36 protein-coding genes, 1 tRNA gene and 1 pseudogene (1 of these 38 running past the window's edge) are annotated in these 40,758 nt (G+C 60.6%); 20 read left to right on the top strand and 18 right to left on the bottom strand.

From position 1 onward, the window contains the following. Nucleotides 1-80 precede the first annotated feature (80 nt). Nucleotides 81-434 carry a hypothetical protein gene (locus tag Q5H93_RS19790; RefSeq protein WP_305008395.1) on the bottom strand — a complete coding sequence of 118 codons (354 nt, stop codon included), beginning with the start codon at nt 432-434 and terminating at the stop codon, nt 81-83. A gap of 372 nt (nt 435-806) precedes the next feature. Continuing rightward, entirely contained in the window at nt 807-2,228 is a 1,422-nt protein-coding gene (locus tag Q5H93_RS19785) for a D-alanyl-D-alanine carboxypeptidase/D-alanyl-D-alanine-endopeptidase (protein WP_305008394.1), read from the bottom strand. Between the two features lie 405 nt (nt 2,229-2,633). Here Q5H93_RS19785 and Q5H93_RS19780 point away from each other — a divergent pair, with 405 nt between their 5' ends. The 6 genes and pseudogenes from Q5H93_RS19780 to Q5H93_RS19755 all read left to right on the top strand — a co-directional run bounded on the left by Q5H93_RS19780 (nt 2,634) and on the right by Q5H93_RS19755 (nt 8,835). Further along, entirely contained in the window at nt 2,634-5,798 is a 3,165-nt protein-coding gene (locus Q5H93_RS19780) for an NIDO-like domain-containing protein (protein ID WP_305008393.1), read from the top strand. A 170-nt stretch (nt 5,799-5,968) separates the two neighbouring features. Next, nucleotides 5,969-6,049 (top strand): annotated as a pseudogene (locus Q5H93_RS24305) (hypothetical protein); the annotation flags it as partial. Nucleotides 6,050-6,430: 381 nt separating this feature from the next. After that, nucleotides 6,431-7,048 carry an AAA family ATPase gene (locus Q5H93_RS24300; protein ID WP_305008391.1) on the top strand — a complete coding sequence of 206 codons (618 nt, stop codon included), beginning with the start codon at nt 6,431-6,433 and terminating at the stop codon, nt 7,046-7,048. Continuing rightward, nucleotides 7,032-7,616, top strand: coding sequence for a hypothetical protein (locus Q5H93_RS19765; RefSeq protein WP_305008390.1), 585 nt, complete (start codon nt 7,032-7,034; stop codon nt 7,614-7,616). Before Q5H93_RS24300 ends, Q5H93_RS19765 begins: the two co-directional genes overlap by 17 nt. A 96-nt stretch (nt 7,617-7,712) precedes the next feature. After that, on the top strand, nt 7,713-8,312 hold the full coding sequence (locus tag Q5H93_RS19760) for a helix-turn-helix domain-containing protein (RefSeq protein WP_305008389.1): 600 nt from the start codon (nt 7,713-7,715) through the stop codon (nt 8,310-8,312). A 103-nt stretch (nt 8,313-8,415) separates the two neighbouring features. Then, nucleotides 8,416-8,835: a hypothetical protein gene (locus Q5H93_RS19755; protein WP_305008388.1), complete on the top strand. Its 420-nt coding sequence runs from the start codon at nt 8,416-8,418 to the stop codon at nt 8,833-8,835. Between the two features lie 277 nt (nt 8,836-9,112). Here the strand turns inward: Q5H93_RS19755 and Q5H93_RS19750 are convergent, their stop codons facing one another. Together Q5H93_RS19750 and Q5H93_RS19745 are read right to left on the bottom strand one after the other, a co-directional pair. Then, nucleotides 9,113-9,517, bottom strand: coding sequence for a hypothetical protein (locus Q5H93_RS19750; protein WP_305008387.1), 405 nt, complete (start codon nt 9,515-9,517; stop codon nt 9,113-9,115). 15 nt (nt 9,518-9,532) lie between these two features. Beyond that, nucleotides 9,533-11,146 (bottom strand): Na+/H+ antiporter, encoded by a 1,614-nt coding sequence (locus Q5H93_RS19745; RefSeq protein ID WP_305008386.1) that lies wholly within the window; start codon nt 11,144-11,146, stop codon nt 9,533-9,535. A 342-nt stretch (nt 11,147-11,488) separates the two neighbouring features. Between Q5H93_RS19745 and pyrG the strand changes: the two genes are divergently transcribed. From pyrG to Q5H93_RS19730, 3 genes are all read left to right on the top strand, one after another. Next, entirely contained in the window at nt 11,489-13,135 is a 1,647-nt protein-coding gene (gene pyrG, locus Q5H93_RS19740) for a CTP synthase (RefSeq protein WP_305008385.1), read from the top strand. Nucleotides 13,136-13,622: 487 nt separating this feature from the next. Continuing rightward, a complete protein-coding gene (gene yidC / locus Q5H93_RS19735) occupies nt 13,623-15,404 on the top strand; it encodes a membrane protein insertase YidC (RefSeq protein WP_305008384.1) in 1,782 nt (593 codons plus the stop codon). A gap of 107 nt (nt 15,405-15,511) precedes the next feature. Beyond that, entirely contained in the window at nt 15,512-16,006 is a 495-nt protein-coding gene (locus Q5H93_RS19730) for a DUF6438 domain-containing protein (protein WP_305008383.1), read from the top strand. On the opposite strand, the gene Q5H93_RS19725 is transcribed toward Q5H93_RS19730, so the two are convergent. Beyond that, a complete protein-coding gene (locus tag Q5H93_RS19725) occupies nt 16,003-17,697 on the bottom strand; it encodes an ABC transporter substrate-binding protein (RefSeq protein ID WP_305008382.1) in 1,695 nt (564 codons plus the stop codon). The genes Q5H93_RS19730 and Q5H93_RS19725 overlap by 4 nt on opposite strands. Nucleotides 17,698-17,829: 132 nt before the next feature. Between Q5H93_RS19725 and Q5H93_RS19720 the strand changes: the two genes are divergently transcribed. The 7 genes from Q5H93_RS19720 to lepB all read left to right on the top strand — a co-directional run bounded on the left by Q5H93_RS19720 (nt 17,830) and on the right by lepB (nt 23,665). Next, a complete protein-coding gene (locus Q5H93_RS19720) occupies nt 17,830-18,639 on the top strand; it encodes a ParA family protein (protein ID WP_305008381.1) in 810 nt (269 codons plus the stop codon). A gap of 17 nt (nt 18,640-18,656) precedes the next feature. Beyond that, nucleotides 18,657-18,887, top strand: a complete 231-nt coding sequence (locus Q5H93_RS19715) for a DUF433 domain-containing protein (RefSeq protein ID WP_305008380.1) — start codon at nt 18,657-18,659, stop codon at nt 18,885-18,887. A 10-nt stretch (nt 18,888-18,897) separates the two neighbouring features. After that, complete coding sequence (locus tag Q5H93_RS19710; RefSeq protein WP_305008379.1) at nt 18,898-19,503, top strand: DUF433 domain-containing protein; 606 nt, start codon at nt 18,898-18,900, stop codon at nt 19,501-19,503. A 90-nt stretch (nt 19,504-19,593) separates the two neighbouring features. Then, nucleotides 19,594-20,580 carry a ParB/RepB/Spo0J family partition protein gene (locus Q5H93_RS19705; RefSeq protein WP_305008377.1) on the top strand — a complete coding sequence of 329 codons (987 nt, stop codon included), beginning with the start codon at nt 19,594-19,596 and terminating at the stop codon, nt 20,578-20,580. Nucleotides 20,581-20,711: 131 nt separating this feature from the next. Further along, entirely contained in the window at nt 20,712-21,440 is a 729-nt protein-coding gene (locus tag Q5H93_RS19700) for a DUF5683 domain-containing protein (RefSeq protein ID WP_305008376.1), read from the top strand. A gap of 110 nt (nt 21,441-21,550) precedes the next feature. Next, complete coding sequence (gene dapB / locus Q5H93_RS19695) at nt 21,551-22,270, top strand: 4-hydroxy-tetrahydrodipicolinate reductase (RefSeq protein ID WP_305008375.1); 720 nt, start codon at nt 21,551-21,553, stop codon at nt 22,268-22,270. Nucleotides 22,271-22,432: 162 nt separating this feature from the next. Then, nucleotides 22,433-23,665: a signal peptidase I gene (gene lepB / locus Q5H93_RS19690; protein WP_305008373.1), complete on the top strand. Its 1,233-nt coding sequence runs from the start codon at nt 22,433-22,435 to the stop codon at nt 23,663-23,665. 101 nt (nt 23,666-23,766) lie between these two features. Here lepB and Q5H93_RS19685 read toward each other — a convergent pair whose 3' ends face one another. Beyond that, a complete protein-coding gene (locus Q5H93_RS19685; protein WP_305008372.1) occupies nt 23,767-24,429 on the bottom strand; it encodes a uracil-DNA glycosylase in 663 nt (220 codons plus the stop codon). A gap of 114 nt (nt 24,430-24,543) precedes the next feature. Here Q5H93_RS19685 and apaG point away from each other — a divergent pair, with 114 nt between their 5' ends. Further along, nucleotides 24,544-24,930 carry a Co2+/Mg2+ efflux facilitator ApaG/CorD gene (apaG, locus tag Q5H93_RS19680; RefSeq protein WP_305008371.1) on the top strand — a complete coding sequence of 129 codons (387 nt, stop codon included), beginning with the start codon at nt 24,544-24,546 and terminating at the stop codon, nt 24,928-24,930. Between the two features lie 186 nt (nt 24,931-25,116). Continuing rightward, nucleotides 25,117-25,896, top strand: a complete 780-nt coding sequence (locus Q5H93_RS19675) for an O-methyltransferase (RefSeq protein WP_305008370.1) — start codon at nt 25,117-25,119, stop codon at nt 25,894-25,896. A 6-nt stretch (nt 25,897-25,902) separates the two neighbouring features. On the opposite strand, the gene Q5H93_RS19670 is transcribed toward Q5H93_RS19675, so the two are convergent. From Q5H93_RS19670 to Q5H93_RS19660, 3 genes are read right to left on the bottom strand one after another with little or no spacing between them, the layout of a single operon-like run. Next, nucleotides 25,903-26,442, bottom strand: a complete 540-nt coding sequence (locus tag Q5H93_RS19670) for an STM3941 family protein (protein WP_305008369.1) — start codon at nt 26,440-26,442, stop codon at nt 25,903-25,905. Between the two features lie 10 nt (nt 26,443-26,452). Continuing rightward, entirely contained in the window at nt 26,453-27,313 is an 861-nt protein-coding gene (kdsA, locus tag Q5H93_RS19665; protein ID WP_305008368.1) for a 3-deoxy-8-phosphooctulonate synthase, read from the bottom strand. A gap of 28 nt (nt 27,314-27,341) precedes the next feature. After that, nucleotides 27,342-27,950: a methyltransferase domain-containing protein gene (locus tag Q5H93_RS19660; protein ID WP_305008366.1), complete on the bottom strand. Its 609-nt coding sequence runs from the start codon at nt 27,948-27,950 to the stop codon at nt 27,342-27,344. Between the two features lie 125 nt (nt 27,951-28,075). Between Q5H93_RS19660 and Q5H93_RS19655 the strand changes: the two genes are divergently transcribed. After that, nucleotides 28,076-29,023 (top strand): DUF8428 domain-containing protein, encoded by a 948-nt coding sequence (locus tag Q5H93_RS19655; protein ID WP_305008365.1) that lies wholly within the window; start codon nt 28,076-28,078, stop codon nt 29,021-29,023. 116 nt (nt 29,024-29,139) lie between these two features. On the opposite strand, the gene Q5H93_RS19650 is transcribed toward Q5H93_RS19655, so the two are convergent. From Q5H93_RS19650 to Q5H93_RS19620, 7 genes are all read right to left on the bottom strand, one after another. Then, on the bottom strand, nt 29,140-30,846 hold the full coding sequence (locus Q5H93_RS19650) for a T9SS type A sorting domain-containing protein (protein WP_305008364.1): 1,707 nt from the start codon (nt 30,844-30,846) through the stop codon (nt 29,140-29,142). Between the two features lie 116 nt (nt 30,847-30,962). After that, nucleotides 30,963-33,590: a cyanophycin synthetase gene (gene cphA / locus Q5H93_RS19645; RefSeq protein WP_305008363.1), complete on the bottom strand. Its 2,628-nt coding sequence runs from the start codon at nt 33,588-33,590 to the stop codon at nt 30,963-30,965. Between the two features lie 171 nt (nt 33,591-33,761). After that, on the bottom strand, nt 33,762-34,172 hold the full coding sequence (locus Q5H93_RS19640) for a hypothetical protein (protein ID WP_305008362.1): 411 nt from the start codon (nt 34,170-34,172) through the stop codon (nt 33,762-33,764). Nucleotides 34,173-34,240: 68 nt separating this feature from the next. Further along, nucleotides 34,241-34,311, bottom strand: a tRNA-Cys gene (locus Q5H93_RS19635). Between the two features lie 286 nt (nt 34,312-34,597). Continuing rightward, nucleotides 34,598-36,433 carry a 30S ribosomal protein S1 gene (rpsA, locus tag Q5H93_RS19630; protein ID WP_305008361.1) on the bottom strand — a complete coding sequence of 612 codons (1,836 nt, stop codon included), beginning with the start codon at nt 36,431-36,433 and terminating at the stop codon, nt 34,598-34,600. A gap of 164 nt (nt 36,434-36,597) precedes the next feature. Beyond that, nucleotides 36,598-37,764, bottom strand: a complete 1,167-nt coding sequence (locus Q5H93_RS19625) for a hypothetical protein (RefSeq protein WP_305008360.1) — start codon at nt 37,762-37,764, stop codon at nt 36,598-36,600. 162 nt (nt 37,765-37,926) lie between these two features. Continuing rightward, nucleotides 37,927-38,232 (bottom strand): DUF8507 family protein, encoded by a 306-nt coding sequence (locus Q5H93_RS19620; protein ID WP_305008359.1) that lies wholly within the window; start codon nt 38,230-38,232, stop codon nt 37,927-37,929. Between the two features lie 148 nt (nt 38,233-38,380). Here Q5H93_RS19620 and Q5H93_RS19615 point away from each other — a divergent pair, with 148 nt between their 5' ends. Next, entirely contained in the window at nt 38,381-39,220 is an 840-nt protein-coding gene (locus Q5H93_RS19615; protein ID WP_305008358.1) for an alpha/beta fold hydrolase, read from the top strand. Between the two features lie 112 nt (nt 39,221-39,332). Here the strand turns inward: Q5H93_RS19615 and Q5H93_RS19610 are convergent, their stop codons facing one another. Further along, nucleotides 39,333-40,499 (bottom strand): DUF3298 and DUF4163 domain-containing protein, encoded by a 1,167-nt coding sequence (locus Q5H93_RS19610; RefSeq protein WP_305008357.1) that lies wholly within the window; start codon nt 40,497-40,499, stop codon nt 39,333-39,335. Between the two features lie 92 nt (nt 40,500-40,591). Then, nucleotides 40,592-40,758, bottom strand: the 3' end of a protein-coding gene (locus tag Q5H93_RS19605) for a fatty acid desaturase family protein (protein ID WP_305008356.1). It continues 901 nt past the right edge of the window; the window shows 167 of its 1,068 coding nt (coding positions 902-1,068); its start codon lies beyond the right edge, outside the window; its stop codon occupies nt 40,592-40,594.

Raw genomic sequence — 40,758 nt, 5'->3', positions numbered from 1 at the left:
GACCCGCACAGGACTTCCCTGTGCGGGTCGGCCGCGCCTGGCTTTTTGCTGGAGCAGACGGTTGGCTTTTGCCGGAAGTCCTACTTTTTCGAGCCCTGTGCGCTCAGCAAAGCGTTGTATTTCTCCACCATCTCGATGTAGAGCCCGTAAACGTGGAGCAGCTTATTCTTATAGTCCTCCACGGTTTCGAGCGAATAGCCCGCGATGGGTTCCGCCACCAAGCCAGAAGTGGACAACTCCTTGAAATCCTGCCCAAAATCGTAGTAGATGGCGCGCCCTACCTGCTTGATGAATTCGAATTCCAGGTTGGGGTCTTCGAAGCGGCGGTAGAGGGTGGGCCGGCTAATGCCCAGCACCTTGTGTAAGCGACTAAGTTTCATGCCGCTGCGGCGCACGGCTTCGGCTACTATCTCCCCTCGGTGTTGTGTACTCATGGATTGGCGAAATTTTGTTACAAATGTGGCAAAACTTCAGTCTCTTACGCGCTGCACTCTTGCATCTATTTCATTCTGAAAAACTGACAAAAATAACAGCAAAGTAAATTTATTAGTTTATCCCCGGCTCTTCGCTCTCGGCACAACGCTCAGAATCGGTCCGCTGCCAGCAGCATTGAGCGTATTTAAACCCATTACTTTGCCAGTTCAGTGCATCCTTTCGAGTTACACCTGGCTACTATGTTCCTCACAACTCCCCGGCATCCGGCGTTCGAGCGGGCCTGCCGGCACCAGCGGGTCAGGCCGCCGCTGGTGCCGGCAGGCCCGGGCCACAGCGCTAACTGGCTCACGCCGGGCAAAGTGCTACGCGGGCTACAGCCGGTCGCGCACCTGACGCAGCACGCGCTCCACCTCGTTGCGGGTAGCGTAGCTGGTGCCGATGTGGTTGTTGTTGAAGAAGGTGAAGGCTACTAGGCGGCCGCTTTTGGTGCGGATATACCCGCAGAGGTTGAGGTCGTGGGTGAGGGTGCCGGTTTTGGCCCAGGCCCAGGGCTTGCCGGCCTCGGTGTAGCGCTTGCGCAGGGTGCCCTGGCCGCCGCCGGCCGCCAGCAGGCTTAGCAGGCGCGGCTCGGGCACTTCCTGGTGCAGGCGGCAGAGCAGGGCGGTCATGGCGCGGGGCGTGAGCAGGTTGAGGCGCGAAAGGCCCGAGCCATCGACCCACTCGGGGCGGTCGGGCAGGAAGTTGAGGACGTCCTTCTGGGCCTGCCGGATGACGCGGCTGGTGCTCAGCGAATCGCGGAAGCCCACGCGGGTGCTGCACATGAGCAGCAGCTGCTCGGCCAGGAAGTTGTCGCTCACGCGCAGCATGCGGCGATAGAGCGAGTCGGCGGGCAGGCCGCGCAGGGTGCGGATGGAGTCGCGCCCCGGGCGCGGGTGCCAGGCGCCGGCTACCACCCGGCGGCGCAGGGTGTCGCCGAGCAGGCGCAGCATCAGGGCGCGGCTGGTGCGGAAGGGCGTTTCATCGACCCACTTTTTGCTAGAAGGCAGTACGTAGAAGAAGTTTTCGAGGGGCACGCGGCGCACGTGGGCGTCGGGGTCGGGGTTGGCGGCGCGCACTTCGGGCGTGGCGGCCGAGGCCAGCGGGGCAAAGGCCCGGGGCAGCACTCGCAGCCGCTCGGGGGTAGCGGGGTGGGCTTTGGTGCGGGCCGTGGCGGGGGTGTGGTAGAAGCGCACAGTGTGGCCGTAGATGGGAAAGGCCCCGCGCTCGGGCTGGAAGTAATAGTTGTAGTCGTCCCAGGCCCAGCTGGGGCCGTAGGCGGGCGGGGTGGGCAGCTCGTTGTACACGAGTAATTTCTCGGGCCGGCGGGCCAGGAAGTCGTAGGCCCAGCGTGAGGGCACGTCGCCGTGCAGAAAGGTGGGGTCGCCGGTGCCCTGGAAAAACAGGGTGTCGTTGCGCGAGAAGTAGCGCAGGCTGGGCAGCGAGTCGGGCAGCAAGTGCAGGCCGGTGTAGAAGCTGAGCAGCTTCATGGTGCTGGCGGGCACGAAGTACTGCCGCTCGTGGTAGCCGAAGAAGGGCCGGGCGCTGTCGGCATAAGCCAGGCTGAGGCCCACGGCGTGGCGGCTGAGCGTGGGAGAAGTCGTGAGCAGCGAATCGAGCCAGGGCAGCGGCGTGGCGGCCGTGATGATGGGGGCGGGCGGGGTTTCGGCCGGGGCCTGGCCCTGGGCGCAGCGAGATAGCAAGGCCGCGCCGAGCAGCAGCGGCCAGAGGAAAACGGAGTGGAGTCGGTTGGGCATTTCTGGGGGCAACTTACGGCAGAAAGCCCCCAGTTGGTGGCGCATGCGAGTAAAATCATGACCAAGAGGCTGGCAGGCAGCCAGCCTGACCATGCTGGGCCCAGCCCTGATAATTGGCCCTGACACTTCCGACGAAACCCTCCATACGCTCGCCCAAATAGGCAAAATGCCCGACTTAGCAAATAAATAATTTGGCCCACACGTGAGAATAGTACAATTCTAACCTCGCCGCGATGCGGCTGACTACCACCCGTCAAAACCTCCCTAAACGCGGTTTTCACGCGGCCGGCCCCGCCCGGCCATCCTTTGATAATACAACCCTATCTTATACCCAAAGCATCGATTCACAGCTAATTAGTGTTAATTTTGTGTATCCTTCAACAGCTTCATCTACCTCTTCTTGCTATGCAACAGCAGTACAGTCGCTCACGCTTTCACCATCTACTATTTGCACTATTTTTTCTCAGCAGCGCGCTGCTCACGCAAACGGCAGTAGCCCAGAACCAAAACCCGGGCACCTATAATTTCGGTAAGATTACCCGCACCTACAACAGCGTGGCCAACAGCACCGGGGCCGTGCCCACGCTCATCGGCAGCACCGACGAGGGCTATTATAACAACCTGCCCCTGGGCTTCACCTTTCGCTACGCCGGGGTGGACTACACCACGGCGGCGGCCAGCACCAATGGCTGGCTGACCCTGGGCCAGAACCTAAGCGACGCCGCCCCCGCCAACAACCTGGCCACCGGCGCCGTGCGGCCGGTGCTGGCCCCGCTCTGGGACGACCTGGAGATGAACGCCGGGGGCTTCTACTACCTCACCCAGGGCTCGGCGCCCAACCGCGTGTTTGTGGCCGAGTGGAACAATGTGCGCTGGGGCAAGAACTCGCAGGCCGGACTGGGCACGCTGTCGGCCCAGCTGCGGCTGTACGAGGGCTCGAACCGCATTGAGTTTGCTTACCGCCAGGGCACGGCCCCGCTTAACGCGCCCAGCGCCAGCATCGGGCTGGCGGGCGTAGGCGCGGGCAACTTCGTGTCGCTGAATGGCACGGGGGCTACCCCCGCCTTCAGCACCACCGCCGAAACGACTACTCTGGATACCAAGCCGGCCACGGGCCAGCTTTACTCCTTCACTCCTTCGTCGCCCAACTCGACCAGCACCAGTCTGGCCAGCTACACCACCGGCGCTACCAGCGGCACCTACGGCTCGTTGCAGCCCAACACGCCCCTGAGCGGCGGCACCGACGACGATGGCTACTACAACGGCCTGCCCATCGGCTTCTCGTTTCAGCTGGGGGGCCTGAACTATACCACCCTCTCGGCCAGCACCAACGGCTGGCTGCTGCTGGGGCAGAACATCCCCAACGCGGTGGGGCAGTATGGCTACGTCAACGACCTCGACGGGGGCGAGGGCCTCGATGGCGGGGCCAACGGCGGCCTCTACCCGGTGCTGGCCCCGCTCTGGGACGACCTGACGATGGGCAGCGGCGCCTTTTACTACTTCACCAGCGGCTCGGCCCCCAACCGGGTATTTACGGCCGAGTGGTACAACGCCAAGTGGAACTACCAGGCCTCCAACCCGGCCATCTCGTTCCAGGTGCGGCTCTACGAGGGCTCGAACCGCATTGAATACAGCTACCGCCAGGAGGCGGGGACCCTCACCAACCCCACGGCCAGCATTGGCCTGAGCCTGGGCGCGGGTAGCGGCAACTTTCTGTCGCTGAACGGCAGTGGCACCGCGCCCACCAGCAGCTACACCGCCGAAACCGCCACCATCAGCACCAAGCCGGCCACCGGGCAGGTGTATGCGTTTGCGCCCACGGTATTTGCCAGCAGCGCGGGCACCTTTACCAGCCTGGCCGGCAACGGCAGCAGCACCACCGCCACCCGCACCGGCACCGTGGACGAGGGCGCCTACAACAGCCTGCCGCTGGGCTTCAGCTTCCAGTATGCCGGCAGCACCTACACCACGGTGTCGGCCAGTACCAACGGCTGGCTGACCTTCGGCCAGGACATCACCGACTACGCGCCCACTAACGACCTGGCCGCCACTACCGGCGCCCTGCGCCCGCTGCTGGCCCCGCTCTGGGACGATTTGAGCATGCAGGGCGGCAACGTGTATTACCAGACCACCGGCACGGCGCCCAACCGGGTATTTACCGTGGAGTGGACCAACGCCCGCTGGTCGAAGGCAGCGACCAACTCGGTGGTTAGCTTTCAGGTGAAGCTCTACGAGGCCGACAGCCACCTCGACTACGTGTACCGCCGCGATGCCGTGGCGCCCGCCTCGGCGTCGGGCTCGGTAGGCCTGAGCCTGGCGCCGGGCTCGTTCCTGAGCCTGGCCAACACCAGCGCCACCCCTACCACCAGCACCAGCGCCAGCACCAACAACCTGACCGGCCGCCCCACCAGCGGGCAAGTCTACACTTTCTACCGCCTCAACATGGCCCTGACGGCCAGCAACAGCACCTACACCAACGGCATCCCGCTGAGCGGGGGCACCAGCGACGACGGCTACTACAACGGCCTGCCCATCGGCTTCTCGTTTAATTACGCCACCGGCGACCACACCACGGTGTCGGTATCGACCAACGGCTGGCTGACCTTCGGCCAGAACATCACCAACTCGACCCCCACCAACAACCTGAGCACCGGCGGCCTGCGCCCGCTGCTGGCCCCGCTCTGGGACGACCTCAGCATGGCCCAGGGCAGCGTGTATTACCAGACCACCGGCACGGCGCCCTACCGGGTGTTTACGGTGGAGTGGTACAACGCGCTGTGGGAGAAAGGCGCCGCTGCTCCCACGCTCTCGTTTGAGGTGAAGCTCTACGAAACCTCGAACCGCATCGAGTTTGTGTATCGCCCCGAGGCGGGCACCCAGACCCTGGCCTCGCAGTCGGCCTCCATTGGCATTGCGGGCACGGCCACCGGCGCCGGCAATTTCCTTGCCCTGAACAACACCAGCACCACTGCCACGGCCGCCAACGACGCTGCCCCTACCACCCTGAGCGGCCGCCCGGCCAACGCCCAGATTTACGGCTTCTCGCCCGGCACCATCAACCCGCTGCCGGTGCGCCTGGTCAGCTTCGTGGGCCAGGCCCAGGGCCTCGATGCCGAGCTACGCTGGCAAACGGCCCAGGAACTCAACAACGACCACTTCGAGCTGGAACGCTCCCGCGACGGCCGCGCCTTCGAAACCGTGGCCCGCATTGCCGGGGCCGGCACCAGCGCCCAGCCCCGCGCCTACCGCCACCTCGACGCCCGCGCCCTGCTGCCCGGCCGCCCCAGCTACTACCGCCTGCGCCAGGTAGACCGCGACGGCACCGCCAGCTACTCGGCGGTCGTCACCCTCACGGCCGGCGAAACCGCCGCCCTGCAGCTCTACCCCAACCCCGCCCATAGCCAGGTGCAACTGCTGAATGCCGCCGGCGAGACGGCCCAGCTCCGCGACCTCAGCGGCCGCCTACTACGCTCCTTTGCCACCGCGCAGCCGCTGGAGCTGAGCGGGCTGGCGGCCGGGGTGTACGTGGTGCAGTGCGCCGGCCGCACGGTAAAGCTGGTGGTAGAATAAATCAGCGGCTAGTAAGAATAAATGGCCGGGGCCGAAAATACTTACTACCCCCTAGTAAGTATTTTCGGCCCCGGCCATTTATTCTTACTACACCCGTCCTATGTTCAGCGCGGCCCCGTCCAGTAAAGGACGGGGCCGCTTTTTTACCCGCCCCGCCGTAGCTTCGCGCCATGCTCCAACGCCTGCACCTCCGCAATTTTACCGTCTTTGAAGATGCCGAATTTGCCTTTGGCTCGGGGCTGAATGTGATTGTGGGGGCCAATGGGACGGGGAAAAGCCATGTGCTGAAGGCGGGATACAGCTTAGACTATCATCTTCTAGAAAAAGTAAGAAGTCTGGAAGAGCTAGAAGTACGTTTCACAAGAAGAGGCTTACAGTCTTTGTTTTTGGACGATAAGCTGCGAAACGTTTTTCAACCAAATCCATTCTTACCCTCTGTACTTATTCGTCGTAAGCCTGAGACAGTCGAGGCTGAAATCTCTGCAGACACAGTGCATGATGGCTGGCATGAAAATACTTCCATCACCATCACAGAAACCGAGTCGATAGAATCTGGTATTAAACCACTACCTCCGGGTGGGCATAAGAATTTTCCAGACCCTGTCTTCATTCCTGCTAAAGAAGTATTGACAATGGGTTGGCTCTCGTTCTTATACGACCGCCGCGAAATCCCCATTGACCAGACCTACCCCGACCTGCTGCGCCTGCTCATGGGCCCGCCCCTGCGCCAGCCCGAACCGGCCGACATCGTCGCCCACCTTCAAAATCTGCTCGGCGGCAAGGTGGAGGAAGAAGGCGGCCACTTCTACCTGGCCGCGCCCAACCAGCCGCGCATGGAGATGAACCTCGTGGCCGAGGGCCTGCGCAAGTTTGCCACCCTCTACAAGCTGCTCGCCAACGGCACCCTCACGCCCGACACCACCCTGTTTTGGGACGAGCCGGAGGCCAACCTCAACCCCGCCCTGCTGCGCGAGCTGGCCGCCGTGCTGGCCCAGCTGGCGCGGGCGGGCTTCCAGGTTATTCTGGCTACGCACAGCCTGTTTTTGCTGAAGGAGCTGCATATTCTGGCCCAGCAGGAGGCTACGCCAGTGCGCTACTTCGGGCTGAGTGCCCAACCTGGCGAAGCGACCACCGTGGTCATGGCCGACAACCTGGAGCTGCTGCCCGACATAGTAGCTCTGGATGCCGAATTGGAGCAGTCCGACCGTTTTCAGCAAGTATTAGATAAGGAAGATGCCGACCGCCGTTGAGAAAGGCATCAGCCTGGATTTCCCTACTGGCTGGGAAGTGGTGAAGTACGACGGCGACACGCAGGCCGATAATGCCAGCTTCTACCGCCAGCGCATTGAGCACAAAGTTCAGCATGTGCGCGGCGTAGACGTAGTAGCTTACGCCACCGCACCCACCGAACGGCTGCTCCTGATTGAAATCAAAGATTACCGCACTGGCAGCGCCCCGGCTGAGCACCGCGTGGCCGCACTACGCCAAACGGTGCTGCAAAAAGCGCTCAACACCCTCAGCGGCCTTTATGCCGCCGTGCGCGTGCAGGATACCGAGTTGCAGCTAGTGGTTAACTGGCGGCGACTGCGGTTGCCTGTTCAGGTGGTGCTGTTTCTGGAACGCCCCCCGCTGCCAGTGGCTCCTACTGATACGGCCCAGAAATTCCGCCGCCAGAATCCGCAAAGCGCCGCAGAAAATCTGTTTCTGGACCTCACCGCAGACCTTGCCGCCCTAGGGCTGGATTTTATATTGCGCAGCACTACTACTATGCAACCCCACGATGGCTGGACGGGGCGGCTTGTCATCTCAGCAACTTAGACGCAGGTTGTGGTAAGAATAAATGGGGGCGGGCAAAAATACTTACTAGAGGTTAGTAAGTATTTTTGCCCGCCCCCATTTATTCTTACTACGCCCATGCCCCGCCCCGCCGCCTACTCCGATACCCTCTTGGCCCGCGTGCGCCGCCACTACGGCCTTAGCCAAGCCGAGCTAGCCGCCCTGTTGGGCCTGAGCGGCGCCCAGCTCAGCCGCCTCGAAGCCGGGCAGCAGGGCTACAGCCCCGCGCTGCGGGAGCGCCTGGGCCCCTTCCTGCTGGCCCTGCCCCCCGCCGCCGAGGCCAGCGCCCGGCACCTGGCCGAGGCCCAGGCCGAGGCCGCCAGCCTGCTGCCCCCGCCCCCGCCCGGCCCCGTTGAGGCCGGCCTGCTGGAGCGCCGCCGCGCCGCCTGCCTGCACGAAGCCCGCACCCTGCGCTGGCGGCTGCGCCACCTGCCCGCCCAGGCCGCCGTGGCCGCCCGCTGGGCCCAGGCCATGCCCGCGCTACTGGCCGACCTGCCGCCCGCCCCGCCCGAGGCCACCACCGCCGAGGCGGCACGCCTGCGCTACGTGCATGCCTGGCTGGCCACGGTGCCCCTGGCCCTGGATGCCGGGCAGCTGGCCGAGTGGCACCTCGGCTATGCAAGGGCCCAGGCGCTGGAAGCCGAGGCCGCCGCCCTGGCTACTGTGCTGGCCAGCTAGTTGGCGCCCAAAATAAAATCGGGTAAAAAGGAGTTATTTTAAAAATTGCGTCTATATTTGGCCGTCAACTTTTTTTTTCAACCCTTTTTCACTTTTTACCCTTATGCCAGCCAACGTAAATCTTCTCAAAACCCGCGCTGAGTGCGACGAGGCCCTGGCCAGTCTCACCCGCGAAAAGGCTTCCTACGACCGTAGCGAGTACAACGACACCTACGCCGACAACGCGGCGGCCTACACGGCCAGCACCAACGCCAAGAAGCTCGCCAAGGCCGAGGCCGACGTCGTGCGCTACACCGCCGACGTGGCCCGCACCGACATCTCCGCCACCGAGCTCAACGCCGCCAAACGCTCGCTCATCGACGCCAAAGCCCGCCGCGAAAAGCTGCAGCTCAGCGACCCCGCCGCCACCGGCCCCGCCGCCTACCTCGGCGAAGTAAACGACGACCAGACCGATAAGCAGCTGGAGGTGCTGCAAGGGGCTATCGACGACGTGACGGCCCACAAAGACACCCTATCGGCCTGATTTTACTTATCGATTAGCTATTAGTTACTAGACCAAACAGCCTTTTTCCCCCACTACATCTGGAATGCCCCCGGCCCCTGGCCGGGGGCGTTTTTTTGGGGGGGGCTGGCGCGCGTTTAGCGCCGCAGGCGCGTAACTCGGGCCGACTATCATGGGAGGCTGAGCCGCCCCCGCCCGCGCAAAAGGAACGTTCTGCTGCGAGGCGCAGCCTCGCCCGAATGTTCGGCCCGAGTTACGCGCCTGCGGCGCTAAACGCGCGCCAGCCGGGCCAGCCGGGCTACCGGCTCACCCCGTCGATGGTCAGCCCTAGCAGGGTCCAGTTGGCGGGGTCGGCGGTGGCGGGGCCCCGGTACTGCAGCTCCACCAGGTAGGGCACGGGCTCGTAGCCGTGCCGGACCTGCGGCATGCGCATAAACAAGCCCTCCACCACGAAGTGGCCCGTGCTGTCTTCGCGCACCCGGTGGCCCATGCGGTGAAACGAGATGGTATCCGTGCGCTGCAGCTTCTCGATGAGAATGGCTTCGGCCCGCTCAAAGGCATCGCTCTTGCTGGCGCTTTCTTCCCACACCGTGCCCGTGAGCTGGCAATAGAGTTCAATGCCCATGCCGGCCAGGACAATGGTGACCGGGATGGCGACGAATAGCGCCCCCAGGAAGAGAAACGCACGGGTGGCAGGCGTCATGGCAGGTCGGTTAGCTTAGTGTTCAATGTGCCGCACCTTGGCCTCGTCCAAATCCAATTGGGCCTCCTGCTGCCGCAGCACCTCGTCCTCGAACTGGTTGCGGCGGCGCAGGCCCTGCAGCTCCTCGCGCTGCACGCCGAGCACGTCGAGCAGCACCTCGTGGTAGCGGCGCAGGGCCTCGCGCTGCGCGTCGCTTTCCTCGATGTTGTCGAGGGTGCGGGTGGTGAGCTCCACCTCGGTGCTCATGCGCTGGTGCAGGCGGGCCACCAGCTCGTTGGCGGCCATGTCGGGGGCGTACTGCTGTTTCAGGTGGGCCACGGCGGCCCGGCGGATGTGCAGACGGATACCCGCCTCCTGCTCGGCCAGGGGCGTGGCGTCGTCGTTCTCGCCCACCTTGGTGAAGCGAATCAGCCAGGGCAGCGTGAGCCCCTGAAACACCAGCGTGACGAGAATCACGATGAAGGTGATGAACAGAATGAGGCTGCGCATCGGGAAGGGCTGGCCATTCTCCAGCAGCAGCGGCACTGATAGCGCCGAGGCCAGCGACACCACCCCGCGCATGCCGGCCCAGCCAATCACCAGCGGCCCCTGCCAGCCGGGGTTGCGCTCGGTGGCGCGCACGTTGTAACTCCACCAGCGCGGCAGAAACGTGGCCGGGTACATCCACAGCAGCCGGATGGCAATCACGAGCCCGCTAATGATGAGACCGTAGGTAATGGCCTCCTGCAAGGAATAGTGCCCCCGCAGCCCCGCCACCGCCTGCGGCAGCTGCAGCCCGATGAGAATAAACACCAGCCCGTTAAAGATAAACCCAATGCTGGCCCACACGCTGTTCGACTGAATGCGGGTATTAGCATCGAACACCTGGTGCGAGTGGTACGACATAAACAAGCCCCCGCTCACCACCGCCAGCACCCCCGAAAAGTGGAATTCCTCGGCCACGAGGTACATCACGTAGGGCGCCATCAGCGTGAGCGCCGTGTTGATGCTGGGCGTGGTGGGCAGGTGCTTATGAATAAGATAAAACCCAAACCCGATGGCCACCCCAATCACAATGCCCATGCCGCTGGCCAGCAAAAAGCTGGTGGCCGCCTGCTGCCACACAAAACTGCCCGACACCACCGCCGCCAGCGCAAACCGAAACACAATCAGCGACGAGGCGTCGTTAATCAAACTCTCCCCCTCCAGAATGGCCGTAATCCGCTTGGGCACCCGAATGCCCTTCAGCACCGAGGTAGCCGCCACCGCATCGGGCGGCGAAATGATGCCCCCCAGCAAAAAACCCAGCCCGAGCGTAAACCCCGGAATCAACGCCTTCGACACGTAAGCCACGATAGTCGAAGTGAAAAACACCAGCCCAAACGCCAGCAGCCCAATGGCCCGCTTCCACTTCCAGAACTCGTGCCACGAGGTGTACCAGGCCGCCTCATACAGCAGCGGCGGCAGGAAAATCAGAAAAATCAAATTCGGGTCGATAAACAGCGGCGCCTGCTTGGGAATAAAGCCCAGCCCCAGCCCCCCCAGCACCAGAAAGATGGGGTACGACACGCGCAGCTTCTGCGCCAGCATCACCAGCAGCAGCACGGCAAAGAGCAGAACGATAATGAGCAGAAGGCTTTCGTGGAGCATAGCGAGGGCGGAGAGTGTTTGGGGCAGGCAGGGCGAAAACTCCCCTCCTGCCAAGGAGGGGATGTGAGCGCCGAAGAGGCGCGAACGGGGGTGGTTAGGCCGTCCGCGCCGTTAGGGGCGGTAAAGAACCAGCGGCACGGCGCAGCTTGGCCCGGCAAAGAACGGCCACCCGTAAATATTTACCAACCCTAGCGGCACCTGACGGCGCGACCGGGCGAACCACCCCCGTTCGGCGCTCTTCGCGCCTCACATCCCCTCCTTTCCAAGGAGGGGAGTTTTCGCCCTCCCCGGCACAGATTTTTTCCCATTCCAATTCTGGGCACCGTAACTTTGACTCCCGTCATGCCCGAACGCTCCACCCCCTCCCCCAGCGCGTCGGCCGCGAAGTATATCTTCGTCACCGGCGGCGTCACTTCTTCACTCGGTAAAGGAATTATTTCCGCCTCGCTGGCCAAGCTTTTGCAGGCCAGAGGTTTCCGGGTCACCATTCAGAAGTTCGACCCTTACATCAACATCGACCCCGGCACCCTCAACCCCTACGAGCACGGCGAGTGCTATGTGACTGACGACGGGGCCGAAACCGACCTCGACCTGGGCCACTACGAGCGGTTCCTGAACACGCCCACCTCGCAGGCCAACAACGTCACCACGGGCCGCATCTACGACACCGTCATCCGCCGCGAGCGCGAAGGGGCCTTTCTCGGCAAAACGGTGCAGGTCGTGCCCCACATCACCGACGAAATCAAGCGCCGCATGCTGCTGCTGGGCCAGAACGGCCAGTTCGACGTGGTCATCACCGAAATCGGCGGCTGCATCGGCGACATCGAGAGCCTGCCCTTCGTGGAGGCCGTGCGCCAGCTCCGCTGGGAGCTGGCCGACTCTGATTCGCTGGTCATTCACCTCACGCTGCTGCCCTATCTGAAAGCAGCCGGCGAGCTCAAAACCAAGCCCACGCAGCACTCGGTGCGCGACTTGCGCGAGGCCGGCCTGCAGCCCGACATCCTGGTGTGCCGCTCCGAGCACCCCATCCCGATGGAGATGCGCCGCAAAATTGCGCTGTTCTGCAACGTTAAAATCAACTCCGTCATCGAAAGCCTCGACGCCGACAGCATCTACTCGGTGCCGCTGCTCATGCGCAAAGAAGGCCTGGATGAGCGCGTTATCAAGCGCCTGAAACTGACCGGCGGCGCCACCAACCCCGACCTCGAAGCCTGGAAAGACTTCCTCGGCAAGCTCAAAAACCCCACCGAGGAAGTGACCATCGCCCTGGTCGGCAAGTATGTGGAGCTGCCCGACGCCTACAAGTCCATTAACGAAGCCTTCGTGCACGCCGGCGCCGCCAACGAGTGCAAAGTGACTCTGCGCAGCATTCAGAGCGAGCATATTACGCCCGGCAACGTGGCCGAGCTGCTGCACGGCGTCGATGGCGTGCTGGTGGCTCCCGGCTTCGGCGAGCGTGGCTTCGAGGGCAAAATCAACGCCGTGCGCTACGTGCGGGAAAACAACATTCCCTTCTTCGGCATCTGCCTGGGCATGCAGGTGGCCGTGGTGGAGTTTGCCCGCCACGTGCTGGCTTTGCAGGACGCCAACTCGACCGAGATGGACGCCCTGACGCCCAACCCCGTCATCGCCATGATGGAGGAGCAGAAAAACATCACCCAGAAAGGCGGCACCATGCGCCTCGGCGCCTACGCCTGCGACCTCAAGCGCGGCTCGCGCGCGGCCAAAGCCTACGGCCGTAACCACATCAGCGAGCGCCACCGCCACCGCTACGAGTTTAATAACCAGTACCTGGAGCAGTTCGAGGCCGCTGGCCTCGTAGCCTCCGGCACCAACCCCGATACCGGGCTGGTAGAGGTGATTGAGCTGCCGAATCACCCTTGGTTCGTGGCCGGGCAGTTTCACCCCGAACTCAAGAGCACCGTGGAGACGCCGCACCCGCTGTTTTCGCGCTTTGTGCGGGCGGCCATTCAGCACCGGAAGGGGTAGCGCGTTTGCGCAGAATGTTGCATATTTGTGCAACTTCTGCTGAGCAGCAGTAGTTAAACTCCCAAGCAGGACAGGTCATCGGACCTGCCCTGCCGGCTTAGGTTACTTATGTAGCAGCACGTACGTGCTGGCTGCAATCAATAACCACCGCCCAAGCTGCATCAGCAGCCTGACCGGGAGCCTGACAGTGATTACTACGTAATCACCGTCGTCGTTTGGTTTTTTCTCCATGGTTTCTAAGATTATGGGGAGAAAGAATCACCCACTTCGAAGCCCGTGGCGCCAACCACGGGCTTCGCCTTTTTCAGCCGAAGCTGAAAAAAGGAGCGTGGTCGGCGGGAGACTACCGCACGATACAGCAAAGCTACACTTTGGTATCAAATAAATGAGCGAGCTATTCGTCATAGCCGAACGGGCGGCCGAAAATAGCTTTACCGCGCAGCCCCGCTCCTACCGTACCTTTGCCCTTTCGCAACCCTAACAAGTAATGGACAGAAACCAAGCAACCGGCCTTTTTCTAATTGCGGCCTTGCTCATCGTGTATTTGTTCTTCTTCAGCCCGAAGAAGGACGAGAAAGTCACCGGCAAACAGCCCGCCGCCACCGAAGCCGCCAAAACGCCCGCCGCTCCAGCTCCCGCCCCCGGCTTCGCTACTGAAGCGCCGCTCGACTCGGCCGCCGGCCCGGTGCGCGATGATATTCAGCTGAAAAACGCCAACCTGACGGTTAATTTCTCGACCCGCGGCGGCCGCATCACGGCCGTGCGGCTGAACAAGTACAAGACCTTCTTCGGCCAGCCCCTGGACTTGCTCGACGCTCAGAGCGCCCGGCTCGATACCCGCTTCCGCACCATTGATGGGAAGACGGTGAAGTTTTCAGATTTGAATTTCACCGCCAGCGAACTGGCCGGCGGCTCGCAGCTGACCTTCACGGCGCCCGTAGCGGGCGGCCAGGTAGTACAGACGTACACCTTGCCCCAGGACAGCTACGAGCTGAAATACAACCTGAAGCTGAACGGCCTCGCCGGCCGCGTGGCCCAGGAGCCGCTCACGTTCACCTTCAACGACCAGGTACGCCAGACCGAGCAGGATGCCAAGCAAAACCGCAACCACTCGACCATCAACTTCAGCTACGCCAGCGGCAAAAACGACGCCCTGGCCGAAGCCAGCGAAAACCCCGAAGTCACGACCCTGAGCGAGCCCACCCGCTGGGTGGCCCACAAGCACGACTTCTTCGTGGCCGGCTTCATCGCCGACAGCCAGCCCTTCAGCGGCGGCACCCTGAACGCGGCGGCCGACATGGCCGACTCGGCCAAGTACATCAAGCGTATGGGCTCGCTGGTGCAGCTGCCGGTGGCCGACGTGACCAGCGCCGCCGGGGGCAACTACCGCTACTTCTTCGGCCCCAACTCCTTCAATTTGCTCAAGGAAGTAGCGCCCGAATTCGACCGCAACGTGTACCTCGGCTGGGGCTTGTTCCGCTGGATGAACCGCTTCGTAGTGCTGCCGGTGTTCCACCTGCTGGAAGGCTTTATCTCGTCCTACGGCATCATCATCGCGCTGCTGGTATTGCTCATCAAGCTGGTTACCTGGCCGCTGACGTACAAAACCTACGAAAGCCAGGCCCGCATGAAAGTGCTGAAGCCGGAGCTCGACCAGCTCAAGGAAAAGCACGGCGACGACCAGGTGAAAGTGCAGCAGGAAACCATGAAGCTGTACCAGGAATTTGGAGTCAGCCCCTTAAGTGGCTGCGTACCCACGCTGCTCACCATCCCGATTCTGTTCGCGATGTTCCAGTTCTTCCCGAATGCTATTGAGCTGCGCCAGCAGTCATTCCTCTGGGCCAAAGACTTGAGCAGCTACGACGTGTTCATTAAGCTGCCCTTCTACGTGAAATGGTACGGCGACCACGTGTCGCTGTTCACGCTGCTCATGACAGCCTCGACGCTGGTGATGACCTGGCAGAGCAACCAGATGAACACCGCCATGCAGGGCCCGATGAAGTTCTACAGCTACCTGATGCCCATCATCTTCCTGTTTGTGCTCAACAGCTTCGCCTCGGGCCTCACCTGGTACTACTTCGTGTCGAACGTCATCACCTTCGCCCAGCAGGCCCTCACCCGCAGCTTCGTGGATGAAACCAAAATCCGCGCCCAGCTCGAAGCCAACAAGGTGAAGAACAAGGATAAGAAGCCCGGCGGCTTCCAGGCCCGCATCGCCGAGGCGATGAAGGCGGCGCAGGAAAAAGAAGCCCAGGCGAAGAAAAAATAAGCCCGCGAAGTATGCTGGCCGTGAAGCGGCCACCCGAAACCCACTGGCATGGTTTTCGGGTGGCCGTTTTCGTTTTCCTACCTTTCGCCTCCCAACACTTCTCTTCCATGCGCCTCCTCCTGCATCCGCTGCTGGCCCTCACGCTAGCCCTCACCGTGCCCGCCTGCGCCCAAAAGGCCAACACCAAGAAAGCCGAAAAAGCCGCCGCCGAGGCCAAGACCGCCACTCCGGTGCTCACCTTCGAGCGCACCTCCTGCTTCGGCCGCTGCCCGGCCTACAAGGCCCAGGTATTTGCCGATGGCCGCGTGGCCTACTCCGGCTACCGCGACGTGCCCGTGACCGGCGACAAGGAATTTCGCCTCTCGGCCGCTGCCGTAGCCGAGATGCAGCGCCAGGCCAAGGAAATCCACTTCGACCAGCTGAAAGACAAGTACTCGCACTACACCACCGACCTTCCCAGCACCATCGTAGCCGTGCAGCAGCCTAATGGACAGCTCAAGACCGTAGTAGTGGAAGAAGAAGCGCCGGATGAGCTGATGGGTTACATCAACTACCTGCGCGGGCAGTTCGACCCGCTGGTCGGGCTGGCGTCTGACCGCTAATCCTTGCGCACCCGCTCCAGCAGCAGCTGGTTCATCGGATTCGCCTTCAACCCGCGTACATTGTTCTGCGTCAGCCGCACCACCTGGTCGTAATAGAGCGGAATCACGGGGCTTTCGGCCACCACAATCCGGTCCATGGCCTGATACAAAGCTGTCCGCTTCGCCAAATCAATCTCGCGCCGCGCTGCATCGTACAGCTTATCGTAGGCCGCGCTTTTGAAGTGCGTTTTATCCGGCCCGGCCGGGCTGAAATTGGGGCTATAGAACAGGGACAGGTAGTTTTCAGCATCGGGGTAATCCCCCAGCCAGCTGCCGGCGAAAAAGGCGGCCCGGCCGCCGCTCACCAGCTCCTGCTGCGTGGCCGACTGGTTGATATCAATCTGTACCTGAATGCCCGCATCGGCCCAGTTTTTCTGCAGGTACTCGCTGATAGCCTTACGTTCCGCCACCGTACTCAGACGCAGGCGCAACGGCCGGCCCGGCTCGTAACCTGCCTCACGTAGCAGCTGCCGCGCCTTCTGCGGCTGGTAAGAATAACCCGGCACTTCCTTTTCGGAAAACGACGGCAGCGCGTCCGGCACGAACCCCGAGGTACCCGGCTTACCTACGTGGTTGAGGACGTAGGCCAGCAGCTCGGGCTTATTTAAAGCATATTGCAGCGCCTGGCGCACTCGCACGTCGCGCAGGGCGCGGCCCTGCACGGCCTGCTCACCGCTGAGGTTGGCTGAGTCGAGCTGAATGCCGAGGTATTCGGTGTTCAAATAAGGCGCTTTCTGCACCACGAAGCGGCCCTGGAAGTCGGCGCGAATGGTGCCGTCAGTGTTCATCACGAGGTCGCGGGAGCCTTCGCGAATGCCCGACAGAAAATCCAGCTTGCCCTGCAAGAACGTGAGAAACTCCGTTTTGCGGTCCACAATGAAGCTGATGGCCACAGCATCCAGATACGGCAAGGGCCGGCCTTTCTCATCGCGCCGCCAGTAGCCGGGGTTGCGGTGGTAGAGCAGCACGTTACCTTCGTCCCAGAGCTTGAATTGAAATGGCCCGGTGCCCACCGGATGCTCCCGAAAATCCTTGCCGTACTTTTCCACTGCCTCATGCGGCACCACGAAGGCGTAGGGCATCGTCAGAATGCCCAGGAAGGGAATGAACGGCTCCCTGAGGTGAATGCGCAGTGTCGAGTCGTTGGCGGCCACGAAGCAGGTGTCGCTGATTTCACCTTCCTTGTTTTCCAATACTTTACCCCGAAAAATCCAGCCGCCGGGGCTGGCCGTGGGTTTATCCAGCAGTCTTTTAAAGGAGTACACAAAATCGGCCGCCGTAATGGTGCGGCCCTGCCCGCCGGGGAAGGCTTCGCTGGGGTGAAAGCGCACGTTGGGGCGCAGCACGAAGGTGTACGTCAGACCGTCGGGCGAAATCTGGTAGCGGCGGGCCAGGGCCGGCGCGGGCGTCAGGGTCGAGTCGAGCTCCAGCAGGCCGTTGTAGAGCTGGCTCACGGCCCAGCTATTGGCCTGGTTGCGGGCAAAAGCGGGGTCGAGCGAGGTAAGGGCCTCGGGCTGATTGTAGCGGAATACGCGGCGCTCGTCGGCGGCCGGGCGGGCGGCGTCGTGGCAGGCGGCCAGGGCCAGCGGCAGCGCCAACGGGGCCAACTGCTTAGGAAAATACCGGGCCCAACGAGCCAAAAAAGGGGCCATGCGAACAGGGAAAGAATGTATCTTTGTACGTACAATGCTACGGCAAAAAGTTTCTGGTTCCGCGTTTTCTGCCCATCAGCTGTTTCTTCTTCACCCGGCCCCAGCAACCATAAGTTAAGACATATCAGACCCATGGGAAAAATTATCGCGGTAGCTAACCAAAAAGGCGGCGTCGGCAAAACGACCACGGCTATTAACCTTGCGGCTTCGCTGGCGGCGCTCGACTACCGGACCCTGCTCGTGGACGCCGACCCCCAGGCCAATGCCACCTCGGGCGTGGGCTACGACCCCAAGGATATCCAGAACAGCATCTACGAGAGCATGGTGGACGGCATCAATGCCCAGGATATTATTCTGCCCACCAACGTGCTGCCCCACCTCGACCTCATGCCCTCCCACATCGACCTGGTGGGCGCCGAGGTGGAAATGATAAACCTGCCCAACCGCGAGGAAAAGATGAAGGAGGTGCTGCGCCCGCTCATCGACCAGTACGATTTCATCATCATCGACTGCTCCCCTTCGCTGGGCCTCATCACCGTCAACGCCCTTACGGCGGCACACTCGGTCATCATCCCGGTGCAGTGCGAGTACTTCGCCCTCGAAGGCCTCGGCAAGCTGCTCAACACCATCAAAATCATCCAGAGCCGCCTCAACACGGAGCTGGAAATCGAGGGTATCCTCCTGACGATGTACGACGTGCGCCTGCGCCTGAGCAACCAGGTAGTGGAAGAAGTACGCATGCACTTCCAGCAGCTGGCCTTCGATACCATCATCCCGCGCAACGTGAAGCTGAGCGAGTCGCCGAGCTTCGGCATCCCGGCCATCCTGCACGATGCCGAGAGCAAAGGCTCGCTGAGCTACCTCAACCTGGCCCGTGAAATCGTGGAGAAAAACACGGTGGAGATGCGGCCGGAGGAAGCGGCTGAGGGCGAGGCAGCGTAACTTTTTCTCTTATGCTTATGCTCACCTCATCAGCTCACCCTCTGATTGGCATTGACCCCGAAATTCGGTTCGGGCGGGTGTGTCTTATCGGCACCCGCATTGCCGTGGAGGATGTGCTGGGCTGGTTGGGCAACAGGATGTCGTTTGCCGACATCATCGAGGATTTTCCTGAATTGAGCGAGGAACAGATTCTCGCGTGCCTGCGGTATGCGGCTGACCGGCAGCGCCACACGCAGTTAGTGGCCTGATGAAACTGCTATGCCCTTAAACTGGAGATTTTCAGACGATGTACCTTTTAATGGCCCTTCTTCCGAAACGTCGGCTGAGAGAGCAATTCGTTGGGAAGGACTGAAACAGCAAGTAAGTCCCGGCACACCAGTTTCTGGCCGGGTATTTATTCAAGCTCCTTTCGGGGTCTTTTTCGATGCTGGTTTAGGTTTTTCATTACTATTAGAAATTCTAGATTTTGGCTTCCCGGGGATTATTTTCCCCGACGATTATCCGGCACTCGATAGTATAATAACAGGTGAAGTGGCCGGTTTTAGAGACGACAATAAGCAGATTGCGGTGGTAAAAGACTACGCTGCAATCTTTAACCCAGACCTTTCTGAGCGGCTGCGCTATCAGGAGGAAGGGCGCTTGCCAGACCATCCGCTAATCAGCATCCATCCGAAAGTTCGCTTAGGTTACGCCTGCCTGATTGGCACTTCAATAAGTGTTATTGATGTGCTGGACCACTTAGCCGGCTCTTTAAGCTTCGATAGCGCTATCAGTACTTTCCCCGGGCTTACGAAGCAAATGATTCGGGCCTGCTTGCAATACGCTTCTGACCGCGAGAAACACATTCGGCCCGCTGGGTGGTAAGTTCGATGAACTTCGTAGCTTGCCCTTCGCCCAAGAATCCGTAATTTTGACTTTCGGCTGCCCCGCACCTTTTAGCCCAGCCGACGGACCATGCCTGTAGACAAGAACGAAGAGAAATTGCAAGCGGCGCTGGCTGCGGCCGCGGCGGTGAAACGCAAGAGCGGCCTGGGCCGGGGCCTCAACGCCCTGATTGAAGGCAGCTACGAGAAAAAAGGCGACCGCGTGGTGAACACCGGCGGCAGCCTGGTGCCGCACCCGGTAAACTCCGTGGGCCTGATTCCGGTGGACCAGATTGAGGCCAATCCCTACCAGCCGCGCACGCACTTCGACCAGGAAGCCCTGGCCGAACTAGCCGACAGCATTAAAATTCAAGGGATTATTCAGCCCGTGACGGTGCGGCAGATGGGCCCGCAGGCCTACCAGCTCATCTCGGGCGAGCGGCGCCTGCAGGCCTCCAAACTGGCGGGCTTGGAGAACATCCCAGCCTACATCCGCAAGGCCGACGACCAGCAGATGCTGGAAATGGCCCTGATTGAGAACATTCAGCGCGAAAACCTGAATGCCATCGAAATTGCCCTCAGCTACCAGCGCCTGCTGAGCGAGTGCAACCTGCGCCAGGAAGACCTGGGCGAGCGGGTGGGCAAAAACCGCTCGACCGTGACCAACTACCTGCGCCTGCTGAAGCTGCCGCCCGACATCCAAATCGGCCTGCGCGACACCGAAATCAGCATGGGCCACGCCCGCGCCCTCATCACCATCGAAGACCCCAAGCAGCAGGTGGAATTGTTCCGCCGCATCATTGCCGAGGACATGTCGGTGCGCCGGGTGGAGGACATTGTGCGCAACGGCTATGGCCGCACCACCACCGAAAACGGCGCCACCAACACCACCCGCGAGCTGACGCCCCCAGTGGTGCCGGTGGCCGAAATCCGCCGCACCGAGCGCAGCCTGGCCGAGTGGTTTGGCTCGAAGGTGCAGGTGCGCCCCGGGCCGAAGGGCAACGGCGAAATCAAGATTTCCTTTGATTCGGTGGAGGATATGCAGCGCATTCTGCACATTCTGCAACCCTCGGCCTAACGTGCAGGTCCAGTACCAGGAGTTAAAAGGTGAGCGTTAAAAGTTGAATCCGGCACCCGACTGGCTTTTAACTTTTAACGCTCACCTTTTAGCTGCCATACTTACCCGGTCTATTTCTCGTTACTGGCTTCATGATACTGAATCTATTTGCTAAAATCAGTGGGCTGCTGCTACTGGTGCTGCTAGCGGCGCCAGCCTGGGCCCAAACGCCGCTGAACCCGAACCAACCGTTCGGTACGCAGCCGTTCGGTACGCAGTCGCAAACGCAGATGACCGATACGGCCGGTGGCCGCGCCCTTACCCGCCCGCTCACAAAAGAAGAGAAGCGCTCCAAAATAGCCGCCGACTCGGCCAAGCGCACCGAGCGGCTGTTTGGCCTGCGCCTCACGCGGCCAGCCAAGGCGGGGCTGCTGGCGGTGGTGCTGCCCGGCGCCGGGCAGATTTACAACCGCCGCTGGTGGAAGCTGCCGCTGGTGTATGGCGCGCTGGGTGGCGTTATTGCTGGCGAGGTATTTTACCAGCGCCGGTTCAGTGAGTATAAGCGCGCCTTCAATCTCATCGCAGAAAGGAAGGATACTATTGGTGGCGAGCTGCTAGGTCCCCGGGCACGTCTGGAGCGCAGCCCGGAGGCCCTGCAAAGTGGTATCGTATTCTACCGCGGCTACCGCGACGTGTTTTACCTCTACATCGGGCTGGCCTACGGGATGCAGATTCTGGACGCGGTGGTGGATGCCCACCTGCGCGAGTTCGACGTGAGCGACGACCTGGCCCTGAGTTGGGACCCGGCGCTGCTGCCCATTCCGGGCCAGACTTCGCGGCCCACGGCGCCCGGGCTTTCCTTTACCCTGCGAGTGAAATGAATGATTATTGGTTGATGATTAGTGATTAATTGGCTTTCTTCGCTTTACAAAAAAACCTGCCGACCACGAACTATTAACCATTAATCACTAACCACTAATCATTAAAAAGAGTGAATATTCTCCTTGTCGGCTACGGCAAAATGGGCCAGGCCATTGCGGCGCAGGCCACGCAGCGCGGGCACCACGTGGCCGGCATCGTTGATTCGGCGGCCGGCGCGGCGCGCATTACTGACTTTACCCCCACCACGGTGGACGTGGCCATTGAGTTTACGCACCCTGACTCGGCCTTTGCCAATGTGCAGGACTGCCTGCGGCAGGGGCTGCCGGTGGTGTGCGGCTCGACGGGCTGGCTGCACCATTTTGAGGAGGCCCAGGCGCTGACCCAGGAGCTGGACGGCAGCTTGTTCTACGCTTCCAACTACAGCGTGGGCGTGAATTTGTTCTTTCACTTCAACGAGTATATGGCGGCCAAAATGCAGCAGTTTGGCGGCTACGACGTGAGCGTGCGCGAAATCCACCACATCCACAAAGTAGACCAGCCCAGCGGCACGGCCCTCACGGCGGCTGAGGGGATTCTGCGGCATTTCACCGACAAAATCACCTGGCGCAACGCCCCGGCCGAAAGCCCGCAGGAGCTGGCGGTGCTCTCGGAGCGCGCGGGCGAAGTGGTGGGCACGCACATCGTGCGCTACACGTCGGGCGTGGATACGCTGGAGCTGAAGCACGAGGCGCACAGCCGCACGGGCTTTGCGCAGGGCGCGCTGCTGGCGGCCGAGTGGCTGCCGGGCCGCCGGGGCGTATTCGGCATGAACGACTTATTAGGACTGTAATTCCTGGAATCAGGTGTTTGGTATTGGGTTTTTGGTATTCGGGCTTCGCCTTATGCTACTGCCAGAAACCTAACACCAAAAACCCAACACCTAATGCCGAAAACCAGAAACTTTTTCGGAATTTTGACTTTTCGCTTCTAAGGGCGTCCGCCCTTTTCTTTCATGGCCCTGTTTAATTTCAAACGCCGCGACCCCAACGCCCCACCGCCCCCGCCCAAGACGAAAACCCGCGAGTGGGTCGATTCGCTGCTCTTCGCTATCATCGCGGCCACGCTCATTCGCTGGGCCACGTTTGAGGCCTACACCATCCCCACGCCGTCGATGGAAAACTCGCTGCTGGTGGGCGACTACCTGTTCGTGAGCAAGCTGCACTACGGGCCCATCACCCCACAGACGCCTTTGCAGGTGCCGCTGTCGCACCAGACGGTGCCCATCTTCGGCTTCAAGAGCTACTCCGAGCTCATTCAGCTGCCTACCTGGCGGCTGCCGGGCTTTTCGGAGGTGAAGCGCAACGACGTGGTGGTGTTTCACGTGCCCTGGGAGCTGCAGTACCCGGCCGATTTGCGCACCAACTACATCAAGCGTTGCGTGGCCATTGCCGGCGACGAGATTCAAATCAAGGGCCAGCAGCTGTACGTGAACGGCCAGCCGGCCGTGAACCCGCCCGGCCTGCAAACCCGCTACTACGTGCAGACGACCGAGGATAACGACGAGGTAAAGAAGTTTTTCCGCGAGCACGGCGTGGTGGAATATCAGAACCTGGTGGACGGCTCGCCCCTGCTGCAGCCCAGCCCACGCTTCGTGAACGAGCCCCTGGGCTACGGCTACGAAATTGACTGCACCGCGGCCACGGCCGAGGCGCTGCGCAAGCTGCCCTACGTGAAGGGCGTGGTGGCCGAAACCATTCCGGCTGGCCAGCCGGAGTACGACGGCGGCCTGGCCGTGTTCCCCGACAACCCTGACCACCCCACCACCAGCAGTGTCTTCCGCCCCAGCCTAGCCGGCCTGCGCCACTGGAACAAGGACAACTACGGTCCCATCCACTTGCCCAAGGAAGGCGAAACCATCCAGCTCACCCCGCAGAATGCGGCGCTGTACTACAAGGTCATCAAGCGCTACGAGCTGCTGCACGACAGCATCACCTTCGACATCCGCAACGGCAACGACTTTACGGTGCTGCAAAACGGCAAGCCCCTCACCAGCTACACCTTCAAGCAGAACTACTACTTCATGATGGGCGACAACCGCCACAACTCCGAGGACTCGCGCTTCTGGGGCTTCGTGCCCGAAGACCACCTCGTGGGCAAGGCCGTGCTCATCTGGTTTTCGATGGACCCCTTCGGCGAAGGCGTCCACAAAGTGCGCTGGAACCGGCTGTTTAACATCATTCACTAAGCATCTGTCATGCTGAATGCAGTGAAGCATCTTCTCACGCCAGAGCCATTCGTTCCAGCGTGAGAGGATGCTTCACTGCGTTCAGCATGACATGTTCTTTATCACCACTTAATCGGTGTCAGCCCCTGCTTTTCGAGCCAGGCGTTGGTCTGGCTGAAGGGCTTGCTGCCGAAGAAGCCCCGGTCGGCGGCCATGGGCGAAGGGTGCACGGCTTTCAGGATAAGGTGCTTGCGGGCGTCGATGAGCTCCGACTTCTTGCCCGCGTAGGCCCCCCAGAGGATGAACACGACGTGCTCACGGCCTTCGGACACCTTGCGGATAACGGCGTCGGTAAATTCTTCCCAGCCCTTTTTCTGGTGCGAGCCGGGCTCGCCCGAGCGCACGGTGAGCGTGGCGTTGAGCAGCAGCACGCCCTGCCGGGCCCAGCGGTCGAGGTTGCCGTTGGGCGGCGGCGGGGTGCCGGGGATGTCGCTCTGCAACTCCTTGAAGATGTTGTGCAGCGAGGGCGGCGTGCGCTGGCCGTCCTGCACCGAAAACGAGAGGCCGTGGGCCTGCCCCTTGCCGTGGTAGGGGTCCTGCCCCAGGATGACGACCTTGACCTTATCAAACGGGCAGGCGTCGAAGGCGTGGAAGATGCTGGGGCCGGGCGGAAACACCGTAGCCGTGGCGTACTCCCCCTTCACGAAGGCGATGAGGCGCTGGAAGTATGGTTTTTCGAATTCGTCGGCGAGCACGGGCCGCCAGCTTTCGGCTATCTTTACCATCGGGTTATGCAGGAAAAATAATTGGGCAGCTTTGGCGTTAGGGCGCTGTCTCGGCGCAAAACTAATTTCGGCGGGGCTCAGTTACCTTCATAGCTGCTTTCCGCGTCTCTTTTTATGCCCACTACGACTACGCAGGGCGTTACCGTTTCGGTTACGACCAATTATTTGCCCGACTATTCCAGCCCCGCGCAGGAGCACTTCGTCTTTGCGTATAAAATTGATATTCGCAACGACAGCCCGCACACCGTGAAGCTGCTGCGCCGCCACTGGTACATCCACGATGCCGGCGGCGAGGTGCGCGAGGTGGAGGGCGAGGGCGTGGTGGGCCGCCAGCCCGTGCTCGAGCCCGGTGAGTCGCACCACTACGTGAGCGGCTGCAACCTCAAATCCGGGATGGGTAAGATGCACGGCACCTACCTCATGGAGCGCCTCGGCAACGGCCAGCACTTCCAGGTCGACATTCCGGAGTTTACCCTGATGGTGCCGTACCGTCTGAATTAGGGATTGATGGTAGTTGATGGCGCGGGGCTCTGCCCCGTGCCAACTATTCGCGGGCCTCGGGCCCGCAACGTCAGAACGACCCACTATTGCGCAGTCCCGCGCCAGCCAGAGGCCGGCCACTAGTCGGCCCGGGGCAGAGCCCCGCGCCATCGGCGAGTACTTTTGTAGCTCACGCTACGCTACGCCTTGTTTCAACTTCTCGCTTACCTCCGTTTCTGGCTGCGCTCGGGCAATGCCCACGGCCTGCATTCCCCGTTTGTGTTCGGGCTTTACACCTCGGTTATCCGCCACACGGGCCGCTTCGGCGCCTTCGAGCGCATCGAGCAGCAGCGGCAGGCTCTGCTGCAAAGCCCCGAAACCATCACCGTCACCGATTTCGGGGCGGGCTCGCACACCGGCGCGGGGCAGCAGCGCCGCGTGGCGGCCATTGCCCGCACGGCGGCCAAGCCGGCGTGGCTGGCGCAGTTGCTGTTCCGGCTGGTCAATCATTTCCGCCCCGCCACCATCCTGGAGCTGGGCACTTCGCTGGGCCTCACCACCGCCTACCTCGCCGCGCCCGATTCGCGGCACCGCGTCGTCACCTTCGAGGGCTGCCCTAACGTGGCGGCCGTGGCCCGCGAAACCTTTGAGAAGCTGGAACTGCGCAACGTGAAGCTGGTGGAGGGCAACCTGGACGAAACCCTGGCTCCTACCCTGGCCAGCTTAGCGGCGCCGGTCGATTTTGTGTTCTTCGACGGCAACCACCGCTACGAGCCCACACTGCGCTACTTCGAGCAGTGCCTGACGCGGGCCCACGAGCACAGCGTATTCGTGTTCGACGATATTCACTGGTCGGCGGAGATGGAGCGGGCCTGGGAGGCCATCAAGGCCCACCCGCAGGTGCTGGTTACCGTCGATTTGTTTTATATCGGGCTGGTGTTCTTTCGGACGAATCAACCCAAGCAGCACTTCTGGCTGCGGGCCTGAGGCTGGCTACAAGGGTTGCGCTAGCTGCTTGTGCAATAAAAACTCCCGGGCAGATGGCGTCGCATTGCGCATGGCGACAATGAATTCGGCCAGCCGCCCGGCGTTAATGCGGACGCTTCCCAAAGAAATGTTCAGTTCCTGAAATCCCAGTTCTTTGCTGAATCGAGCCATACTGCGGCCCCATTTACCCTTGTGTTGCGAAGGCTCAAATGCTTCGTCAACTACCAGACAAATAAATTGCTGACCGTGTATTTCAGCCAAATACACGTCTTGGATAATTTCCCAGTTGATAAATGACTGGTGGGTAGTGCGGTCAAAAATCCCGACTTCGTTGATAATTATCTGAGGTCGCCGGTCCAGCATGGTATAGATGCTGATGGGGATGCCCAGCCCGAAAAAACCGATATTGAGCCAAGCCACCCAACGGGGTGCGTCCGGATGGTTTAGCAGAAAAACGCCCATCGCCACGAAGGCCGCGCAGCCCAGCAGGAGCAACGCGGCCTTGCGGCGCGACTTATAAATTCGGATTTCCGGGATGGCAGCCACGAGCAAACGGCTAGGCGTCCAGCCCCTGCGGATTAATATCCCCGCTGTCGCGCACGGCATCGCGTATCCGCGTCAGCTTTTCCAGCAGGCGCTGCAGCTGGTCGAGGGGCAGCATGTTGGCCCCGTCCGACAGCGCGGTGGCGGGCGTCGGGTGGGTTTCGATGAACAGGCCGTCGGCGCCCACGGCGATGGCGGCCTTGGCAATGGTTTCGATGAGGGCGGGCTGGCCGCCGGTCACGCCGGAGCTTTGGTTGGGGCGCTGCAGGGAGTGCGTCACGTCCATCACCACGGGCACGCCGAAGCTGCGCATGGCGGGCAGGTTGCGGAAATCGACTACGAGGTCGGAGTAGCCGAAGGAGTTGCCGCGGTCCGTCAGAATAACGTGCGGGTTGCCCGACTGCTGGATTTTGTCCACGGCCCACTGCATGGCCTCGCCGTTGAGAAACTGGCCTTTTTTCACGTTCACCACCTTGCCGGTTTTGGCGGCGGCGATGAGCAAATCGGTCTGCCGGCACAGGAAGGCCGGGATTTGCAGCACATCGACGTACTCGGCGGCAAAGGCCGCCTCGCCCGACTCGTGGATGTCCGTCACGGTAGGCACGCCGATTTCGCGCCCTACTTTCTGCAGGATGCGCAGGGCCGTCTCGTCGCCGATGCCGGTGAAGGAATCGAGGCGCGAGCGGTTGGCCTTGCGGTAGGACCCCTTGAAGATGTAGGGTATCTGGAGCTTGTCGGTCATGGCCTTCACCTTTTCGGCGATGCGCAGGGCCATGTCTTCCCCCTCGATGACGCAGGGGCCGGCCATGAGGAAAAACTGGCCGGAATTGGTGTGGCGGAAATGCGGGAGGGCGTTGGCGAGGGAAGTGAGCATAGGAAGCAATGAGGAAACGCGACAGCGCTTATTTCTTTTTCAAATTGATAAACAGCTCCCGCCCCTGCCGGGGCTTGAGCGAATTATACGCCGTATCGAAGTGCACGAACTCGAAATACGGCGCGAAGTATTCGATATACTCCTCGCGGCTGCCGCCAAACGGCGGCTCGGCTTTATTCTCAAACTGCGTATCGAAGAGCAGGCCGGCAAGGGTGCCGCCGGGCCGCAGCAAGGCCGCGCACTGCCGGGCATACGCCGGCCGCAGCGCGGGGTCGATGGCGCAGAAAAACGTTTGCTCGATGATGTAGTCGAGCTTGCCTTCGGCGGGCAGCTCGAAAAAGTCGCTGAGCAGCAGGTGGTCGGCGGGAAAGGCGGGCACGCGCAGGGCCAGGGCGGTGATGGCCTCGGGCGCGAAGTCGGCTACGAACACATTGCGGAAGCCGCGGCGGTGCAGGTACTCGGCCTCGTAGCCGCGGCCGGCGCCGGGGATGAGGATGCGCGGCTGGGTAGCCACGTCGAGTTGGTCGAAGTATTCCTGCAGCGGCGGGGTGACGCCGTGGGCGTCCCAGCCGTCGCGGCCGGCTTCGTAGCGGCCCTGCCAGTAGTCGTCGTCGAGGGGAGGGATAACCGTTTCCATGCGTCGAAAGTATAACGAGGACTTGCGCGGAACGCAAAGTCCGCTATTTTTACGCCCAAAGGTACGCCTTACCCTGCGGTAAGGATAACCCAAATTCCCGCTTTTTTCTCGTCAACTTTCACTGCATGGACCCGAACGAAAATCCCCAACCCCGCTCAAACAGCCGCGTTTTACTCTGGGTGGCCCTGGTACTGGTGCTGCTCGGCATCAACGGGGTGCTCTTCTACCTCAACCAGCAGAAAGGCCAGCAAAACGAGGAACTCACCACCGAGGTGAAAGCCAAGGACAGCAAGCTGCAGGAGCAAATCAAGCAGTACGAAGCCCTGAAAGCCGATTTCGAGCGCCAAAGCCAAGAACTGCAGGCCCTGGGCCTCAACAACGACTCGCTGCAGGCGCGCATCGCCAGCGTCAACGCCGACCTGCTGAAACTCCGCTCTTTCCGGGCCGGCAGCTTCTCCATCGCCCAGCAGCAGATGTTTAAGCAGCGCGCCCAGAACCTGGAAGGCCAGCTCCGCAAAAAGGACGAGGACATTGCCCAGTTGAAGAAGGACAACGAAACCCTCTACACCGAAACCACGACCCTCAAGGAGCGCCAGAACAAGCTGACCGACACCATCAGCACGATGGCCAAAACCAACCAGGAGCTTTCGGATAAAGTAACCGTGGCCTCCCGCCTGCAGGCCGAAAACATCAAAATCGCCGTGCTCAATTCCAAGGACAAGGAGAAGGACGACGACAAGGACGAGTTCAAGGCCAAGAAGGTGGAGAAGGTGAAAGTGACCTTCAACTTGGCCCGCAACGACGTGTCGCCGAAGGAAACCAAGAGCATCTACCTGCGCATTCTGGAGCCCGACGGCGCGGCCCTCTACAACCTGAGCACCGGCGGCGGCACCTTCACCGTGGACGGGCAGGAGTCGTTCTACACCCAGAAGCAGGACGTGGTGTTCGACAACACCAAGCAGCCCATTCAGTTCACCTACGCCAAGGGCGCCGAGTATAAAAAGGGCGTGCACACGGTGGAAGTGTATGAAGGCGGCGCCATGATGGGCAAGACAACGTTTACCCTGAAGTAAGGATGGAACGGATTTTTGGTCGTTTCGCTTCTTAGCGGGTCCATTCTCTATTTTCTATCTGGTTAAAGAAAAAGCCACTCTTGCGAGTGGCTTTTTCTTTTTCAGAAAGTTCGGTTTCACTCTATTGCCAGCCGCTGGCTGAAGCTACCACCTTGTAATATGTACAATCCGACGGGTAGTCCGTGCAGGTCGAGGGTTGTTTCTAGGGTAGCCGGGGCGGGATAGCGGCGCACAGCGCGGCCCTGCGCATCGCAGAGAGTGAGGGGCGTGGGTGCCAAGCCAGCGGGCAGGCGCAGGGCGGTGGTGCTATGGGCGGGGTTGGGGTAAAGTTGCGCGAGTGCCGTGCGGGGCGAGGTGGTGGCGGTGAGGGTCGGGTCGGTGAGGGAGGCCAAGAAGCCGACGCTATTAGCGATGCCGCTGGGGTTAGTCAGCGTATTGGTGCCGAAGCTTATCGTACGACTACTAAAAGAACCCGCCACATACACACTGGTGCCGCTCACGGCCAATGCTTCGGCATAATCGTTACCAATGCCGCCGACCTGCTGCGCCCACACGAAGTTGCTGGTGCTGCCTGCGTCGGTCAGTTTGGTCACAAACATGTCGTAAAGACCTGTATTGGTCAGGGTGGCGGCACCAAAGCTGGCCGTGGGACTAGAGAACGCACCTGCCACGTACACATTGGTACTGCTCACAGCCAGCGCCATAACTTGGTCTCTGCCCGCTCCTCCAGCCTGCTGCGCCCACACGAAGTTGCTGGTGCTGCCTGCGTCGGTCAGCTTGGTAACAAACATGTCGTAAAGACCTGTATTGGTTAGGGTGGCGGCACCAAAGCTGGCCGTTGGACTAGAGAATGCCCCTGCCGCATACACACTGGTACCGCTCACGGCCAGTTCGCTGGCGCCGTCGTAGCCCATACCTCCAGCCTGCTGCGCCCACACGAAGTTGCTGGTGCTGCCTGCGTCGGTCAGCTTGGCTACGAATACGTCAGAAGTGGCTGCAGTAGCATCTGTATTGGTCAGAGTAGTGTCACCAAAGCTGGCAGTGGGGCTATAAAAATCTCCAGCTACGTACACGCTGCTGCCACTCACGGCCAGCCCGATAACTTGGTCATAGTTGGAACCCCCAGCCTGCTGCGCCCACACGAAATTGCTGGTGCTGCCTACGTCGGTCAGCTTGGCCACGAATACGTCAGAAGTGGGTGCAGTAGCGTCTGTATTGGTCAGGGTGGTGGCACCAAAGCTGGCAGTGGGACTGAAAAATGCCCCCGCCACGTACACGCTGCTACCACTCACAGCCAATGCTCTGGCATTGTCGTGGCTCGTACCCCCAGCCTGCTGCGCCCATACGAAGCTGCCCGCGTCGGTCAGCTTCGTCACAAATACATCACTATAGTAACCCATATTGCTCAGAGTGGTGGCACCAAAGCTGACGGAGCCCCTAAAAGAACCCGCCACATACACACTGGTGCCGCTCACGGCCAATGCTTCGATATAATCATCCCCAATGCCGCCGACCTGCTGCACCCACATAAACTGGTTGCTGGCGAGATTGAACTTGGCCACGAACGCATCCTGGTTTCCGTGGCTGGTCAGCATAATGTTGCCTACCATTATGTTTACTGAAAACCCCCCAGCCAGATACACGTTACCGGCCGCATCGACAGCTGTGGCTTGTACCGACCCATATTCAAGTGACGCCATCGCCTGCGCCGACTGCCAAGCCGGCGTCTGGGCCACTGATGGGAGGCTCCCGGCCGCAAAGAGAAGCGCCAGTAGCACGCGCACCAGCGCGGCGGGAAATGGGAAGGAGGAAAGGTTGAACATAGAAAATGAAGCTAAGGCGGTACGTTGTTTATAGAGTGCCACAAAAGTACCGAAGTGAGTCACTAAAAAGGTCTGCCGAAGCGGGCCCTTTCACAAACTCATTTGTAAGCTAACACTCACACCGTCTTCTCAAACTCATCCAGCTGCTTCAGCGTGGCCGTGATGTTCTCGGTAAAGAGCGTCACTACTGCCCCTTCCGGCGCGGTGGCCAGGATGTGGTCGATAGCGTCGGGCTCGTTTTCGATGTAGGTGATGGGTAGGTCGGGCTTATCGAGGCGCAGGCCGCGCTCCATGATGTCGCGGAGCTGCTGGGCGGTTTTGCCGCGCAGGTCGCGGTCCTGGCGCAGAATCACCTCGTCGAAGATGCGGCCGGCGATGCGGGCGAAGCCCAGCGTATCTTCGTCGCGGCGGTCGCCGAGGCCGGAGACTACGCCGATTTTACGGGTGGCCGTGGTGGCGTTCATGAAGTCGGCAAACTTGGTGATGCCGGCCGTGTTGTGCGCGTAATCCACGATGACTTCGAACTTCGGAAACTTGTAGGAGTTCATGCGGCCCGGCGTCTTGGCGCCCGAGGGCACGAAGGTGCGGAAAGCCGTCTTAATGTCGTCCTTATCGAAGCCCGAGAGGTAGCCCGCCAGCGCGGCGGCCAGGCAGTTCTCAATGTTGAAGCCCGCCCGGCCCCCGAAGGTCACCGGGAACTCGGCGGCGCGGTCGATGCGCAGCTTGTAGCTGTTACGGTAGATGGTGATGTAGCCTTCCTCATACACCGCGGCCACGCCGCCGGCCTCCACGTGGTCCTGAATGCGGCGGCTCTTTTCGTTCATGCTGAACAGGGCCACGCGGCAGTCGAGGTTGTGGGCCATGCCATACACCAGGTCGTCGTCGGCGTTGAGCACGGCCCAGCCGCCTTTGCGCACCGTGCGGGGCAGCACGCCCTTCACGGCGGCCATTTCCTCCACGGTGTAGATGTCGCGGAGGCCCAGGTGGTCGGCGGCCACGTTGGTTACCACCGCAATATCGCATGTATGAAAGCCCAGGCCCGAGCGCAACATGCCGCCGCGGGCGGTTTCGAGCACCGCGTAGTTCACAGTCGGGTCTTTCAGCACAAACTCGGCGCTGACGCTGCCGGTGCAGTCGCCCTTTTCGAGCTGCACGCCCTGGATGTAGATGCCGTCGGTGGTAGTGAAGCCGACCTTGTAGCCCTTGCTGGCCACCAGGTGCGCGATGAGGCGCGTGGTGGTGGTTTTGCCGTTGGTGCCCGTCACGGCGATGATGGGAATGCGGGCCGTGGCCCCGCGCGGAAACAGCATATCCACCACCGGGGCGGCCACGTTGCGCGGCAGCCCCTCGGCCGGCGAGATGTGCATCCGGAAGCCCGGCGCGGCGTTCACTTCAATCACCGCGCCGCGGCTTTCATTCAGCGGCACGGCAATATCCGTCGCCATCAAATCAATCCCGCAAATGTCGAGGCCCACGATGCCCGCCACGCGCTCGGCCAGTAGCACGTTATACGGGTGCATGATATCGGTCACGTCGGAGGCGGTGCCGCCGGTGCTGATGTTAGCCGTGCTTTTCAGGTACATCGTCTCGCCCGCCGGCAGTACCGAGTCCAGGCTCAGCCCCTTGTTGCTCAGAATGTCGAGCGTGTGCTTGTCGGCCTTGATGCTGGTGAGCACTTTCTCGTGGCCCACGCCCCGGCGCGGGTCCTCGTTCACCTTGTCGATGAGTTGCTGAATGGTGCTCGTGCCATCGCCCGTCACGGCGGCCGGCGTGCGCTTGGCGGCGGCAATGAGCTTGCCGTTCACTACCAGCAGGCGGAAGTCGAAGCCCTCGATAAACTGCTCCACAATCACGGCGCGGGAGTACTCCTTGGCCGCCTGCAGGCCCGCCACGGCATCTTCCCAGTTGGTGATGCGAATGGTAGCGCCCTTGCCGTGGTTGCCGTCGAGCGGCTTGGTCACGATGGGAAAGCCCAACTCGTCAATGGCATCGCGCAGCCCATCTTCCGAATACACCGTGGTGCCGCGCGGCACCGGCACGCCCGCATCCTTGAGCATGGCCTTGGTGCGGTTCTTGTTGCCAGCCACTTCCACCCCCGCGTGCGAGGTGAGGCTGGTGGTGGTGGCCCAGATGCGCTTCTGGTTCACCCCATAACCCAGCTGGATGATGTTGCTGTTTTTGAGCTGGATGTAGGGAATGTTGCGGGAGGCTGCTTCGGCCACAATGCTGTAGGTGCTGGGGCCGAAAAACTCGTCTTCGCGGATTTCGTGCAGCTCGGCGATGATGGGGGCAATATTGACCTCCTCGCCTTTACAGACGGCCTCCACAATGTCCACGGCGGCCTCCAGCGCCCGGCGGCCGGCCCGCTCCTCCTGGTAGGCAAACACCACGTACTCTACGCCTTCCTCCCGCGCGGGGTACGACTTGCCCCAGAACACCGGCATGGCGGCCTGCCGCTGTAGCTCCAGCGCCACGTGCTGAATAACGTGGCCCAGCGGCTCGCCGTCTTCCAGCTGCTCCAGGGTCAGGGGCGGGTGCTTGGCGGCCTGCTTGCCGCTCTGCCCGGCCGGGTGCGCCGAGCCGATTTGCGGAAACAGCGCCATCAGCCGCTCCGGCAGCCCGGGTATTGCGTTGGACCACTGGCCCGCGAACTCGCCCAGGGCGACTTTGGCAACAATCAGCTTGTAGTGTTTCACGGACCAGTAGCTCGGTCCGCGCATGGTACGCAGGTCAACAATTTTCATAAAAGAGCGAAAGGGGAAAAAGGCATTGGCGGTGCCGCACCCGCAGGTTTGCAGCTTGGGGATGTAATGTAGGCACAACGCTACCGAAAACCCAAAGCGAACTGGGTTTTCGCAAAGAAAAAGCCCCGGCTGCCAGTGGGCAGCCGGGGCTTTTTCCGTTCCGTCAAACTATTACGCCGCCAGCAGCTCCTCCTCCCGGTAGCAGTCCCAAAAGCCGTTATTGAGCCCGTATACATTAATACGAATCACCAGCCCGCTTTCCGGCTCGCGCTCCTTAATCTGCCCACGCCAGATAATCTGCCCCGGCACGCTGGCCACCGGTTGCACCGCCTTCCCCAGCTCAAACGCGAACGCGCTGGCTGTCCGGAATGCCACCAACGGCTCGGCGGCTACCGATTCTGCGGCCACTACCGGCGCGACCGTTGGCACGCAGGCCTGTTCGTGCCAGGCCATAAGGTCGCCGCAGTGGGCACACACGGCCTCCGCCTCAGCGCCGCCATCCGTAACGGCGTCGTCGTAAATAGGGTCCAGGGCTTCGGCCGCGTCCTGCGGCTCGTCGAGCATCACGATGTATCGGGCCATGATTTTTTACTGAAAATTGAAATCCCCCCGCAAACACAGGGTTTACAGGGGGATTCCAGCAATAGTTGAGGTGACGAGCGGATTCGAACCGCTGTAGGAGGTTTTGCAGACCTCTACCTAGCCACTCGGTCACGTCACCCGGTAGTGGTCTTTGGGAGCGCAAAGGTAGGGAATGCGGCGGGAGTGGGCAAGCATTCTCTAGCTTTTTTGGCTTAGGCTATTCGTGAAAACATGAAAAAAAACTGTCATGCTGAACGTAGTGAAGCATCCTCTCACGCCTCAACGACGCAGTAACCCAATCGTTCTAACCTGACAGGATGCTTCACTGCGTTCAGCATGACAGTTCTTTTTGCTTCTTTAGAACATAAAAAAGCCCCCGACCTTCCGGCCGGGGGCTTTCTCATTCTTCAGGCGAAGGGCTGAAATTACTCAGCCGAGTCGCTGGCGGCTTTGCGCTCAGCGCCAGCCATCTGGTCGCGCAGGGCGCTCAGGGCGTCGAGGTCACCGAGGGTCGACTTTTCGTCCGACTTCTTCAGGTCGCTCAGCTTGCCTTCGCCTTGGGCGGCACCACCGGCGGCGGGCTTCTTCTTGAACTTCGAGTTGCGGTTGTCGTCCTCGGCCGCAGCTTCTTTGCTGAAGCTGGCGGTGTGCGACAGCACAATGCGACGGTCATCCTTCGAGAACTCGGTCACGCGGAAGTCCAGCGCTTCGCCGTTTTCGGCTACGCTGCCATCCTCCTTGGTGAGGCCTTTCGGGTAAGCGAAGCCTTCGATGCCGTAGGGCAGCTCCAGCACGGCGCCACGCTCCGATTTCTCGGTGATGGTGGCCTTGTGCACCGAGCCCGGCGTGAATACCGTAGCGAAGGTATCCCAGGGGTTCTCTTCCAGCTGCTTGTGGCCCAGGGCCAGGCGACGGGCGCCCAGGTCCAGCTCCAACACAACCACGTCGAGCTTGTCGCCAACTTTAACGACTTCCGAGGGGTGCTTGATTTTCTTGGTCCAGCTCAGGTCCGACACGTGCACGAGGCCGTCCACACCTTCTTCCAGCTCTACGAACAGGCCGAAGTTGGTCAGGTTACGCACGGTGCCGCTGTGCTTGGTGCCCACGGCGTATTTGCCAGCGAAGTCCTCGCGGGTCCACGGGTCTTCGGTCAGCTGCTTGATGCCCAGGCTCATCTTGCGGTCTTCGCGGTCGAGCGTCAGAATCTGCGCTTCTACCGTGTCGCCCTGCTTGATGAAGTCCTGCGGGTTGCGCAGGTGCTGGCTCCAGCTCATTTCCGACACGTGGATGAGGCCTTCTACGCCCGGTACCACTTCCATGAAAGCGCCGTAGTCGGCCACGTTCACGATGCGGCCCGATACTTTGGAGCCCGGCTGCAGGTCGGCCGGCAGCGAATCCCACGGGTGGGGCGTCAGCTGCTTCAGGCCGAGGCTGATACGCTTCTTGGCTTCGTCGAAGTCCAGCACCACGATGTTCAGTTTCTGGTCCAGCGTCAGCACTTCGCTCGGGTGCGCGATGCGGCCCCACGAGATGTCGGTGATGTGCAGCAGACCATCGACACCGCCGAGGTCGATGAACACGCCGAAGTTGGTCATGTTCTTGATGTTGCCTTCCAGAATCTGACCTTTTTCGAGGTTGTTCAGGATGGCTTCGCGCTGCTGCTCGAGGTCTTTCTCGATGAGCACTTTGTGCGAAACGACCACGTTGTCGAAAGCGGAGTTGATTTTCACCACCTTCACTTCCATGCGACGGCCAACATAAATGTCGAAGTCGCGGATGGGCTTCACGTCGATTTGCGAGCCGGGCAGGAAGGCCTCGACACCGTCGAGCTCCATGATGAGGCCGCCTTTGGTGCGACGCTTCACTACGCCTTCCAGAACCGTATCCAGTTCCAGTGCGTCGTAGATAGCTTTCCAGGCTTGCTTGATTTTGGCTTTCTTACGGCTCAGGATGAGCTGGCCGTTAGCATCTTCCTGATCTTCGATGAATACCTCCACCTCGTCACCGATTTTCAGGTCGGGCAGGTCGCGGAATTCGGTCAGCGACACGAGGCCGTCCGACTTGAAGCCGATGTTCAGGATAACGTCGCGGTCGGTGATACCAACTACGGTGCCCGTTACCACTTCTTCTTCCTGCACGGTCGTCAATGTACCACCGTACATTTCTTCCATGCGGGCACGCTCGTCGGCCGAGTAATTACCGCCGAAGCCGCTGGCTCCCACGTTGTCCCAGTCGAAATTGTCAACTAATTCAGTTGCCATAAATGTTTGGTTGAACTCCTATTTTTGAACGCCGCCGCCGGAGTTCGGGCTGCGACGCGGATAAGGTTGATGCGCTTGTTCTTAGCCGAACAAGGCCCGTCGCCTTGACGGGGGTGCAAAGGTACGCTTTTTCAGGGAGTTTTGGAAGTAGAGCGTGTAACATTTCAGCTACACATTTCCAATGTTGGCTTTTCTGTGAAGCCCTTATCACCTATCCCCAAAACTTTGCCGAAGAAAAAGTTGCTAATTGCAGATATTGGTAGTTCACGTTTTCGGCTACGCTTATTAATTACCCAGCCATTAGCTAAGGCCCTTTCACCATAGCTCTGTGCATTACCCACAACCGAATTGGCAGCGCGTTTATTTGGGATATTTGTTTCGGCCTTGTATCTCAAGGCCTGATTAATAGAGTTGTAAATTATTCCGTAAATCTGAGAAGTAGAATAATCCCTTAATAAAGCGCTAAAAACTGTCTTTGTTTTTTCCCCAGCTGGAGAATCTGTTTTTAAAAGCGCTTCAACACTATACGTCAGGTCTTGTAACACCTCTTCAAGCGCATTTTTTTGCCACATCCTGAATTTATCATCAGACGAGGCTTCCATAATACTCGGATTCATAATGAGGTCCATCAAAGGGACTTTATTCATGCCATCCTTATATAAATTGAGTTCCCAAGTTACTTTATCCGGATGATAATAGAAGTTACCATCTCCCTTTTGTCCGTATGATGAGAAATGTGATACCGGGCTTATCAAGAGAATAGGCGCCTCTTTCGTTAGAGAATGTATTATCTCATTCGTAAATGAGTCTGTGGGGGCAACAGATGAATGCATTTTTTCAAAGGGCAATAGAAGACTATAATCCTCTGAAATTCCAGCTCTGAGTACTGCGCCTAGATATACCTTCTGCTCAAAGGTAAGTGTATCGTAATCTACGGCATCTGGCCGATTAGCTTCCAAAATTTCAGCAAATCGAGCAGCAACAATTTGCTTTTTGGCCGCCTCTTGTTCTGCCTGCTCTATAGCAGCTTGATGCGCTATTTGACGGCACCCATTACAGTTACAATATCCCTGCAGTTTATGGTCACACCTTATACAGAAGACTGGGTTAGCATACCGTGAACTTTTTGAACTGTATGCCTCTACCACCTGCCCTCCACAGTATCCACACACCTGCGGCAAGATTTTAGGAGGGAAAGCTTTAACTAATTGAGAAGGCAAAACATCGATGTTGTATCTGCTAATTAAAGCTGCAATACTTTCTCCAGCATAGTATTCTTTTATGAGATTCTCAATTTCGTTCTGGCTTAAATGCTTCAGCTTTTCTGACATGGGTAAGACGAGTAATTTTTATTTTTCAGACTGTTTTAGCGACAAATTTATCGTAATTCGGCGTCTTGTCAGGATTTAAAGCATTCTGAAATGCTAGCTCAGTTATGAGCTTTATGAAAGAGGTAATGCTCGGTTCTCAGACGTGCATTCTGAAATGCTAGCTCAGTTATGAGCCGTGCGCAGATGTTCACGTAGCCAGTCGTGCATGGTTTCGGCGGTCCAGCCCTGTTCGTTCCACTGCTCACCAACTAATTGAGTGGCGCGCTCGGCATAGTACAAACCTATCAGGTGGCGAATATCGGCCACCTCTTCGGGCGAAACGGGTCGGCCAAGCAGCACCGCCAATTCTTGCGCATCGGCCGTGCCGGGGGCGGCTTGTTTAGCAGTCAGGCTCGCTAGGATAAGCTGCTGCGCCTCAGCCGCACTTAGGTTAAAGGAATCAGGAAGTTCCACAACAAGGCTTTTCATAATCAATCACGTTAGCATCTACAGGAACGAAAGTTACGGCTTTTAATGCCAATGCGTGACGCAAGAAATTGAGTAAGCTCTCTCCACAACCGCCCGCCCGCACTTTCCCGTATTGCCTGGAAACCTTTACCCAAAACTCTTCCCATACATGAGCTACATCAAAGCCGCCACCGACGCCCACGGCGAATCCATCAACCTGTTTTACGAAGACTGGGGACAGGGCGACCCCGTAGTGCTAATTCACGGCTGGCCGCTCGACCACACCATGTGGGAGCACCAGGCCATTGCCCTGGCTGAGGCCGGTTTGCGCGTCATTGCCTACGACCGGCGCGGGTTTGGGAAGTCGTCGCGGCCCTGGGATGGCTATAATTACGACACCTTTGCGGCTGATTTGAATGCCGTGATTACGGAGCTGAACCTGAGCAATGTGACGCTGGTGGGCTTCTCGATGGGTGGCGGCGAAATTGCCCGCTACCTCGGCACCTACGGCAGCAGCAAGGTGGCGCGCGCCGTGTATATCAGCGCCGTGACGCCCTATATGCTGAAGACCGACGACAACCCCGAGGGCGTGCCGCAGGAGATTTTCGACGGCATTCTGGCGGGCCTGAAAAAGGACCGGTTCGACTTCCTGCAGACCTTCGGCAAGGATTTCTACGGCGTGGGAATGCTGAGCAAGCCGGTGAGCGACGCGGCGCTACAATGGAACCAGACCGTGGTGTCGCTGGCTTCGCCGAAGGCTACTTACGACTGCGTGAAGGCCTTCTCCAGCACCGACTTCCGGGCCGACCTCGCCAAGGCGGCCGACGTGCCGACGCTCATCATCCACGGCGACGCGGATAAGACGGTGCCGATTGCGGCCAGCGGCGAGCGGGTAGCGAAGATGCTGCCGAACGCGCAGTATAAAGTATATGAGGGCGAGCCGCACGGGCTGTTCTTCACTTCGAAAGATGAGCTGAGCCGCGACTTGCTGGCGTTTATCGGCAAGTAGGTTCTGCCTTTGAAACGGGAAAGCCCCGCTCGGTTATCGGGCGGGGCTTTTTTGTGCTGGCGTTGGCCTCCCGCAGAGGACGCAGAGGGTTGCGCAGAGGGCGCAGAAGCAGTTACGAGTTGGTGGGCGGCAGGAGCACGCTTTGCAGCTCCTTCATTGGGACGAAGACGTGGATTTCGCCCTGGGCGTAGGAGGCTATTTCGTAGGGCGTGTACACGAACACGGCGCCGCCGCTGGTGAGGTAGAAGTTGTGCGTGACGGGCATCTGCTTCACGAACAGCGTTTGGTCGAGGGCCTCGGTGGCGGGGATGCGCAGGGTGCGGCGCACGGCGCGGTCGAGGATGGGGCTGAGCTGGGTTTCGGCGGCGGGGCGGAAGACGTCGGCGAAGCGCAGGCGCTGGCCGGTGCGGGTGTTGTAGGTGGCTACGATGGTGCCGTAGCTGCCGTGGGCGCCGCCGGTGAAGCTATAGTTGTAGAGGCCGAGGCTGAGGAGTGAGGCCTGATTCCAGAGCACGTAGGCGGCTTGCTGGCTTTCGTGGCGCAGGGCGTAAGCGGGCGTTTCTTCGCCTTGCAGGCTGGCGGCGTCTTCGCGGTAGTCTTTGGTGAAGTGCTGGTTCCACTGCTGCCATTGTTGCTCGGGCTGCACTACGGGCTGGTTGGCGAGGGTGTCGCCGTGCAGGTCGCGCAGGATGTTAGCGGTGAGGGCAGCGGGGGCCTGGGCGGGCAGCAGCACTTGCAGGCTCAGGTGGGCGTGGGGCGAATTGGCCTTGCCCGGATAAGCGGCCACGGAATCGTTGAACTGGCGCACGCGCAGCGCTACGCTACCAGCGGGCTGGGCCTGGCGCAGGCGCACGGGCTGGCCCGCGATGGTACCCGTGAGCAGCGGGCCCTGTTGGTACAGCTGCCACATGGGGCCAGAGTGGTTTTCGCCCAGGTGCTCGTAGCTGATATCCTCAAAGACCAGACTATCGGCGGCGCTCAGGCGGCGGACCAGCTGGAAGGGCTGGCCGCTGGCATCGGCGTAGCTGGCGTAGGTACCGTTGAGCTCGGTGTCGCCGGAGTTGGGGCTGCGCACGAGGTGCAGCGTGAGGCTGTCGGTGGTGCCGGGCAGCAGGCCGCGGTAGATGCGGTAGGAGGCGCCGGGAGAATCTGCCGGGGCAGCAGGGTCCGACACGGTGGCCGGAGCTTCGGGCGGCGCGGTGGTCGTCGTATCGGTTTTGGTATCGGCGTGGCAGGCGGCCAGCAGGGCCAGCGGCAGCAAAAGAAGCAGGCGGTTCATAGGGTGCAAGAAACGACAACGGGAGGAATCTGGCACGGCTGAGGGCCGGTACGCAGATTCCTCCCGTTGGTGGGAAAGGCAATTATGGGGGCTTACGCCATCTGGCCCATCTGGCGCAGGAAGGCCACGTGCGAGACTACGGCCGAGCGGGTGCGGGTGTAGTTGGTGTACTTGACATCGAACTCCTGGCACACCTGCTGCACAATCTTGCTGATGGCAGGATAGTGCACGTGCGAGATTTTGGGAAACAAGTGGTGCT

This window comes from Hymenobacter aranciens (genome assembly GCF_030580865.1).
Lineage (GTDB): Bacteria > Bacteroidota > Bacteroidia > Cytophagales > Hymenobacteraceae > Hymenobacter > Hymenobacter aranciens.
This window is presented reverse-complemented; position numbering and strand designations above follow the sequence as displayed.

What these genes read in the sequence shown, in the direction of transcription:
- Q5H93_RS19790 (WP_305008395.1), bottom strand. Translation starts at nt 434, where the DNA reads ATGAGTACACAACACCGAGGGGAGATAGTAGCCGAAGCCGTGCGCCGC.
- Q5H93_RS19785 (WP_305008394.1), bottom strand. Translation starts at nt 2,228, where the DNA reads ATGCCCAACCGACTCCACTCCGTTTTCCTCTGGCCGCTGCTGCTCGGC.
- Q5H93_RS19780 (WP_305008393.1), top strand. Translation starts at nt 2,634, where the DNA reads ATGCAACAGCAGTACAGTCGCTCACGCTTTCACCATCTACTATTTGCA.
- Q5H93_RS24300 (WP_305008391.1), top strand. Translation starts at nt 6,431, where the DNA reads ATGGGTTGGCTCTCGTTCTTATACGACCGCCGCGAAATCCCCATTGAC.
- Q5H93_RS19765 (WP_305008390.1), top strand. Translation starts at nt 7,032, where the DNA reads ATGCCGACCGCCGTTGAGAAAGGCATCAGCCTGGATTTCCCTACTGGC.
- Q5H93_RS19760 (WP_305008389.1), top strand. Translation starts at nt 7,713, where the DNA reads ATGCCCCGCCCCGCCGCCTACTCCGATACCCTCTTGGCCCGCGTGCGC.
- Q5H93_RS19755 (WP_305008388.1), top strand. Translation starts at nt 8,416, where the DNA reads ATGCCAGCCAACGTAAATCTTCTCAAAACCCGCGCTGAGTGCGACGAG.
- Q5H93_RS19750 (WP_305008387.1), bottom strand. Translation starts at nt 9,517, where the DNA reads ATGACGCCTGCCACCCGTGCGTTTCTCTTCCTGGGGGCGCTATTCGTC.
- Q5H93_RS19745 (WP_305008386.1), bottom strand. Translation starts at nt 11,146, where the DNA reads ATGCTCCACGAAAGCCTTCTGCTCATTATCGTTCTGCTCTTTGCCGTG.
- pyrG (WP_305008385.1), top strand. Translation starts at nt 11,489, where the DNA reads ATGCCCGAACGCTCCACCCCCTCCCCCAGCGCGTCGGCCGCGAAGTAT.
- yidC (WP_305008384.1), top strand. Translation starts at nt 13,623, where the DNA reads ATGGACAGAAACCAAGCAACCGGCCTTTTTCTAATTGCGGCCTTGCTC.
- Q5H93_RS19730 (WP_305008383.1), top strand. Translation starts at nt 15,512, where the DNA reads ATGCGCCTCCTCCTGCATCCGCTGCTGGCCCTCACGCTAGCCCTCACC.
- Q5H93_RS19725 (WP_305008382.1), bottom strand. Translation starts at nt 17,697, where the DNA reads ATGGCCCCTTTTTTGGCTCGTTGGGCCCGGTATTTTCCTAAGCAGTTG.
- Q5H93_RS19720 (WP_305008381.1), top strand. Translation starts at nt 17,830, where the DNA reads ATGGGAAAAATTATCGCGGTAGCTAACCAAAAAGGCGGCGTCGGCAAA.
- Q5H93_RS19715 (WP_305008380.1), top strand. Translation starts at nt 18,657, where the DNA reads ATGCTCACCTCATCAGCTCACCCTCTGATTGGCATTGACCCCGAAATT.
- Q5H93_RS19710 (WP_305008379.1), top strand. Translation starts at nt 18,898, where the DNA reads ATGCCCTTAAACTGGAGATTTTCAGACGATGTACCTTTTAATGGCCCT.
- Q5H93_RS19705 (WP_305008377.1), top strand. Translation starts at nt 19,594, where the DNA reads ATGCCTGTAGACAAGAACGAAGAGAAATTGCAAGCGGCGCTGGCTGCG.
- Q5H93_RS19700 (WP_305008376.1), top strand. Translation starts at nt 20,712, where the DNA reads ATGATACTGAATCTATTTGCTAAAATCAGTGGGCTGCTGCTACTGGTG.
- lepB (WP_305008373.1), top strand. Translation starts at nt 22,433, where the DNA reads ATGGCCCTGTTTAATTTCAAACGCCGCGACCCCAACGCCCCACCGCCC.
- Q5H93_RS19685 (WP_305008372.1), bottom strand. Translation starts at nt 24,429, where the DNA reads ATGGTAAAGATAGCCGAAAGCTGGCGGCCCGTGCTCGCCGACGAATTC.
- apaG (WP_305008371.1), top strand. Translation starts at nt 24,544, where the DNA reads ATGCCCACTACGACTACGCAGGGCGTTACCGTTTCGGTTACGACCAAT.
- kdsA (WP_305008368.1), bottom strand. Translation starts at nt 27,313, where the DNA reads ATGCTCACTTCCCTCGCCAACGCCCTCCCGCATTTCCGCCACACCAAT.
- Q5H93_RS19660 (WP_305008366.1), bottom strand. Translation starts at nt 27,950, where the DNA reads ATGGAAACGGTTATCCCTCCCCTCGACGACGACTACTGGCAGGGCCGC.
- Q5H93_RS19655 (WP_305008365.1), top strand. Translation starts at nt 28,076, where the DNA reads ATGGACCCGAACGAAAATCCCCAACCCCGCTCAAACAGCCGCGTTTTA.
- Q5H93_RS19650 (WP_305008364.1), bottom strand. Translation starts at nt 30,846, where the DNA reads ATGTTCAACCTTTCCTCCTTCCCATTTCCCGCCGCGCTGGTGCGCGTG.
- cphA (WP_305008363.1), bottom strand. Translation starts at nt 33,590, where the DNA reads ATGAAAATTGTTGACCTGCGTACCATGCGCGGACCGAGCTACTGGTCC.
- Q5H93_RS19640 (WP_305008362.1), bottom strand. Translation starts at nt 34,172, where the DNA reads ATGGCCCGATACATCGTGATGCTCGACGAGCCGCAGGACGCGGCCGAA.
- rpsA (WP_305008361.1), bottom strand. Translation starts at nt 36,433, where the DNA reads ATGGCAACTGAATTAGTTGACAATTTCGACTGGGACAACGTGGGAGCC.
- Q5H93_RS19625 (WP_305008360.1), bottom strand. Translation starts at nt 37,764, where the DNA reads ATGTCAGAAAAGCTGAAGCATTTAAGCCAGAACGAAATTGAGAATCTC.
- Q5H93_RS19620 (WP_305008359.1), bottom strand. Translation starts at nt 38,232, where the DNA reads ATGAAAAGCCTTGTTGTGGAACTTCCTGATTCCTTTAACCTAAGTGCG.
- Q5H93_RS19615 (WP_305008358.1), top strand. Translation starts at nt 38,381, where the DNA reads ATGAGCTACATCAAAGCCGCCACCGACGCCCACGGCGAATCCATCAAC.
- Q5H93_RS19610 (WP_305008357.1), bottom strand. Translation starts at nt 40,499, where the DNA reads ATGAACCGCCTGCTTCTTTTGCTGCCGCTGGCCCTGCTGGCCGCCTGC.